The 54,302-nt window shown below is 72.7% G+C and carries 56 protein-coding genes and 3 pseudogenes (1 of these 59 cut by a window edge); 39 read left to right on the plus strand and 20 right to left on the minus strand.

Annotation, left to right across the window (positions count from 1 at the left end; all coding sequences use genetic code 11):
• The 11 genes from ACIQ1J_RS31460 to ACIQ1J_RS31510 form a co-directional block, all read left to right on the plus strand.
• Positions 1–3,585 (plus strand): HAMP domain-containing protein (locus ACIQ1J_RS31460; protein ID WP_403562189.1); only part of this gene is annotated, 3,585 nt, incomplete at its 5' end.
• Between the two features lie 97 nt (positions 3,586–3,682).
• The gene (locus tag ACIQ1J_RS31465) at positions 3,683–6,223 is read left to right on the plus strand and encodes a SpoIIE family protein phosphatase (protein WP_403562191.1); all 2,541 of its coding nucleotides are present in this window, start codon (positions 3,683–3,685) and stop codon (positions 6,221–6,223) included.
• Positions 6,224–6,343: 120 nt separating this feature from the next.
• Positions 6,344–6,736: an STAS domain-containing protein gene (locus ACIQ1J_RS31470; RefSeq protein ID WP_403562193.1), complete on the plus strand. Its 393-nt coding sequence runs from the start codon at positions 6,344–6,346 to the stop codon at positions 6,734–6,736.
• A gap of 156 nt (positions 6,737–6,892) precedes the next feature.
• Entirely contained in the window at positions 6,893–7,789 is an 897-nt protein-coding gene (locus ACIQ1J_RS31475) for an STAS domain-containing protein (protein ID WP_403562195.1), read from the plus strand.
• Entirely contained in the window at positions 7,786–8,217 is a 432-nt protein-coding gene (locus ACIQ1J_RS31480; RefSeq protein WP_403562197.1) for an STAS domain-containing protein, read from the plus strand. The genes ACIQ1J_RS31475 and ACIQ1J_RS31480 overlap by 4 nt, the downstream gene beginning before the upstream one ends.
• Positions 8,217–8,657 (plus strand): anti-sigma regulatory factor, encoded by a 441-nt coding sequence (locus ACIQ1J_RS31485; RefSeq protein ID WP_210960819.1) that lies wholly within the window; start codon positions 8,217–8,219, stop codon positions 8,655–8,657. The genes ACIQ1J_RS31480 and ACIQ1J_RS31485 overlap by 1 nt, the downstream gene beginning before the upstream one ends.
• Positions 8,657–9,724, plus strand: a complete 1,068-nt coding sequence (locus ACIQ1J_RS31490) for a SpoIIE family protein phosphatase (RefSeq protein WP_403562199.1) — start codon at positions 8,657–8,659, stop codon at positions 9,722–9,724. Before ACIQ1J_RS31485 ends, ACIQ1J_RS31490 begins: the two co-directional genes overlap by 1 nt.
• Positions 9,721–9,969 carry a hypothetical protein gene (locus tag ACIQ1J_RS31495; RefSeq protein WP_403562201.1) on the plus strand — a complete coding sequence of 83 codons (249 nt, stop codon included), beginning with the start codon at positions 9,721–9,723 and terminating at the stop codon, positions 9,967–9,969. The genes ACIQ1J_RS31490 and ACIQ1J_RS31495 overlap by 4 nt, the downstream gene beginning before the upstream one ends.
• Positions 9,966–11,699 (plus strand): PP2C family protein-serine/threonine phosphatase, encoded by a 1,734-nt coding sequence (locus ACIQ1J_RS31500; RefSeq protein ID WP_403562203.1) that lies wholly within the window; start codon positions 9,966–9,968, stop codon positions 11,697–11,699. The genes ACIQ1J_RS31495 and ACIQ1J_RS31500 overlap by 4 nt, the downstream gene beginning before the upstream one ends.
• Positions 11,700–11,923: 224 nt before the next feature.
• Complete coding sequence (locus ACIQ1J_RS31505) at positions 11,924–13,300, plus strand: NAD(P)/FAD-dependent oxidoreductase (protein ID WP_403562205.1); 1,377 nt, start codon at positions 11,924–11,926, stop codon at positions 13,298–13,300.
• A 100-nt stretch (positions 13,301–13,400) separates the two neighbouring features.
• On the plus strand, positions 13,401–15,647 hold the full coding sequence (locus ACIQ1J_RS31510; protein WP_403562207.1) for an FUSC family protein: 2,247 nt from the start codon (positions 13,401–13,403) through the stop codon (positions 15,645–15,647).
• A gap of 3 nt (positions 15,648–15,650) precedes the next feature.
• Here the strand turns inward: ACIQ1J_RS31510 and ACIQ1J_RS31515 are convergent, their stop codons facing one another.
• The 5 genes from ACIQ1J_RS31515 to ACIQ1J_RS31535 all read right to left on the minus strand — a co-directional run bounded on the left by ACIQ1J_RS31515 (position 15,651) and on the right by ACIQ1J_RS31535 (position 18,920).
• A complete protein-coding gene (locus tag ACIQ1J_RS31515; RefSeq protein WP_210960825.1) occupies positions 15,651–16,085 on the minus strand; it encodes a hypothetical protein in 435 nt (144 codons plus the stop codon).
• A gap of 28 nt (positions 16,086–16,113) precedes the next feature.
• Complete coding sequence (locus tag ACIQ1J_RS31520; protein WP_403562210.1) at positions 16,114–16,947, minus strand: DUF1206 domain-containing protein; 834 nt, start codon at positions 16,945–16,947, stop codon at positions 16,114–16,116.
• Positions 16,948–17,118: 171 nt separating this feature from the next.
• Positions 17,119–17,364: a DUF5133 domain-containing protein gene (locus ACIQ1J_RS31525; RefSeq protein ID WP_403562212.1), complete on the minus strand. Its 246-nt coding sequence runs from the start codon at positions 17,362–17,364 to the stop codon at positions 17,119–17,121.
• Positions 17,365–17,413: 49 nt separating this feature from the next.
• Positions 17,414–18,295, minus strand: a complete 882-nt coding sequence (locus ACIQ1J_RS31530; RefSeq protein ID WP_210960828.1) for a SigB/SigF/SigG family RNA polymerase sigma factor — start codon at positions 18,293–18,295, stop codon at positions 17,414–17,416.
• Between the two features lie 178 nt (positions 18,296–18,473).
• Entirely contained in the window at positions 18,474–18,920 is a 447-nt protein-coding gene (locus tag ACIQ1J_RS31535) for an ATP-binding protein (RefSeq protein WP_403562214.1), read from the minus strand.
• A 168-nt stretch (positions 18,921–19,088) separates the two neighbouring features.
• On the opposite strand from ACIQ1J_RS31535, the gene ACIQ1J_RS31540 reads away from it, so the two are divergent.
• Entirely contained in the window at positions 19,089–19,304 is a 216-nt protein-coding gene (locus tag ACIQ1J_RS31540; RefSeq protein ID WP_403562216.1) for a hypothetical protein, read from the plus strand.
• A 430-nt stretch (positions 19,305–19,734) separates the two neighbouring features.
• Positions 19,735–20,190 carry a cyclic nucleotide-binding domain-containing protein gene (locus tag ACIQ1J_RS31545; RefSeq protein WP_403562218.1) on the plus strand — a complete coding sequence of 152 codons (456 nt, stop codon included), beginning with the start codon at positions 19,735–19,737 and terminating at the stop codon, positions 20,188–20,190.
• Here ACIQ1J_RS31545 and ACIQ1J_RS31550 read toward each other — a convergent pair.
• Both ACIQ1J_RS31550 and ACIQ1J_RS31555 read right to left on the minus strand, forming a co-directional pair.
• The gene (locus tag ACIQ1J_RS31550) at positions 20,150–20,377 is read right to left on the minus strand and encodes a hypothetical protein (RefSeq protein ID WP_403562221.1); all 228 of its coding nucleotides are present in this window, start codon (positions 20,375–20,377) and stop codon (positions 20,150–20,152) included. The genes ACIQ1J_RS31545 and ACIQ1J_RS31550 overlap by 41 nt on opposite strands.
• A gap of 140 nt (positions 20,378–20,517) precedes the next feature.
• Complete coding sequence (locus ACIQ1J_RS31555) at positions 20,518–21,132, minus strand: LysE/ArgO family amino acid transporter (protein ID WP_403562223.1); 615 nt, start codon at positions 21,130–21,132, stop codon at positions 20,518–20,520.
• 93 nt (positions 21,133–21,225) lie between these two features.
• Here ACIQ1J_RS31555 and ACIQ1J_RS31560 point away from each other — a divergent pair, with 93 nt between their 5' ends.
• The 3 genes and pseudogenes from ACIQ1J_RS31560 to ACIQ1J_RS31570 all read left to right on the plus strand — a co-directional run.
• Positions 21,226–22,149, plus strand: a complete 924-nt coding sequence (locus ACIQ1J_RS31560) for a LysR family transcriptional regulator ArgP (RefSeq protein ID WP_403562225.1) — start codon at positions 21,226–21,228, stop codon at positions 22,147–22,149.
• A 115-nt stretch (positions 22,150–22,264) separates the two neighbouring features.
• Positions 22,265–22,516: a WhiB family transcriptional regulator gene (locus ACIQ1J_RS31565; RefSeq protein ID WP_210960834.1), complete on the plus strand. Its 252-nt coding sequence runs from the start codon at positions 22,265–22,267 to the stop codon at positions 22,514–22,516.
• Positions 22,517–22,574: 58 nt separating this feature from the next.
• Positions 22,575–22,700: pseudogene (locus ACIQ1J_RS31570) on the plus strand (DUF488 domain-containing protein); the annotation flags it as partial.
• 43 nt (positions 22,701–22,743) lie between these two features.
• On the opposite strand, the gene ACIQ1J_RS31575 reads toward ACIQ1J_RS31570, so the two are convergent.
• Both ACIQ1J_RS31575 and ACIQ1J_RS31580 read right to left on the minus strand, forming a co-directional pair.
• A complete protein-coding gene (locus ACIQ1J_RS31575; protein ID WP_403562228.1) occupies positions 22,744–24,417 on the minus strand; it encodes an FAD-binding dehydrogenase in 1,674 nt (557 codons plus the stop codon).
• A 49-nt stretch (positions 24,418–24,466) separates the two neighbouring features.
• Positions 24,467–25,072 (minus strand): TetR/AcrR family transcriptional regulator, encoded by a 606-nt coding sequence (locus tag ACIQ1J_RS31580; RefSeq protein ID WP_403562230.1) that lies wholly within the window; start codon positions 25,070–25,072, stop codon positions 24,467–24,469.
• 146 nt (positions 25,073–25,218) lie between these two features.
• On the opposite strand from ACIQ1J_RS31580, the gene ACIQ1J_RS31585 reads away from it, so the two are divergent.
• The 3 genes from ACIQ1J_RS31585 to ACIQ1J_RS31595 all read left to right on the plus strand — a co-directional run bounded on the left by ACIQ1J_RS31585 (position 25,219) and on the right by ACIQ1J_RS31595 (position 28,010).
• Entirely contained in the window at positions 25,219–25,848 is a 630-nt protein-coding gene (locus ACIQ1J_RS31585; protein ID WP_403562232.1) for an alpha-ketoglutarate-dependent dioxygenase AlkB, read from the plus strand.
• A gap of 173 nt (positions 25,849–26,021) precedes the next feature.
• Positions 26,022–26,768 (plus strand): MBL fold metallo-hydrolase, encoded by a 747-nt coding sequence (locus ACIQ1J_RS31590; protein WP_403562234.1) that lies wholly within the window; start codon positions 26,022–26,024, stop codon positions 26,766–26,768.
• 9 nt (positions 26,769–26,777) lie between these two features.
• Positions 26,778–28,010, plus strand: a complete 1,233-nt coding sequence (locus ACIQ1J_RS31595) for a DUF4032 domain-containing protein (protein ID WP_403562236.1) — start codon at positions 26,778–26,780, stop codon at positions 28,008–28,010.
• A 16-nt stretch (positions 28,011–28,026) separates the two neighbouring features.
• Here ACIQ1J_RS31595 and ACIQ1J_RS31600 read toward each other — a convergent pair whose 3' ends face one another.
• Positions 28,027–28,890 carry a universal stress protein gene (locus ACIQ1J_RS31600; protein WP_403562238.1) on the minus strand — a complete coding sequence of 288 codons (864 nt, stop codon included), beginning with the start codon at positions 28,888–28,890 and terminating at the stop codon, positions 28,027–28,029.
• A 378-nt stretch (positions 28,891–29,268) separates the two neighbouring features.
• On the opposite strand from ACIQ1J_RS31600, the pseudogene ACIQ1J_RS31605 reads away from it, so the two are divergent.
• The 10 genes and pseudogenes from ACIQ1J_RS31605 to ACIQ1J_RS31650 all read left to right on the plus strand — a co-directional run.
• A pseudogene (locus ACIQ1J_RS31605) lies at positions 29,269–29,391 on the plus strand (hypothetical protein); the annotation flags it as partial.
• A gap of 59 nt (positions 29,392–29,450) precedes the next feature.
• Entirely contained in the window at positions 29,451–29,663 is a 213-nt protein-coding gene (locus tag ACIQ1J_RS31610; RefSeq protein ID WP_403562240.1) for a response regulator transcription factor, read from the plus strand.
• Positions 29,664–29,805: 142 nt separating this feature from the next.
• Positions 29,806–31,128 carry a CAP domain-containing protein gene (locus ACIQ1J_RS31615; RefSeq protein ID WP_403562242.1) on the plus strand — a complete coding sequence of 441 codons (1,323 nt, stop codon included), beginning with the start codon at positions 29,806–29,808 and terminating at the stop codon, positions 31,126–31,128.
• A gap of 58 nt (positions 31,129–31,186) precedes the next feature.
• Positions 31,187–31,864, plus strand: coding sequence for an AIM24 family protein (locus tag ACIQ1J_RS31620; RefSeq protein ID WP_403562244.1), 678 nt, complete (start codon positions 31,187–31,189; stop codon positions 31,862–31,864).
• Positions 31,865–32,049: 185 nt separating this feature from the next.
• A pseudogene (locus tag ACIQ1J_RS31625) lies at positions 32,050–33,069 on the plus strand (tetratricopeptide repeat protein); the annotation flags it as partial.
• A gap of 434 nt (positions 33,070–33,503) precedes the next feature.
• Positions 33,504–34,550, plus strand: a complete 1,047-nt coding sequence (locus tag ACIQ1J_RS31630; RefSeq protein WP_403562246.1) for a polyprenyl synthetase family protein — start codon at positions 33,504–33,506, stop codon at positions 34,548–34,550.
• A 119-nt stretch (positions 34,551–34,669) separates the two neighbouring features.
• The gene (locus tag ACIQ1J_RS31635; RefSeq protein WP_403562248.1) at positions 34,670–35,629 is read left to right on the plus strand and encodes a threonine/serine dehydratase; all 960 of its coding nucleotides are present in this window, start codon (positions 34,670–34,672) and stop codon (positions 35,627–35,629) included.
• 302 nt (positions 35,630–35,931) lie between these two features.
• Positions 35,932–37,533, plus strand: coding sequence for a serine/threonine protein kinase (locus ACIQ1J_RS31640; RefSeq protein ID WP_403562250.1), 1,602 nt, complete (start codon positions 35,932–35,934; stop codon positions 37,531–37,533).
• A gap of 57 nt (positions 37,534–37,590) precedes the next feature.
• Positions 37,591–38,568, plus strand: a complete 978-nt coding sequence (locus ACIQ1J_RS31645) for an LLM class F420-dependent oxidoreductase (protein WP_403562252.1) — start codon at positions 37,591–37,593, stop codon at positions 38,566–38,568.
• 106 nt (positions 38,569–38,674) lie between these two features.
• On the plus strand, positions 38,675–39,100 hold the full coding sequence (locus tag ACIQ1J_RS31650) for an SsgA family sporulation/cell division regulator (RefSeq protein ID WP_210960848.1): 426 nt from the start codon (positions 38,675–38,677) through the stop codon (positions 39,098–39,100).
• Between the two features lie 6 nt (positions 39,101–39,106).
• Here ACIQ1J_RS31650 and ACIQ1J_RS31655 read toward each other — a convergent pair whose 3' ends face one another.
• Complete coding sequence (locus ACIQ1J_RS31655) at positions 39,107–39,532, minus strand: DUF6328 family protein (RefSeq protein ID WP_403562371.1); 426 nt, start codon at positions 39,530–39,532, stop codon at positions 39,107–39,109.
• A gap of 230 nt (positions 39,533–39,762) precedes the next feature.
• Between ACIQ1J_RS31655 and ACIQ1J_RS31660 the strand changes: the two genes are divergently transcribed.
• On the plus strand, positions 39,763–40,110 hold the full coding sequence (locus tag ACIQ1J_RS31660) for a hypothetical protein (protein WP_210960850.1): 348 nt from the start codon (positions 39,763–39,765) through the stop codon (positions 40,108–40,110).
• A gap of 7 nt (positions 40,111–40,117) precedes the next feature.
• On the opposite strand, the gene ACIQ1J_RS31665 is transcribed toward ACIQ1J_RS31660, so the two are convergent.
• From ACIQ1J_RS31665 to ACIQ1J_RS31685, 5 genes are all read right to left on the minus strand, one after another.
• A complete protein-coding gene (locus ACIQ1J_RS31665) occupies positions 40,118–41,101 on the minus strand; it encodes an aldo/keto reductase (protein WP_403562255.1) in 984 nt (327 codons plus the stop codon).
• Between the two features lie 12 nt (positions 41,102–41,113).
• On the minus strand, positions 41,114–42,379 hold the full coding sequence (locus tag ACIQ1J_RS31670; protein ID WP_403562257.1) for an FAD-dependent monooxygenase: 1,266 nt from the start codon (positions 42,377–42,379) through the stop codon (positions 41,114–41,116).
• A 92-nt stretch (positions 42,380–42,471) separates the two neighbouring features.
• Positions 42,472–43,173: a ribonuclease H gene (locus ACIQ1J_RS31675; RefSeq protein WP_210960853.1), complete on the minus strand. Its 702-nt coding sequence runs from the start codon at positions 43,171–43,173 to the stop codon at positions 42,472–42,474.
• Between the two features lie 30 nt (positions 43,174–43,203).
• Positions 43,204–44,001 carry a VOC family protein gene (locus ACIQ1J_RS31680; RefSeq protein WP_403562260.1) on the minus strand — a complete coding sequence of 266 codons (798 nt, stop codon included), beginning with the start codon at positions 43,999–44,001 and terminating at the stop codon, positions 43,204–43,206.
• Positions 44,002–44,137: 136 nt separating this feature from the next.
• On the minus strand, positions 44,138–44,620 hold the full coding sequence (locus tag ACIQ1J_RS31685; protein WP_403562262.1) for a VOC family protein: 483 nt from the start codon (positions 44,618–44,620) through the stop codon (positions 44,138–44,140).
• A gap of 248 nt (positions 44,621–44,868) precedes the next feature.
• On the opposite strand from ACIQ1J_RS31685, the gene ACIQ1J_RS31690 reads away from it, so the two are divergent.
• Together ACIQ1J_RS31690 and ACIQ1J_RS31695 are read left to right on the plus strand one after the other, a co-directional pair.
• On the plus strand, positions 44,869–45,522 hold the full coding sequence (locus tag ACIQ1J_RS31690) for an ATP-dependent Clp protease proteolytic subunit (RefSeq protein WP_403562264.1): 654 nt from the start codon (positions 44,869–44,871) through the stop codon (positions 45,520–45,522).
• Position 45,523: 1 nt separating this feature from the next.
• A complete protein-coding gene (locus ACIQ1J_RS31695) occupies positions 45,524–46,126 on the plus strand; it encodes a ClpP family protease (RefSeq protein WP_210960857.1) in 603 nt (200 codons plus the stop codon).
• A gap of 50 nt (positions 46,127–46,176) precedes the next feature.
• Here the strand turns inward: ACIQ1J_RS31695 and ACIQ1J_RS31700 are convergent, their stop codons facing one another.
• Positions 46,177–46,629 carry a helix-turn-helix domain-containing protein gene (locus ACIQ1J_RS31700; RefSeq protein ID WP_403562266.1) on the minus strand — a complete coding sequence of 151 codons (453 nt, stop codon included), beginning with the start codon at positions 46,627–46,629 and terminating at the stop codon, positions 46,177–46,179.
• 256 nt (positions 46,630–46,885) lie between these two features.
• Between ACIQ1J_RS31700 and ACIQ1J_RS31705 the strand changes: the two genes are divergently transcribed.
• A complete protein-coding gene (locus ACIQ1J_RS31705; protein ID WP_210960963.1) occupies positions 46,886–47,773 on the plus strand; it encodes an RNA polymerase sigma factor SigF in 888 nt (295 codons plus the stop codon).
• A 55-nt stretch (positions 47,774–47,828) separates the two neighbouring features.
• Here ACIQ1J_RS31705 and ACIQ1J_RS31710 read toward each other — a convergent pair whose 3' ends face one another.
• On the minus strand, positions 47,829–48,284 hold the full coding sequence (locus ACIQ1J_RS31710; protein ID WP_403562268.1) for an ATP-binding protein: 456 nt from the start codon (positions 48,282–48,284) through the stop codon (positions 47,829–47,831).
• 145 nt (positions 48,285–48,429) lie between these two features.
• Between ACIQ1J_RS31710 and ACIQ1J_RS31715 the strand changes: the two genes are divergently transcribed.
• The 3 genes from ACIQ1J_RS31715 (at position 48,430) to ACIQ1J_RS31725 (ending at position 50,979) form a co-directional block, all read left to right on the plus strand.
• Positions 48,430–49,014: a PRC-barrel domain-containing protein gene (locus tag ACIQ1J_RS31715; protein ID WP_403562270.1), complete on the plus strand. Its 585-nt coding sequence runs from the start codon at positions 48,430–48,432 to the stop codon at positions 49,012–49,014.
• Positions 49,011–49,427, plus strand: coding sequence for a PRC-barrel domain-containing protein (locus ACIQ1J_RS31720; protein WP_403562272.1), 417 nt, complete (start codon positions 49,011–49,013; stop codon positions 49,425–49,427). The genes ACIQ1J_RS31715 and ACIQ1J_RS31720 overlap by 4 nt, the downstream gene beginning before the upstream one ends.
• A gap of 265 nt (positions 49,428–49,692) precedes the next feature.
• Positions 49,693–50,979: a streptophobe family protein gene (locus tag ACIQ1J_RS31725; RefSeq protein WP_403562274.1), complete on the plus strand. Its 1,287-nt coding sequence runs from the start codon at positions 49,693–49,695 to the stop codon at positions 50,977–50,979.
• A gap of 25 nt (positions 50,980–51,004) precedes the next feature.
• Here ACIQ1J_RS31725 and ACIQ1J_RS31730 read toward each other — a convergent pair whose 3' ends face one another.
• Positions 51,005–51,415 carry a hypothetical protein gene (locus tag ACIQ1J_RS31730; protein WP_403562276.1) on the minus strand — a complete coding sequence of 137 codons (411 nt, stop codon included), beginning with the start codon at positions 51,413–51,415 and terminating at the stop codon, positions 51,005–51,007.
• 301 nt (positions 51,416–51,716) lie between these two features.
• Between ACIQ1J_RS31730 and ACIQ1J_RS31735 the strand changes: the two genes are divergently transcribed.
• Together ACIQ1J_RS31735 and ACIQ1J_RS31740 are read left to right on the plus strand one after the other, a co-directional pair.
• Positions 51,717–52,175: a nuclear transport factor 2 family protein gene (locus tag ACIQ1J_RS31735; protein WP_403562278.1), complete on the plus strand. Its 459-nt coding sequence runs from the start codon at positions 51,717–51,719 to the stop codon at positions 52,173–52,175.
• Positions 52,176–52,259: 84 nt separating this feature from the next.
• On the plus strand, positions 52,260–52,553 hold the full coding sequence (locus tag ACIQ1J_RS31740) for a DUF1905 domain-containing protein (RefSeq protein WP_403562280.1): 294 nt from the start codon (positions 52,260–52,262) through the stop codon (positions 52,551–52,553).
• Here the strand turns inward: ACIQ1J_RS31740 and mgrA are convergent.
• A complete protein-coding gene (mgrA, locus tag ACIQ1J_RS31745) occupies positions 52,550–53,542 on the minus strand; it encodes an L-glyceraldehyde 3-phosphate reductase (RefSeq protein WP_403562282.1) in 993 nt (330 codons plus the stop codon). The two genes, ACIQ1J_RS31740 and mgrA, sit on opposite strands and share 4 nt — an antisense overlap.
• 127 nt (positions 53,543–53,669) lie before the next feature.
• Here mgrA and ACIQ1J_RS31750 point away from each other — a divergent pair, with 127 nt between their 5' ends.
• A protein-coding gene (locus tag ACIQ1J_RS31750) for a LysR family transcriptional regulator (RefSeq protein ID WP_403562284.1) crosses the window boundary here: on the plus strand, positions 53,670–54,302 show its 5' portion. It continues 252 nt past the right edge of the window; only the first 633 of its 885 coding nucleotides appear in the window; its start codon is at positions 53,670–53,672; the stop codon falls past the right edge of the window.

A 54,302-nucleotide genomic window follows, 5' to 3' on the forward strand; every position in this document is an offset into this window, starting at 1 on the left:
ATCCTCGAACTGAAGAACACCATCAACACGATGGTCGACCAGCTCTCCGCCTTCGCCGACGAGGTCACCCGCGTCGCCCGCGAGGTCGGCACCGACGGGCGGCTCGGCGGCCAGGCCGACGTCCAGGGCGTCAAGGGCACGTGGCGCGACCTCACCGACTCGGTGAACTTCATGGCGGGCAACCTGACCAACCAGGTCCGCAACGTGGCCCAGGTGGCCACGGCCGTGGCCAAGGGCGATCTCTCCCAGAAGATCACGGTGGACGCCCGCGGCGAGATCCTCGAACTGAAGAACACCATCAACACGATGGTCGACCAGCTCTCCGCCTTCGCCGACGAGGTCACCCGCGTCGCCCGCGAGGTCGGCACCGAGGGCAATCTGGGCGGCCGCGCCCAGGTGCGCGGTGTGTCGGGTACCTGGAAGGACCTCACCGACAACGTCAACTCCATGGCCAACAACCTCACCGGCCAGGTCCGCTCCATCGCCCAGGTCGCCACCGCCGTGGCGCGCGGCGACCTGTCGCAGCGGATCACCGTGGAGGCCAAGGGCGAGGTCGCGGCGCTGGCCGACGTCATCAACACGATGGTCGACACGCTGTCGGCGTTCGCCGACGAGGTCACCCGCGTCGCCCGCGAGGTCGGCACCGAGGGCCGGCTCGGCGGCCAGGCGCACGTGCCGAACGTCGCCGGCACCTGGAAGGACCTCACCGACAACGTCAACTCCATGGCCAACAACCTCACCGGCCAGGTGCGCAACATCGCGCTGGTGACGACCGCGGTGGCCCGGGGCGACCTGTCGAAGAAGATCGACGTCGACGCGCGCGGCGAGATCCTGGAACTCAAGACGACGATCAACACGATGGTCGACCAGCTCTCCGCCTTCGCCGACGAGGTCACCCGCGTCGCCCGCGAGGTCGGCACCGAGGGCCGGCTCGGCGGCCAGGCCGAGGTGGAGGGCGTCTCCGGCACCTGGAAGCGCCTCACGGAGAACGTCAACGAGCTGGCGGGCAACCTCACCCGCCAGGTCCGCGCGATCGCCGAGGTCACCTCCGCCGTCGCCGAGGGCGACCTGACCCGCTCCATCAACGTGGAGGCGTCGGGCGAGGTCGCCGAACTCAAGGACAACATCAACTCCATGGTGGAGTCCCTGCGGGAGACCACCCGGGCCAACCAGGAGCAGGACTGGCTGAAGACCAATCTCGCCCGGATCTCCGGCCTGATGCAGGGGCACCGGGACCTGCCCGTGGTCGCCGAGCTGATCATGGACGAGCTGGTGCCGCTGGTGTCGGCCCAGTACGGCGCGTTCTATCTGGCCGAGGACGGCGACGAGGGGCCCGAGCTGCGGCTCGTCGGTTCCTACGGCTATCCCGAGGACGCGGGCAGGCCCACCCGCATCGCCTTCGGCCGCACCCTGGTCGGCCAGGCCGCGCGCAGCCGGCGCACCATCGTGGTGGACGAGCTGCCGGCCGGCTACGTGACGATCTCCTCCGGGCTCGGCGAGGTGGTGCCGACCGCCCTGGTGCTGGTGCCCATCGTGGTCGAGGGACAGGTCCTCGGCGTCATCGAGCTGGCGTCGGTCGCCGCGTTCACGCAGATCAACCGGGACTTTTTGGAACTGCTGATGGAGACCATCGGCGTCAACGTCAACACGATCGTGGCCAACGCCCGCACCGACGAGCTCCTCTCCGAGTCGCAGCGCCTGACCGCCGAGTTGCAGGCCCGTTCCGCCGAGCTCCAGGTCCAGCAGGAGGAGCTGCAGCGCTCCAACGCCGAGCTGGAGGACAAGGCGTCCCTGCTGGCGACGCAGAACCGGGACATCGAGGCGAAGAACCTGCAGATCGAGCAGGCCCGGCAGGAGCTGGAGGCCCGTGCCCAGCAGCTCTCGCTGGCCTCGAAGTACAAGTCGGAGTTCCTGGCCAACATGAGCCACGAGCTGCGCACCCCGCTCAACAGCCTGCTCATCCTCGCCCAGCTGCTCGCCCAGAACCCGTCGCGCAACCTCACCCCCAAGCAGGTCGAGTACGCGGGCATCATCCACTCCGCGGGCTCGGACCTGCTCCAGCTGATCAACGACATCCTGGACCTGTCGAAGGTCGAGGCGGGGAAGATGGACGTCGCGCCCGAGCGGGTGTCGCTGCGGCAGCTGATCGAGTACGTCGAGGCCACCTTCCGGCCGATGACGACGCAGAAGGGCCTGGAGTTCACGGTGTCGACGGCCGCCGGAGCACCGGCGGACCTGCTGACCGACGAGTCCCGGCTGCGTCAGGTGTTGCGCAACCTGCTGTCCAACGCGGTGAAGTTCACCGAGCGCGGCGGGGTGGAGCTGGCCGTCGAGCCGGCGTCGGACGACGAGGTGCCCGCCGGCGTGCTCCGGGGCGGTGCGGTGGTGGCCTTCCGGGTGAAGGACACCGGCATCGGCATCCCCGAGCAGAACCTGGAGTCGATCTTCGGCGCGTTCCAGCAGGCGGACGGCACGACCAGCCGCAAGTACGGCGGCACCGGACTCGGCCTGTCCATCACCCGGGAGATCGCCCAGCTGCTCGGCGGCGCCGTCACGGTGGACAGCACGCCCGACCGGGGCAGCACGTTCACGTTGTTCCTGCCCGTGGCCCGGCCCGACTTCGAGGAGCTGCTCGGCCGGGGCGCGGAGCACGCCCCGGCCGAGTCGCCCGCCGACATGCTCACCCGTCCGGCGACGGTGCCCGAGCTCACGGGCGGCCACCGGCAGCGCCCGCGGCGGCTGCTCGTCGTGGAGGAGCGGCCGCGCGGCCTGCTGACCCTCGTCGCGGAGAGCGTGATCGCCGACCTGACGCACGGACGGGACGCGGGCGACCGGCCCCCGCTCGACGTCATCACGGCCGTGGGGGCGCAGGAGGCCGCGGGCGCGCTCGCGGCCGAGCCGTGCCACTGCGTCGTCCTGGAGCTGGGCATGCCGGACTCGGAGGCGTCCCGCTTCCTGGAGGCGCTGCGCGGCGACTCCGCCCTGGCGAGCGTGCCGGTGCTCGTGCACAGCGGTCACCGCGCGGACGCGGCGCTGGAGGAGAGACTGCGCTCCGGGGCTGAGGGCGGGGCGCTGGAGTTCCTGTCCAGCCTCGACGAGCTGCGGGAGCGCATCGCGCTGCACCTGGCCGCCGAGGAGCCCGGCGACGTCCTCTCCCTGGTCCGGCCCGAGGAGCCGCAGCAGCTGGCTCCGGACGCCGTGGACGACTCGTCGGCCGGGCGCACCGTCCTCGTCGTCGACGACGACGCGCGCAACCTCTTCGCGCTCAGCGGGATCCTGGAGCTGCACGGTTTCCGGGTCCTGCACGCGGAGAACGGACGCCGCGGTATCGAGACGCTCGTGGACCACCCGGACGTCGCGCTGGTCCTGATGGACGTGATGATGCCGGAGATGGACGGCTACACGGCGACGGCCGAGATCCGCCGGATCCCCCGGTACGCCGAGCTGCCGATCATCGCGGTCACCGCGAAGGCGATGCCCGGCGACCGGGAGAAGAGCCTCGCCTCGGGCGCCAGCGACTACGTCACCAAGCCCGTCGACACCCGGGACCTCATCGCCTGCGTCCGACGGTGGCTGCCCGCATGAGCGTGCCGGCCCCCGTCCCGTACACCGGTGGGCCGGGCGGTGCGCGGCACGTCCCGTCGCGCTCCGTGGCGGTCTCGAGCCGAGGAGCGTCCTCATCGTGAACACGTCCGAGCAGCCACCCGGGCCGGCCGGCGACGCGCCGCGGGACGCGTCGGCCACGCCGCCCCTCGTGTCCGGGCCGCGGCAGTCCTGTGCGGTCGACGGGCCGGCCGCAGGCTTGCGCGCGATGGCCCCGCTGTCTCCCGTGGGCAGGCTGGCGGCCACGGTGGACCGGCTCAGCCGCGAGGTGCGGGCCGCCCAGGCGGAGGCCGACGGCCGGGCCCTGATCGAGCTCGCCAAGGGCATCCTGGTCGCGCGGCTCGGGTGTGGTCCGGCGCAGGCCGCGCGGCAGCTCGCCGAGCTGGCCGAGCAGTCCCAGGTGACTCCCCTGGAGTTCGCGGTCGACGTCATCAACCAGGCAGCCCGGGACCGGATGTCGGAGGTGACGGACGCGTTCCTGACGGCCACCGCCGCCGCGCGCGCCACGGACGCCGACGACGCCGACGACGGCGGGGACGGTGACGGCGGCGGGGGCGGGGACGGTGACGCCGGCGGGGAGGCGGTGACCGAGTCGGCCGCCGTGCGCCTGCGGGCGGCCGAGAGCGGCGCGCTGGCCGCGGACGACACCCAGGCCGTGGCCGACGCCCTGCTGGAGCAGGCGCTGCGCCCGCTCGGCGCGGCCGCCGTGGCCATCTGGGCGGCCGGGTACGACGGGTCGCTCACGTTGGCCGGCAGTGCGGGGTTCTCCCCGGCCGAGGCCACCCGCTGGCGTTACGTGCCGCCGGACGTGGCGACGGTGGCCCGGTGCGGGCTGACCGAGCGCGAGGGCCAGTGGATCACCTCGCTGGCCGGTACCGGGCTGCCCAGCGTGGGCCGGCACCAGTACCCGGACGGCGGCAGGGTCGCCGTGCCCGCCGGTACCGGAGGTCGTATCCACGGCGTGCTGGAGATCGCCTGGCCGGTGCCGCTGGCTCCGCAGCCGCCCCAGGTGGTCCGTCAGGTGGAGGCCCTGGCGGAGCTGTGCGCGCACACCCTGGAGTCGTACACGCCGCCGGACGGTGCCGGGCAGGAGCCGCCCGTCCTGCCGGACGCGGTGGAGCTGATGGACCTGGCCGACGGTCTGTACGACCCCGCCCTGGTCCTGGTGCCGCACCTGGACGCCGCCGGCAACCTGGCGGACTTCCGCATCCAGCACGTGAACAAGGGCTTCCTGGATCCCGCGGGACGGCCGCGTGCCGTCGTGCGCGGCGCGCTGCTGCTGGAGGCCTACCCGATGGCCGCCGGGGACAGCGAGCTGTTCCAGAACGTGGAGCGGGTGTACGCCACGGGCGAGCCGTTCCGGGCCCGGCACATCAACCTGACCGCGCTGGTGGACCAGGTGCCGCTGTCGGCGGTCGCGGACATCAGTGTCAGCAGGCACGGCAACGCCGTTCTGCTCATCTGGCGCATCGAGGACGAGACGGCCCGGCTGGCCAGCCTCCTCCAGCACGCCCAGCGCCTCGGCCGCATCGGCGGCTTCGAGGAGAACCTGCTGACCGGCGAGATCACCTGGAACGGACAGCTGTTCGACCTTTACGGGCGTCCGCAGACGAGTACCCCGGTGCCGCTGGAGGAGCTGACCGCCCACGCCCACCCGGACGACGCGGTCACCATCGGCCGGTTCCTGCGCACGCTCCTGCACCACCGGCGGCCGGCGTCGGCGGCGTTCCGGCTGCAGCGGCCCGACGGGGTGACCCGGCACGTCCGGGCGGTGGCCGAACCGGTCCTGGACACCGACGACCGCCTTCTCGTCGTACGGGGTGCGTACCAGGACATCTCGGCGCAGCACTGGACCGAGGTGGCACTCGCCGCTACGCGCGACCAGCTGGCGCACAGTGAGCAGCAGGCCATCGAACGCAACCGGCTGACCCTGCAGTTGCAGCACGCCATCATGCCGCCGGAGCAGACCCCGCTCAAGGTGCCGGAGCTCCAGGTGGCCGTCCGGTACCGGCCGGCGGAGACGGAGCAACTGGTGGGCGGCGACTGGTACGACGCCGTGACGCTGCCGAGCGGGCGGGTGCTGCTGTGCGTGGGGGACGTCGCCGGGCACGGCATAGAGGCCGCGACCAGCATGGTGGTGCTGCGCAACGCCCTGCGGGGCCTCGCGGTGACCGGTGCCGGGCCCGGCCAGCTGCTGTCGTGGCTCAACATCGTGGCGCACCACCTCACGGGCGGGGTCACCGCGACCGCGGTGTGCGGGCTGTACGACCCGGCCCGGCGCACGCTGCGCTGGGCCAGGGCGGGCCATCTGCCGCCGGTGCTGGTCCGCGGCACGGACGCCAAGCCGCTGCCACTGCTCAAAGGCATGCTGCTGGGAGCCGTGGCCGAGGCGGTGTACGAGGAGGACGAGGTGCAGCTGGCCGGTGAGGACACCCTGCTGATGTACACCGACGGCCTGATCGAACGCCGCGACCGCTCGGTGGAGGAGGCGCTGACCCAGCTGCTGAGCACCGTCCGTCCGACGCCGAACACCCTCGACCAGCACCTGGACCGGCTGCTCACCTACAGCAGGTCGGACACGGACGACGACACGTGCCTGGTGGGCATCCGGGTCGGGTGACGGTGGGCACGGAATCCCGGTCCCGGCCGGGCAGGTGTGACGAACGGATTCGGGGGTAATCGCTGGGCGCGGTGGGACATGATGACGCCCCACCGCCCGGCCGTATTGTTGGAGGTACACGTGCCCATAGCCCAGAATCCGCTGTCCGTCGAGGTGACGCTGCCCCGGGAGGAGGTGGCGCTGCTCACGGTGGAGGGCTACCTGGACGTCGACACCGCGACCGAACTCCAGCACCACCTGGCCAACCAACTGCACCACGGCCGACGGCACTTCCTGCTGGACCTCTCCGAGGTGCCGTTCATGGACTCGTCCGGCATGAACATCATCCTGCGGGTCTATCAGGAGGCACGCGAGCTGCCGGGCAGTGTGCACATCATCTCGCCCGCCCCGGCGGTCCGGCGCGTCCTGGATCTGACGGGGGTGAGCCTCACGGTGCCGGTCTCCGAGAGCATCGACGAGGCGCTTTCCCGCGTCGACGCCCAGCCGGCGGGTCCGCAGATACCGGAGGTGTGAGTTCCCCCTCCTACCCGGCGCTCATCCGGACCGTTCACGCGGGAGCAGGTGTCGTACGAGGTCGGCGAGTGGCTACAGTTGTCGCCCGGCAGAGTCACGTCGCCGTCACGTCGCCTCCTGGGCTGTGCGGCGCAACGCGGATGAGGAGTGGAACAGGTGCCGGAACAGGCGGAGGGAACAGCGGGATCGCCGGCGAACGAGGTCAGGGACTTTCTGCGGCGGCGCCGTGAGCAGATCGCCCAGCGGTGGGCGGACGAGCCGTTGTTCCGGGCCGTGTTCACCGTCTCGCGCGACGAGGCGGTCGAGGCGGGCAAGGCCGTGGTCGACGCGCTGGCCCAAGTGGCCGACGCGGCGCGGGTGGAGGACCCGGACGCGGCCGGATTCACGGCGGTGCGCGAGCAGTTGGCGCGGATGGGTGCGGCCCGCTCGCGGGCGGGCCTGAGCACCGCCCAGGTGTCGAGCGAACTGGCCGCCCTGCGCCAGCCGGTCGAGAACCTGCTCGTAACCGACCTCCCGGACGCCTCAGCCGAGCACGCCCGGGACTGCGTCACCACGCTGAGCGTGCTGATGGGCACCTTGCGGGTCGTGGTCATGCAGACGGCGCTCAGCGAGGGGCAGGCGCTCATCGACCGCCAGCGGCTGCAGTTGCTGGAGGTGGCCACTCCCGTCATCAAGCTGTGGGACGGCATCGTGGCCGTTCCGCTGATCGGGACGCTCGACAGCGCCCGCAGCCAGGTCGTCATGGAGACCCTGCTGGAGTCCATCGTGGAGCAGCAGGCGCGCCACGCGATCCTGGACATCACCGGGGTGCCGACCGTGGACTCGCTGGTGGCCCAGCACCTGATGAAGACGGTCGCGGCGGCCCGGCTGATGGGCGCCGAGTGCATCGTCTCCGGCATCCGGCCCGCGATCGCGCAGACCATGGTCCACCTCGGCCTGGACCTGGGCACCGTGGTCACCCGGGCGAGCCTCGCCGACGCGCTGGGCTATGTGCTGCACCAGCTCGGAGTCGGCATCGTGAACCCCGTCGCGAACGGTCCGGTCACGCGGTGAGCGAGGCGTTCCCCGGGCCCCACGCGGGTCCCGTGACGGGTCATGTCCCGGTGCTCCGGCTCGGCGAGGTGCTGTTGGTCACCCTTCAGGGAGACCTGCACGACAGCACGGCGCAGCAACTCCAGCAGGACCTCGCCGAGACCATCTCCCACAGTGGCGCCACCGGTGTGATCATCAACATCTCCGGTGTGGAGATCGTCGACTCCTTCCTCGGCCGGGTCCTGGCGGAGATCGCCGGGCAGACCGAGTTGCTGGCCGCGCGTACCGTGGTGGTCGGCATGCGGCCGGCGGTCGCGATCACCCTGGTGGAGCTGGGCCTGACGCTGCCGGGGGTGCACACCGCGCTCAGTACCGAGGTGGCCATGGAGCTGCTGACGCGGCACGCCCCGTCGTCCCGCTTCGGCGGCCTGCGCCAGGAGAGTCCGTGATGCACACTGCCGCGGGCGCACAGGCCCGCCTGCCGATCCATTCGGACATGGATCTGGTGTGGGTACGTCAGCACGTGCGGCAGGCGGCCGCCCAGATCGGCTTCGGTCTGGTGGACCAGACGAAACTGGTCACGGCGGCCAGCGAACTGGCCCGCAACACGCTCGTGTACGGCGGCGGTGGGACGATGGAGACGGAACCCCTCGCCGAGGGGGGCGCAAGGGGACTGCGGCTGACCTTCAGCGACGAAGGGCCGGGCATCGCGGACCTGGAGCAGGCGCTCAGCGACGGTTTCACCTCTGGGGGCGGGCTGGGCATGGGCCTGGGCGGCGCGCGGCGGCTGGTGCACGAGTTCGCGATCGAGAGCAATCCTGGGGCGGGCACCACCGTGCGGGTCACCTCCTGGGTGGGCCGGGCGCCTCGCCCGCGTGAGGAGATCTGATGCCGCGCGTGTGGGACGTCCCGGTGCACGACTCGACCCGGGTGCGCGACGCCCGGGTGGCCGCGGAGCACGCGGCGGCCCTGGCCGGGCTGGACGAGCAGCGCACCGCCGCCGCGGCACTGATGGCGACGGAGCTGGCCACGAACCTGCTCAAGCACGCCGGGGGTGGTCAGGTTCTCATCGACGTCGTCGCTCCCACCGTGCTCTCCGCCGACCGTGACGGCGAGTACCGGCTCGTGCAGGTCGCCACGGTCGACCACGGCCCGGGGATCGCCGACCTGTCCGCCGCCCTGCGCGACGGTTTCAGCACGACGAACTCCCTGGGCGCCGGTCTCGGCACCTGCGCGCGCCTCGCCGACGACTTCGACCTGCACAGCGACCCCGGGCGGGGCACGGTGGTGGTCGCCCGGGTCGGCGCCGTACCCGACGGCCGGGCCGCGGAGCCCGGTCCGGGGGCCGGGGTACGGGCCGGCGCGGTGAACGTCCCCTTCGGCGGGGACGACTACTCGGGCGACGCCTGGGCATGGGTCCGGGCCGGGGACCGGGTCACGCTGATGCTGGCCGACGGGCTCGGCCACGGCCCGGAGGCGGCCCGCGCCTCGACCGCCGCCGTCGAGGCGCTGCGCGGTTCGGCCCACCTCACGCCCGCCGAGGCGCTGCGGCGGCTCGACACGGCGCTGGGCGGGACTCGCGGCGCGGCCGTCGCGGTGGCCCAGGTCGACACGCGTGCCGCGGTGCTCAGGTTCGCCGGCGTCGGCAACATCGGGGCGCGGCTGTGCGCGGGCGGCACCTGGCGGCACCTGGTGTCCCGGCCCGGCATCGTAGGCACCCACCGGCCCACGACCCTGCGCGAGGAGGAAGCGGCCTGGGCGGACGACCGGGTGCTGGTCCTGCACAGTGACGGTCTGCCGAGCCGCTGGGCCCCGACGCCCGACACCTGCCGCACGACGGCCGACCCGGCGGTGACGGCCGCCGTGACGGTCCGTGACGCCAGCAGTTCCGCCCGCCCGGTGCGGGACGACACCGCCGTGGCCGTACTGGCCTCGACCCCGCCGGATGCCCGATGACCCGTACCCCACACACCACCGACGCGGCCCGGTCACGCCCCACCACCGCGCCCGGCCCGGCCCCGCTGGACCACACCGACGCGGCCCGGACCCGCACCACCACCGCGCACCCGGCCGCGGCCCCCGGCGCGTCACCCCTGGAGCACCGGCACCCCGCGGCCCCGCCCAACGGAGACCCCACCCACCCCACGCAGGACGACACCGCCCCGACCGGCCCGGCCCGGACCCCGCTGGACCGCCCATGACCCGCACCTGGCAGATCACCGACATCACCGACGCGGCCCAGGCACGCATCACCACCGCGCGCCTGGCCGCGGCCTACGGTGTGCCGCCCCTGGAGCGCGCACGGCTGCTGGCATCGCTCGGCGCGCAGTTGCGGCTGTGTCTGACCAAGGGCGGTACCTGGCGGCTCACCCTGGAGGCGGGCACGGCTTCCCGCGCCGCGCCGGCGGTCGGGGAGGGCGTGCTGCACGCCGTGCTGACGCCGTCGCACGACGCCGCAGCCGCCGGGGAGCCCCCGTGGCGGGTCACGGTGCCCTGTCCCGAGGCCGCGCCGACCGCCGATGTCGACGCGTCCGCGGACGACCCGACCACGCTGGCCGAGGCCCTGTTGGGGGCCGACGAGGACACGGCGCTGGTGCTGGACAGGCTCACCGAGCAGGAGGACCTGGTCGACTTCCACCGGGAGGAGCTGCACCAGACGAACCAGGGCGTCGTGGCCCTGCACGCCGAGCTGGACGCCGCCGGGCGGGCCCAGCGGGAGGCGTTCGCCGCCGAGCGCAAGGCGCGTACGGAGGCGGAGAACGCCCGTCGCAGGCTCACGTTCCTGGCGGACGCGAGCGCGGTGCTGACGGCGTCGCTCGACCACCACGAGATCGTGCGCCGCCTGCCGGAGCTGCTGGTGCCGGAGTACGCCACGAGCGTCGACGTCTGGCTGTTCGAGCAGGAGGGCGACCGGCCGGGGCCCGCCCATCCGGCCGCCGCCGTGGTCGCCGCCCGCACCGGGCGGCCCCAGTACGCCGCCGCTCACCCCGGCGGCCTGCCCGGCGTCGACGACCAGCCGCCCTCGGCGCTGGACCCTCGGCGGCCCCTGCTGTGCATCCCGCTGCCGACCCGGCAGGCGCCCCTGGGCGTGGTGACCCTGTCCCCGCCCGGGGAACGCTGGGACCCGGACGACGCCGTGATGGTGATCGAGCTGACCCGGCGGGCCAGCATCGCGATCGACCACGCCCAGCGCTACCAGCACAACCGCGACATCGCGGAGACGCTCCAGCGGGCCCTGCTGACGGAACTGCCCGCCCCGCCGGGACTCGGCCTGGCCGCGCGCTACCTGCCGGCCACTCACGGGCTGAACATCGGCGGCGACTGGTACGACGCGTTCCGCCAGCCCGACGGCGGCGTCATCGCCGTGGTCGGCGACGTGACCGGGCACGGGCTGCGCGCGGCCGTGATGATGAGTCAGCTGCGCACCGCGCTGCGCGCCTACGCCGTCGACGGCGGCAGCCCCGGCCGGCTCCTGACCCGGCTGCACATCTTCCTCCACCACCTCCAGCCCGACCTCTTCGCCACCGCCGTCATCGCGCGCTTCCACCCCGACGACCCCACCATGACGTGGGCCGCCGCCGGCCACCCGCCGCCGGTGCTGCGTACCCCGGACGGGCGGGTCCAGACCCTGGACGCGAGACCGGGTGCGATGCTCGGCATCCCGCTGAAGCAGGAGATCGCCGACCACACGGTGCGGCTGGCCCCGGGCTCGACGCTCGCGCTGTACACGGACGGCCTGGTGGAGCGCCGCGCCCGGGGCATAGACCCGGGCATCGCGCGGCTGGCCGAGGCGCTCGGGTCGTTCGGCCCGGCGGAGCTGGAATCGGACCTGGAGGGTTCGGCGGACGGCATCCTGCGTCCCCTGCTCAGCGACTCCGAGCGGGACGACGACGTGTGCCTGCTGCTGTGCCACCTGCGCGGGTCCGGCTGACCTGCGCCGGCACCGTCCGCCCACCGGAGGGTCCCGGCCGGTCCGCTCCCGCCCGGTGCGCTGCGGGCCCGGGCGGGGCACGGTGGTGATCGGACGTGTCGCCTGCCTGCCGCGTCCGGCTGGCCGAACCGGCGTGGGCGCGGTGGGATCGACGAGGTGCGAAGCAGCGATCCAGGGGCAGGCGAATGGCGTTCGCGGCAGACCGCCTGGAGCCGCAGAAAGGGATGAACACCGTGACACGACCCAGGATCCTGGTGGTCGGCGCAGGTTTCGCCGGCGTGGAGTGCGTCCGCCGTCTGGAGCGGAAGCTCTCCCCCAACGAGGCCGACGTCACCCTGGTGACGCCGTTCTCCTACCAGCTCTATCTGCCGCTGCTGCCCCAGGTCGCCTCCGGGGTGCTGACGCCCCAGTCGATCGCGCTCTCCCTGCGCCGCAGCAGCAGGTACCGGACCCGGATCATCCCGGGCGGCGCCATCGGCGTGGACCTCGAGGCGAAGGTCTGCGTGGTGCGCACCATCACCGACCAGATCGTCAACGAGCCGTACGACTACATCGTGCTGGCCCCCGGAAGCATCACCCGCACCTTCGACATCCCGGGGCTCACCGACAACGCGTTCGGCATGAAGACGCTGGCGGAGGCCGCGTACATCCGCGACCACGTCATCTCCCAGCTCGATCTCGCCGACGCCAGCCAGGACCCCGCGGAGCGCGCCTCCCGGCTGCAGTTCGTGGTGGTCGGCGGCGGTTACGCGGGCACCGAGACCGCGGCCTGTCTGCAGCGGCTGACGCACGCGGCCGTCAAGCGCTACAACCGGCTCGACCCGAGTCTGATCAAGTGGCATCTGATCGACATCGCCCCGAAGCTGATGCCCGAACTGGGCGAGAAGCTCGGACGCGACGCGCAGGAGGTCCTGACGCGGCGCGGGATCGAGATCTCCCTGGGCGTTTCCATCGAGAAGGCCGGCCCCGAGGAGGTCACCTTCACGGACGGCCGGGTGGTGCCCACCCGCACGCTGATCTGGACCGCCGGAGTGGTGGCGAGCCCGCTCATGGCCACGCTCGGCGCGGAGACGGTCAAGGGACGGCTCGCGGTCACCGCCGAGATGTGCCTGCCCGACCACGACGGGGTGTTCGCGCTCGGCGACTCCGCCGCCGTCCCCGACCTCGCCAAGGGCCAGGACGGCGCCGTCTGTCCACCCACCGCCCAGCACGCCATGCGGCAGGGGCGGCACGTCGCCGAGAACCTCATCGCCACCCTGCGCAACCAGCCGATGCGGCCGTACGTGCACAAGGACCTGGGTCTCGTCGTCGACCTCGGCGGCACCGACGCGGTCTCCAAGCCGCTCGGCGTCGAACTGAAGGGCCTGCCCGCCCAGGCCGTGGCCCGCGGCTACCACTGGTCGGCGCTGCGCACCGGCGTGGCCAAGGCCCGGGTGGCGGCCAACTGGACGCTCAACGCCATCGCCGGCGACGATTTCGTCCGCACCGGCTTCCAGGCCCGCAAGGCGGCCAAGCTGAAGGACTTCGAGTACACCGACGCCTATCTGACGCCGGAGCAGGTCCGCAAGCAGGTCGAGGGAGCGGGCCGGGCGCAGCTGTGACCCGGCGGCAGCGGTCCGTGCGCGACATGACATGCTGAGAAGTGGATCTCGGCGTGAACCGGCCGGGAATCGGGCGTGAATCGGGAGAGTGTACGGCGGCGTGAAGGCAGCGGGGCGCTCGGTGCGGACACGGCTGCGGGACCGCGTCGCCGCGTCCGACCCCGGGCTGCTGCGGTTGACGGCGGGCCTGCGGACGGTGGGCGCCATCGCGCTGGCGCTGGCGGTGCTCGCGGCGTTCGGTGCGGACGTCACCCATCTGGTGGCGGGCGCCATGGCGGCGATGGTCGCCACCTTCGCCATCCGGGAGAAGGAGCCCAAGGGGCAGGCCGTCACCCTCGCGCTGGGCCTGCCCGTCGCCCTGGCATCGGTGTCGATCAGCGCCCTGCTCACCTCGCGGGTCGTCATCGGTGACGCCTTCTTCGTCGTACTGATCTTCTGTGCCGTCTTCGTCCGCCGGTTCGGCGACCGCGGCACCGCGCTCGGGCTGATCGGCTTCCAGGTCTACTTCGTGTCCCTGTTCGTCGGCGCGAAGATGTCGGTGCTGCCGGGGCTGTTGGGTGCCATCGCGGTGGCGTTCGTGTGCAGCGCGGTGGTGCGCTTCGCGGTGGTGCCGGAGACACCGGCGGGCGTGCTCCAGCGGCTGCGGCAGGCGTTCCGCGCCCGGCTGGCGCAGCTGATCGCCACCCAGAGCGAACTGCTGGACGCCGGTCCGGACGGGATCGAGAAGACGCTGGAGCACCTGCGCGACGGCACCGCGCGCCTGCACGAGACGGCCCTGATGATCCAGTCCCGGCTGGAGGAGGGCACTCCCGACGCGTCCACGGCGCGTCTGGTGCAGCGGCGCATCGCGGACGCCGAGATCGCCGCCGAGCGACTCGGCCTGCTGCTGCTGACCGCGCGCAGCGCGGAGCGGGCGGACACCCTGACCCTGCATCTGCCGGGCGCGCCCGCGCCCTCGGTGGGCCGCTCACCGGCGCCCGGCGAGGCCACCGAGATCCTGCGCCGCGATCTCGGGGCGCTGCGCACGCTGGTGCTGCGGCCACCCGCCGAGGCGCGCGGTACCGCGCTGTCCCACCTGCGCAACCGCCTCCTCGGCTACCGCGACGAGGAGAACCTGCCCGAGGCGATCCCGGCGGTCCAGGACGTGTTCCGCGGCATCGGTGAGACGGCGCGTGCGGTCATGGGCCTGCGGATCGCCCTGGACGGACCGCAGGACGAGTCGGACGACACTCCCGCGACGACCCGTTCCCGGGAGGAACTGGACGCCGAGGACGCCGCCATCGACGGCGGTGAGGAGCCCGCCCCGAAGGAGGAACCGACCGGGCTGCGGCGGCCCACCACGCGCGCCGCGGTGCAGGTGTCGGTGGGGTCGTCGCTGGCCATCCTGGGCGGCGAGCTGCTGTCCGCCGAACGCTGGTACTGGGCGGTGCTCGCGTGCTGGATCGTCTTCCTGAACACGGCCTCCACCGGCGAGATCCTCGTCAAGGGCTACCGCCGCGTGCTGGGCACGATGCTCGGAGTGGTGGCCGGCATCGTGCTGGCGGGCCTGGTGGGCGGCCACACGTGGATCGCGTTCGGGCTGGTGCTGCTGTTCATCTTCGCGATGTTCTACACGGCGCCGCTGTCGTACACGCTGATGTCGTTCTTCGTGACGGCGATGCTGGGGCTGCTGTACACGCTGCTGCACACCTACAGCCTGTCGGTGCTGCTGCTGCGGGTGGAGGAGACGGCGCTCGGCGCGGCCTGCGGGATCGTGGCGGCGGCGCTGGTGCTGCCGATACGCACCGACCGGCGTACGAACGAACTGCTCGGCACGGTGCTGGAGCGGCTCACCGACGTCACCGAGGGAGCGGTCGACCAGCTCAGTGGCGGGCCGGCGGCCGATCTGCTGGACACGGCGCGGGAGCTGGACCAGGCGCTGGGCGATCTGCGGGCCGCCACGCAGCCGCTCACCCATCCGATCACTCCACTGCGGGCCCGGCGCAACACCGCCCAGTACGTGGTCGCGCTGCTGGAGACCTGCGCCTATCACGCGCGGTCCCTGGCCGCTACGGCCGAGCTGCTGCCGGCCCACCCCTCGATCGCGGCCGACCCGCGGCTGCGCGGGGCGGTGCGGCGCACGGTGCGCAACATCGAGGCGATCGCCGCCCGCGTCGCCGACGAGGACGCGGAGACCGAGGTGGAGACCGGGCCGAGCATCGCCTCGCTGCTGGCACCGGACGCCGCCGGGGTGCCGCGGTACGGCCGCATCACCGGCCGGGTACTGCGGCACCTGGAGCGCCTTGACGAAGCGGTCGTGGGTCTGGCCCGGCCGCTGGGCGTGCCCGTCGCGCCACCGAAGCGGTGACGCTCAGAAGTCGCTGGGCAGACCGCTCGCCTCGGCGATGCCGCGCAGTTCCTCGTTCTGCACGTGGCGTTCCTTGAGGTAGTCGGCTATCTCCCCGAGGCGTTCGGGGTCGGAGGCGGTGGCCGCGTCGGTGACGACCCGGACCGGGCCGGTCTCGTCGGTGCTGATCTCGACGACCTCGTTGTCCAGCCGGCCCGTGACCGCGGTGGCGATGACCAGGGCGGCCTCGTCCCTGATGGTCTGGGGCAGCGCCTCGGCGTTGTCCCCGTCGAGGGAGAAGTCGATGGTGGGCATCTGGTGCTCGTCGATCGCCTGGAGGACGGGTTCCACCACGCTGAGCAGGAGCTGGTAGTCGTCGGTCTCCATGCGTATGCGCAGGAGGTCGAGGTAGACGTCCACGGGACGTCCGTCCGGCGGAGGAATCTCGTGTTCGTTCATTCGCCCCGGGTTCCCCGTGCGGCGCGGCTCAGACGCGGCGCCATCGCGCGAGGGCGAAGGAGAACCCGCCGAAGAGCATCAGACCTGCGGCGACGCAGATCAGCAGCCAGGGCCCGAGCGGGGTTTCGGCGAAGGAGCGGAGGGTGTCGTCCAGTCCCTTCGCCTTGTCGGCTTCGTAGTCGACGGCGGCCCGCACGGCGAAGGCGCCCGCCGCGGCGAAGACCAGCCCGCGTGCCGCGCCGCCTCCGACGCCGGTGACGTCGACCAACCGCCGGGCCCGGGGGCTCAGCGCGCCGATCTTCAGCTTCTTGTGATAGCTGCGGCGCACCGCCTGTACGCCGATCACCACTCCGGCGACGACGATCGCGACGCCGGCCACGCCCACGAGCCACCGGCCGGCGGGCATCTCCATCACCTTGGCCGTGACGTCCCGGGACTGCTGGTCGCTGGAGCCGCTGCCGCCGGTCCCGGCCGCGAAGGCCAGTACGGAGTAGGCGACGAACGCGTAGAACACGCAGCGCGCGGCGGCCGGCAGCCGCTTCTTCGCCGTGTGGCCGTCCTTGCCCGTGGCGCCGAACAACGCCTCGGACAGGCGCCACAGCGCCATGCCGACGAGCCCGACACCGAGCGCCCACAGCAGTGCGGCGCCGAAGGGCTTGTCCGACAGCTCGGCCAGGGCGCCTCCGCGGTCCGCCTGCCGGGTTCCGGTGCCGAAGCCGATCTGCAGGGCCAGGATGCCGACCAGCAGGTAGATCACGCCGCGAGCGGTGAGACCCGCCCGGGCGGCCCCCTCGGCGGCCGAACCGTTCGCCGCCCGCCTGGCCCGACTGCGGCCGGTGCGTGCCATGACACGTGCGTTCATGTGGACCTCCCCTCCCGGACTCCGCATGCCCCGGCACGCTCCGCGCACACCGGGCGGCGGTGCCCTGACCCGGCGAACGCGCGCCGCCCCCGTGTCACCGTGACGCACGGCTGCCCGTACGCCGCCTCGCGGCATACGGGCAGTCACGCCACCGCACGTCCCCGCCGTGGGTCAGTCCGCCACTCCCGCGGGCTCGGCGACGGGTACGGGCACGGGGGCCGGGCCGGCCGCGAGCCAGCGGCGGGCGGCCTCCAGGGCCAGTGCCACGTCACGTGTGCCGGTCGACACGCACAGCGTGTACGCCAGGTCCCGGGTCCGGGGGCCCGGTCCGCCGGTGTCGTCGGCGGGCTCGCACAGTGCGGCCGCCTCGTACTCGTCGACGAGTCTGCGCAGCACCGCGGGGTGAGGCATCAGCATCCGTCTCGTTCCTCCTTCGGTCCTCTGTACGTCAGGTACACACCGGCCGTCAGGTGCGCACCGGCCGGCCGGCCCCCCTGCGGCCCACCCGCTGGCCCATCGCCTCGTCGCGGACGCGGGCGCAGCTGCGGCTGATGAGCCGCGAAACGTGCATCTGCGAGATGCCCAGGCGGTCGGCTATACAGCTTTGCGTCATGTCCTCGAAGAAGCGCATGTAGAGGATGGCGCGCTCGCGTTCGGGCAGCCTGCGCAGCCCTTCCTTGGCGGACTCGCGGTCGATCACGGTGTCGTACGAGGCGTCCGCCGCGCCGAGGGTGTCCGCGAGGCTGTAGCCGTCGTCGCCGGCCGACAGTTCGGCGTCCAGCGAGAGGGTGCTGAAGCTCTCCAGGGCCTCCATCCCGGCGCTGACCTCGTCCTCGGTCAGTCCGGTGTGGGCGGCGAGTGCGGCCACCGAGGGTTCGGGGCTGCCTGGGTTCTGGGTGAGCTCGCGCCGGGCCACCCGCACCTTGTTGCGCAGTTCCTGGACCCGGCGGGGCACCCGCAGGGCCCACATCCGGTCCCGGAAGTGGCGCTTGACCTCGCCGGTGATGGTGGGCACGGCGTAGCTCTCGAAGGCTCCCCGTTCCGGGTCGAAGCGGTCGATGGCCTTCACCAGGCCGAGCGCCGCGACCTGGCGCAGGTCTTCGATGGACTCGCCGCGGTCCCGGAACCGCCCGGCGATCCGGTGGGCCATGGGCAGCCAGGCCGTGACGAGTTCGTCGCGCACGGCGTCGCGTTCGGGTCCGTCGTCCAGCCCCGCCAGCCGGCCGAAGAGGGCCATGGTGTCGGGGGCGTCGTCGTGCCGGCGACGGGCGGGAGCGGCGGTGGCAGTAGCCGCGGCGTGGGCGGGCTCGGGGGTCGCGGGACGGGTGGCGGACGTTTCGATGAGCATGCCGATTCGCTCCTGAACGGTGGTCTCAGGGGACTTTCCGCGGGAACGGCACTGTCCGGGTCACTCACCCGGAGGGCCGAAGCAGCCATACCGCTCCCGCTGCTGCGCCTCCGGTCCGAAGCACGAACTTGCGACTGCCCCCACCCCGGTGGAACAAACTCCGCTTTTCGAAAAGTACTCAGGACAGCGGAACGACCACGGTGATGCACTTGCCTCCCGTGGGAAGGTCTGCCACCCGCACGTCGCGTGCGAGCCTGCAGACGATCGGCCAGCCCCGGCCGCCCACGCGGCGGCGCCCCTGGGTGTCGGTCGGCGGCACGGCCACCGGCAGGTCGTGGCTGCGGTCGCACACCGAGAGCCGGACGCCGGGTCCGACGACGTCGACCTGGAAGTCGGTGATGCCGCCGCCGTGCAGGATCGCGTTGGTGGTCAGTTCGGAGGCGACGAGCACCGCGTCCGACAGGGCGCCCGCGTCGCACGACGTGTGGCCGTCGGTGCCGCAGCATTCGGTGACGACGCGTTCGACGGTCCGGCGTGCCTCGGCCGGTTTGCAGGGCCGGTACCGCCGCTTCCGGTCCGCGCCGTACTGTTCGACGACGGGTTCGGTCGTGCGCCTGTCACACATCCGTCAGCTCCCTGGTCGGTGGGATGGGCCGGATCCGGTCAGCCCCACGCCGTGTGTACGCCGTGCGGCCTCGCTACTTCCGGCTGACCTCTGCCCGTACCCCCAAACCTCCGGCCCTCCTTACGGCCCAGCGGCCATCCAGGCGCCCTGCGGGGGTACGCGGAGTGCATGACGGATGTTGTGGACTCGGACGAACTGCTGCGCCGCATGCACCGCGCGAGGGCCTGCGCGGTGGAACAGGAGCGGATCTGGCGGACGCGGAGCGAAGAGCTGCGGCCGACCGATCCGGAGGGGTCCCGGGAGGCCGCCGTACGGACGATCGCGTACGAGGCCGTCCTGCGGGTGCTGGACGAGGTGCTGACCCCGGGGCGGAACGCGCAGTGAGGAGCCGCGGGGCGGATTGACGGGGTTTTCCGTCCTGCGGTATCTGCGCAGTGGCCTGGAGGCCGGGATGTACCTACCGGACCCGAGCGACCCGGAACTGGAGACGGTCAGGGTCGTCGCGGAGGACGGCGAGTGAAACGGGTCACGTGCCCTGGTACCGGTTTCACGGAACGGACGGAGATGGTTTAGCGTTCATCCATACGTGGCGACGAAGTCGACCGGAGTGTCCTTCGTGCGTCACCGCTTACGGCCCTGGCTGGCTTCCCCCGTCCAGCCAGGGCTTTTTCCTGCCCTGGCGGTACCCTCCCCGGCTCCGGCACGGAATCCGTACGGGATCCGCCGTCCGCCGAGGTGCTCAGGGCGCGGAGAGCGACTGAAATGGGCATAGGGAAAGCCCCGGAACCGAATCGCCGGCGAGGAGCCCCGTGTTATGACCAAAGCGATCAAACTCCTGACCGCGCTCCCCCGGCCCCAGCGCGAGCGGCTGATGGCGCTCGCCCGGGAAGTGTCCTTCCCGGAGGACTGCCGGATCTTCGAGGCGGGAGACAGGGCCGACCGCTTCTGGGTCGTCCGCTCCGGTGCGGTCTCCCTGACCCAGCAGGTGACGTCCCTGCAGCGGGTCACGGTCGCCAGTCTCGGCGCGGGCGACCTGCTCGGCTGGTCCTGGCTGTTCCCGCCCTACGAGTGGGATTTCGGCGCCGAGGCCTTCAGCCCGGTGCGGGCCTACGAGTTCGACGCGGCCCCGGTGCTCGCCCTGTGCGACGAGGAACCGCACCTCGGCATCGTGCTGGTGCGGTCGGTCGCCGAGATCCTCGCGCACCGGCTGGAGACCACCAGGGGCCGGCTCATGGAGCACTACGCGTTGCACGGGCGCGGCTCCCTGTGAGGTCCCGTCGGACGCGGTAGCGGCGCAGCGCCGGCACCGCGGCCGCCAGGGCCGGCATCACCAGGCCGACGAGCAGCCCGCCTCCGGCCACCGCCTCCCGCGCGCCGAAGGCGGAGCCCGCGCCACCGTGCAGGACGTCGGCCAGGCGCGGGCCGCCCGCCACGACGACGGTGAAGACGCCCGGCATGCGCCCGCGCATCTCGTCGGTCGCGGCGGGCAGCCGGGATCGCGCCGCGGAACACCATGGAGACCATGTCGGCGACGCCCGCCACGCAGCTCCGTTCGAGCGCAGGGGACGCGTATGACCGGGTCCGGCCCGCTCCCCGGTCAGGCTCCGGCGACGAGCGTGACGCCGAGGACGATCATCGTGGCGGCGACCACTGCGTCCAGGACCCGCCAGGCCGCGGGGCGGGCCAGGAAGCGGCCGAGGCAGCGGGCGCCGAAACCGAGCGCGGCGAACCAGCACAGGCTGGCGGCCGCGGCACCCAGGCCGAACGTCCAGCGCAGCGGGCCCCGGTCGGCTGCCACCGAGCCCAGCAGGAACACCGTGTCGAGGTAGACGTGCGGGTTGAGCCAGGTCAGTGCCAGGCAGGTGAGGATCGCCCGCCGACGGGAGCCCGCGGCGTCACCGTCCGCCCGCAGCGCGCCGGCCGGCCGGAACACGCGCCGAGCGGCCAGGGCGCCGTAGCAGAGCAGGAAGGCGCCGCCGATCCAGGCGACCGCGGTCAGTGCGCCCGGCCAGGCCACGACCACCGCGCCCACCCCGCCGACGCCCAGGGTGATGAGCAGGGCGTCGGACAGGGCGCAGATACCGACCACGGCGAGGACCGCGTCGCGGCGGATCCCCTGGCGCAGGACGAAGGCGTTCTGGGCACCGATGGCGACGATGAGCGAGAGGCCGGTGCCGAAGCCCGCGGCCGCGGCGGTGAGTGCGTTGGTCATGCCTTTGACGCTAAGTGGACGATCACAGCAGGTACAGCTAAAGATTCTTACGTATCCTTAGTGTTCGTGATGACCTGATGACATGATGACGGGATGACCGGCACGACGGGAATGGCCACGGCCGCCTTCGCGGATCTTCCGCTCGACCAGGTACGGACGCTGCTGGCCGTGGTGGACGAGGGCACCTTCGACGCGGCCGCCGCGGCGCTGCACGTGACACCGTCCGCGGTCAGCCAGCGGGTGAAGGCGCTGGAGCAGCGCACCGGCCGGGTGCTGCTGCTGCGCACCAAGCCGGTACGGCCGACGGATTCCGGCGCCGTGCTGGTGCGGCTGGCCCGCCAGGTGGCCCGGCTGGAGCGGGACGCGTACGCCGAGCTGGGACTGAGCGGGGCCGGGGAACCGACGCGGGTCTCGGTCGCCGTCAACGCCGACTCGCTCGCGACCTGGTTCCTGGGCGCCCTCACGCGGGTGCCCCGGGAGCCGCGGCTCTGTTTCGAACTGCGCCGCGAGGACGAGGACCACACGGCGACCCTGCTGCGGGAGGGCGTGGTGATGGCGGCGGTGACCTCGTCGCCCGACCCCGTTCCCGGCTGCACCGTCCGATACCTGGGCCGGATGCGGTACCTCCCCTGCGCCAACCCCGGTTTCGCCGAGCGGCATCTGGACGGACCCCTGCGGGAGTTGCTCGTCGAGGCGCCGGTGGTGATCTTCGACCGGCGGGACGACTTCCAGGACGGTTTCGCGCGGCGCCTCGGTCACGACGGCGCGGGTTCCGCGCGGCACTACGTGCCGACCTCGGAGGGCTTCGCCGAGTCGGTCGCCGCCGGCCTGGGCTGGGGCATGGTGCCCGAACCGCAGGCGGAACCGCTGCTGCGCGGCGGGCGGCTCGTCGAGTTCGCCCCGGATCTGGCGGTGGACGTCCCGCTGTACTGGCAGCAGTGGAAGCTCGACTCCCCGGCGCTGGCGACGGTGGCCGAGGCGGTGGCGGCGGCGGCGCGGGAAGAGCTGCGGAGGTAGGCACGACGGCACGACCGAAGGCGCGGCGCCGGTTTCACTCCGCTGCCGACAGGTCACCCGCAACGGAGTAAGGCATTCACGAGGGCGCGAACGATACCGATCGCAGGTGACTTTGATGGACAACTGGCGAGAGCACGCCGCGTGCCGCACGGAGGACCCCGACCTGTTCTTCCCGATCGGCACCACCGGCCCGGCCGCTTTGCAGACCGAGCAGGCGAAGACGGTCTGCCGGCGCTGCCCGGTCCAGGAGCAGTGTCTGCGCTGGGCACTCGACACGGGGCAGACCATCGGCGTCTGGGGCGGCACCAGTGAGTTGGAACGCCGTGCGCTCAAGCGGCGCGAGGCCGTGCGCAGGAAGTCCGGCTGATTGCGGTGCGACCCCGTCACCTCCGGCACCCGGACGTGGAGCCGGCCGCCCCGGAGGCGCGTCCGAACTCCTCGGCCACGTACGGGAACTGGCGCGCGAGGGGGACGTGACCCTGCTCACGGCGTCCAAGTCGCCCGAGGAGAGCCATGCCGCCGTGCCCCTCCGTCTCCTCGACGAGGCGTGAGGAGACGGAGGAGCCGGGGAAGCAGGCGAGTCGCGTCCTTCGATCAGCCGGTCTGCCGCGCCGCGGCCCGGCCCGCCGCCCGCCCGGAGAACAGGCACCCGCCGAGGAAGGTGCCCTCCAGCGCGTTGTAGCCGTGTACCCCGCCGCCGCCGAAGCCGGCCACCTCACCGGCCGCGTACAGGCCCTCGACGGGTGTGCCGTCGGCACCCAGGGCGCGGGAGTCGAGGTCCGTCTGTATGCCGCCGAGGGTCTTGCGGGTGAGGACGTGCAGCTTGACCCCGATCAGCGGGCCCGCCGCCGGGTCGAGGATGCGGTGCGGCGTGGCGACCCTGCCGAGTCGGTCGCCGATGTAGCGGCGGGCGTTGCGGATGCCCTGGACCTGGGCGTCCTTGGCATAGGGGTTGGCCATCTGGAGGTCGCGGGCCTCGATCTGGCGCCGGATCAAGGCGGCGTCCAGGAGAGGCTTGTCGGTCAGCCCGTTCATCTTGTCGACCAGTTGCTCCAGGTTCGGCGCGGACACGAAGTCGGCGCCCTTGCGCAGGAAGGCGTCCACCGGGCCCGGCGCGCCCTTGCCGAGGAGGCGTTCGCGCAGGAACCCGGCGCGGTCCTTGGCGGTGATGTCGGGGTTCTGCTCGGATCCGGAGAGCGCGAACTCCTTCTCGATGATCTTCTGGGTGAGGATGAACCAGGAGTGGTCGTGGCCCGCGAGGTCATCGGCCGTGCGCAGGTGCCGGAGGGTGCCGAGGGTGTCGTAGCCGGGCAGGCAGGGCTCCGGCAGACGGCGGCCCAGGGCGTCGAACCACATCGAGGACGGTCCGGGCAGGATGCGGATGCCGTGGCCGGGCCAGATCGGGTCCCAGTTGCGCACGCCCTCGGTGTAGTGCCACATGCGGTCGCGGTTGACCAGGCGTGCGCCCGCCTCGGCGCTGATGTCGAGCATCCGCCCGTCGACGTAGGCGGGGACGCCGGTGACCATCTCGGCGGGCGCGGTGCCGAGGCGCTCCGGCCAGTGGCGGCGGACGATGTCGTGGTCGGCGCCGATGCCCCCCGAGGTGACGATCACGGCCTGGGCGGTGAGTTCGAACTCGCCGACGGCGTCGCGGTTGGAGGCGACTCCGCGGGGCGAGTGGTCCTCGGCCAGTACCGTGCCGCGCACGCCGCGCGCGGTGCCGTCCTCGACGACCAGGTGGTCGACGCGATGGCGGTGGTGGAGGGTGAGCAGCCCGTCGCGCACGGCCTGCTTGGCGTGGGCCACGAACGGTTCGACGACGCCTGTGCCGGTGCCCCAGGCGATGTGGAAGCGGGGCACGGAGTTGCCGTGCCCGCCGGCCCGGAGGTCGCCGCGCTCCGCCCAGCCGACGGTGGGCAGGAAGGTGATGCCGTGTCCCGCGAGCCAGGACCGCTTCTCCCCCGCCGCCCACTCGACGTACGCCCGGGCCCAGCGCACGGCCCAGGAGTCCTCGTCCTCGGTCCGGTCGAAGCCCGCGCTGCCCTGCCAGTCGTTCCAGGCCAGGTCGAAGGAGTCCTTGACACCGAGGCGGCGCTGCTCGGGGGAATCGACGAGGAAGAGGCCGCCGAAGGACCAGAAGGCCTGCCCGCCGAGGTTGGCCGCGTTCTCCTGGTCGACGAGGGCGACCCTCCTGCCCCTGCTGGTCAGTTCGTGGGCCGCGACCAGTCCGGCCAGGCCCGCTCCGACCACGATGACGTCGGCATCCATGGCGACCGTCCCTTCCTGTTCCGTGTCGTTGGGTTCGAGTGGTGTCGCGTCATTGGGTTCGAGTGGTCCCGCCGCCCCCGGCGAGCAGTGCGGTGAGCAGCTGCCCCAGCCAGGCTCTGGCGTGCTCGACGTCCCGGTCCAGGAGCAGTTGGGTGGTGACTCCGTCGTACGCGGCGACCACGGCGTGCGCGGCGCCGTCGGCGCCGCCCAGCACGGCGGGCAGGGTCGCGTCCCCCCGCGCACCGGCGAGCCGGTCGGCGATCGCACGTCTGAGCCGCGCCCGGTGCTCCAGCAGAGTCCGCGCCACGGCCGGGTCGCGCGCGGCGTGCACCAGGAAGTCCGTCTTCACCAGGAGCCAGTCCCGGTCCAGGAGCAGCACCTCGGTGACTCGGTCCACGGCGGCGGGGACGTCCAGGTCCGGACCGTCCAGCGCGAGGGCGCCGGACACCTGCTCCGCGATCAGGTCGGCCCGTTCGCGGTAGAGGGCGAAGAACAACTCGTCCAGACTGTCGAAGTTCGAGTAGAAGGCGCCCCGGCTGTATCCGGCGGCCTCGCAGACCTCCTCGATCGACACCCGGCCGAATCCCTTGGCGCCGAACACCGCGAAGGCCGCGTCCAGGAGGTTCGCGCGGGTGCGCGCGCGGCGCCTGGTCACGCGCCCGGCCGTCGCCCTCACCACCGCCTCCGGACCTCCTCCGTTCGATTCGCGAATGTATCGGATACACCGGCGTATCCGAAGGGGTGTGACGCAGCGCGTGACACGCATAGAACACATTTTCGAATGAGGAGTACGCTGATGCCATGACCACGCACCTCCAGGGCTCGCTCTTCGACCAGACGGACGAGGCCCGGCTCGGCCCGCTCGCCGGGCTGCACCGCACCCACCTGGGCTCCGGGGCCTGGATCGACCTGCTCCCCGGGTGGCTGGGCGGCGCCGACGCGCTGTTCGAGCGGCTGGCCGCCGACGTCCCGTGGCGCGCCGAGCGACGGGCCATGTACGACCAGGTGGTCGACGTGCCCCGCCTGCTCGCGTTCTACGGCGAGGGCGACACGCTGCCGCACCCGCTGCTGACCGAGGCGCGCGACGCGCTGTCCGCGCACTACGCCCAGGAGCTGGGCGAGCCGTTCACCACCGCCGGCCTGTGCCACTACCGCGACGGCCGGGACAGCGTCGCCTGGCACGGCGACCGGATCGGAAGAGGCGCGCGCCAGGACACGATGGTCGCCATCCTCTCCGTCGGCGCTCCGCGGGACCTGCTGCTGCGCCCGGCGGGCGGGGGCGGCGACACGGTACGCCGGCCGCTGGGCCACGGCGACCTGATCGTGATGGGCGGATCCTGCCAGCGCACCTGGGAGCACTGCGTCCCCAAGAGCACCCGCGCCGCGGGCCCACGCGTCAGCGTCCAGTTCCGCCCGCACGGCGTGCGCTGAGGCCCGTGCGGCGGCGTGCGCTGAGGCCCGTGCGGCGGCGTGCGCCGAGGGCCGTGCGGCGGCGTGCGCCGAGGGCCGTGCGGCGGCGTGCGCCGAGGGCCGTGCGGCCCTTTCGGCTGCCGTGTCTGGTTGGCTGTCCTGTCGGGCAACCACCTGGAAGGCGGGAGACCACCATGCGCGCGGACGTACGGCAAGTCGCCGACGACACCTACCTGGTGCACGGCGGCCACACCAACTGGGTCCTCCTCACCGACGGCGACGCGGTGACCCTGGTCGACACCGGCTACCCCGGCGACCGGCAGCTCCTGCTCGACTCCCTGGCCGTCGTCGGGAGCTCACCCGAGGCGGTCGAGGCGGTGCTGATCACCCACGCGCACAACGACCACCTGGGCTCGGCCGAGTATCTGCGCGCCGCCCACGGCACCCCGGTGCTCCTCCACGAGGCCGAGGTGCCCCACGTCCGGCGGGACTTCCTCCAGCAGGTGTCGGTCGGCACGGTCCTCGGCAACGCCTGGCGGCCGGGCGTACTGCGCTGGGCGGTGCACGTGCTCCGCTCCGGCGGCACCGAGCAGCACCCGGTGTCCGCGCCGGAGCCCTTCCCGGCCGACGGCGCCCTGGACCTTCCCGGCCGGCCCGTGCCGGTGCACACCCCCGGACACACCGACGGGCACTGCGCCTACCACCTCCCCGACGCCGGGGTGGTGATCTCCGGCGACGCGCTGGTGAGCGGGCACGCCACCTCCCGGATCGCGGGCCCGCAACTGCTGCCCGGCATGTTCCACCACGACCTGGCACGCACCGTGACGTCCCTCGACGTCCTGGCGGGGCTGGACGGCGACGTCCTGCTGCCCGGGCACGGGCCCGTCCACCGCGGCCCCGTGAAGGAAGCCGCCCGACAGGCGCAGGAACGGGCGTTCTAGAGTCGGGGCATGGCCTTGCAGATCAGCGCCACCAATCCGGAGCACCCCGCGCTCCTGCTCGAACTGCCGTGGCAGACGCCCCTGGAGGAGTGGCCCGAGGAATACCTCGTGCCGCTGCCCCGCGGCATCTCCCGCCACGTCGTCCGCTACGCCCGGGCCGGGGACGAGGTGATCGCCGTCAAGGAACTGGCCGAACGGCCCGCGCTGCGCGAGTACCAGCTGCTGCGCGACCTGGACCGGCTCGCCATCCCCGCGGTGGACGCGCTGGCCGTGGTCACCGGCCGCACCGGCGCCGCCGGCGAGGCGCTGGAGCCGGTGCTGGTCACCCGGCACCTCGGCGGCTCGCTGCCGTACCGGTCGATGTTCGAGACGACGCTGCGCCCGGCGACCATGCACCGTCTGATGGACGCCCTGGCCGTGCTGCTGGTCCGGCTGCACCTGGCCGGCTTCGCCTGGGGCGACTGCTCGCTGTCCAACACGCTCTTCCGGCGCGACGCGGGCGCCTACGCCGCGTACCTGGTGGACGCCGAGACCGGTGAACTGCATCCTCGGCTCAGCCCCGGGCAGCGCGACTACGACCTCGACCTCGCCCGGGTGAACATCAGCGGTGAGCTGCTGGACCTGGAGGCGTCGGGGGCGCTTCACCCCTCCGTCGACCCGATCGACTTCGGCATGGAGATCTGCGCCCGCTACCGGAGCCTGTGGGAGGAGCTGACCCGCACCTCCGTCTATCCGGCGGGCAAGTACCACTACATCGAGCGCCGGATCCGGCGGCTCAACGACCTCGGCTTCGACGTGGCCGAGATGCAGATCGAGCACGCCTCCAACGGCGACACGGTCACCTTCGTCCCCAAGGTCGTCGACGCGGGCCACCACCAGCGCCAGTTGTTGCGCCTGACGGGCCTGGACGCCGAGGAGAACCAGGCCAGGCGGCTGCTCAACGACCTGGAGAGCTGGATGGCCACCCAGGACGACTACGCCCCGGGCGACCCCCTCGGTGCCCGCCCGGAGGTCCTCGCCCACCGCTGGGTGCGCGAGGTCTTCCGGCCCACCGTGCGGGCGGTGCCGGTGGAGCTGCGCGGCGCGATGGACCCGGCCGAGATCTACCACGAACTGCTGGAGCACCGCTGGTACCTGTCCGAGCGGGCCCAGCACGACATCGGCCTCGACACGGCCGTCGTCGACTACATCGAGAACATCCTGCCCAAGGCCCGGGAGACCCTGCAGCCCACGGCGGACTGAGCGGCGTACCGGTCCGTCACGTGTGCGGGACCACCGCCACCGGGCAGTCCGCGTGGTGCAGCACACCGTGCGCCACCGAGCCGATCCGGGCGCCGACGGCCGTACGGCGGGCGCGGCGGCCGACGACCACCAGCTGGGCGCCCGCGGCCACCGACAGCAGCACCTGCCCCGCGCTGCCCATCTCCACGTGCTCGATCACCGGGACGTCGGGGAAGCGCTCGCGCCACGGTCCGAGCGCCTCGCCGAGCGCCTTCCTCTCGTACTGCTCCAGGCCCCCGGCCTCGTCGGCGAGCCGCATCGAGCCCGGGCTGTAGGTGAACACCGTCGGCAGGGCCCAGGCCCGGACGGCACGCACGGCGGCACCGCGGGCGGCGGCCGCCTCGAAGGCGAAGCCGATCACGTCGGCGCTGTCCTCCGGATCCCCCTGCTGTCCCACGACGACCTCGCGGCCGGCGGCCTCGCCCCCGGCCCGTACGAGGACGACGGGGCGGTTCGTCTCGGCGATCACCTGCTGGCCCACGGAGCCGAGCAGGAAGCCGACGACCGCCCCGTGGCCGCGCGAGCCGAGCACCAGCGTCTCGGCGTCGGCCGCGGCGGCGAGCAGTACGGCGACGGCGTCGTCGGCCTCGCGGATCTCGGTGGACACCGTGAGGTCCGGATGCCGCTCGGTGACGGCGCGCACCGACTCGGCGACCGAGTCCCGCGCCCACCGCTCCTGCGCGTCCCGGTCCCCCGCGCCCGCCGCGTCCAGCGTCTGGAACCGCCAGGCGTGCACGACGTGCAGCGGTGTTCCGCGGCGGTCCGCCTCCCTCGCGGCCCAGGCCAGTGCGGCCAGGCTCTCCTCCGAGCCGTCGACCCCTGCCGTGATCGGGCGCGTCATGCGGGTCCCTCCCTGTGTCGCGGTCACGTCCATGGGGCCAGTCTTCCCTACGCCGCCCTGATGACCTCGAGGCGGGCGTCCGCACGCTGGGCCCTCGGGGCGGTCTCCGGCCCCGGGTGGCGGTTTCCGGCTCTCTGAGCGGGGCCCGGCGATCGGACCTGCGGTGGACGGCAGACCGGTGCGGTGACGGGGCCCCGGTCCGGCGGCCCGGTCGGGCGGAGCCGTCCGGTGTGCGGCCCGGTCGGGCGGAGCCGTCCGGTGTGCGGCCCGGTCGGGCGGAGCCGTCCGGTGTGCGGCCCGGCTGCGCGACGACGGCGTGACCGAGCGGCGCCGCCCGGCGCCCTTGCCCGCGCGGGGCTGTCGGAGGCGCCTGCCAGGATGGGCGTCGTGCAGCAGACCTCCTTCAGCAGCCCGCTCGTCGGTCGCGAGGCCGAACTCGCGCGCCGCACCGGCGCACTGGAGCGCGCCCGTTCCGGCGAGGCGCGCGCCGTGCTGATCGCCGGGGGCGCCGGGGTCGGCAAGACCCGGACCCTGGACGAGGTGCCGGCGACCGTGCGCCGGTGCTCACCGCCCGTGAGCGGGATGTGCTGCGGTTGCTCGCCCTCGGCCGCAGCAACCGCCAGATCGGCGAGGAGCTGTTCATCAGCGCCAAGACGGCGAGCGTCCACGTCTCCAACATCCTGGCCAAGCTGGCGGCGGCGAGCCGCACGGAGGCGGTGGCGATCGCCTACCGACAGGGCCTGATCACGCCCGAACCGACGACTTCGACCTGACTTCCGGCTCGGTACGGACACCGGCCGGCGTCCTCCCCGGCTCGGGGCGGACGTCCCGGCCGCGGGAACCCCCGGTGTACGGCGGTCGTTGACCCGGCACCGACACCTCTACCGGAGCGAGACCACGACACAGGGCGGCACGATGAGCGATTTGGTCCCCGGGGGCAACGTCCCCCTGCCGGCCGGCCCCGTGAGCGTGCGGGTGCCCGGTGCCTTCGACGTGTCGGCGCTCGTGACGGACGGCGGCGGAAAGGTGGGCGGCGACGGCGACTTCGTCTTCTACAACCAGCCGGAGGCACCCGGCGCCCGGTTGCGGGACGACACGCTCACCGTCGATCCCGCACGGCTGCGCCCCGGCGCCACCCGGGTGACGGTGGCGGTGAGCCCCTCGGATCCCGGGGCCGCCCTGGGCGACCTCCCGTCCCCCACGCTTCACGTCACCGACGCACGCGGCCGAGCGCTGACCCGGTTCACGCCGCCACGCCCCCGGCAGGAGACCGTGCTGCTGCTCGCGGAGTTCTACCGGCGTGGCGAGAACTGGAAGTTGCGTGCTCTGGGGCAGGGGTACGCCGACGGACTCGCCGGTCTCGCCCGGGACTTCGGGGTGGAGGTCGTCGCCGACGCCCCGGCGCCCGACGACCGGGCACCGACCGCGCCCCGCGTCGCCTCCGCACCACCACCTCCCGCAGACACCGACGGCCTTCTCGGCCTGGTCAACTCCGCCCGGGCCACGGCCGGTTCGGGCCCCGTCACCGCCGACGCACGCCTGGTCTCCGCGGCCCGGGCCCACGCCGCCGCCATGGCCGCCGCGGGCACGCTGAGCGTCGAGACCCGGGACGGCGTCTCCGTCCACCAGCGCGTCGTCGCCGCCGGGTACGCGTATCTCACCGTCGGCGAGCACCTGGTCTCCGGCCCGCGCACGCCCACCGAGTTCGTCGCGTACTGCCTGCGCACCGAGCGGACCCGGCGCACGCTGCGCGGCGCCGCCTTCACGCACGCCGGTTGGGCGTACGTCACCGACGGGCCCTCGGGCGACACGTACTGGACCGCTCTGTGGGCCGTACCGTTCACCCCGGACGGCCTGGTCCGTACGACGGCCGAGGTCGTCGAGCTCACCAACCGGGAGCGGATCAGGGCGGGCCTGCCCGCCCTGGCCGTCGACGCCCGGCTGACCCACGCGGCCCAGGCGCACAGCGCGGACATGGTCGCCCGCGACTTCTATTCGCACACCGATCCGAACGGCGGCAAGCCCCAGGACCGGGCCGCCGCCGCGGGCGCCACTCGGCGCACGGTCGGCGAGAACATAGCCTGCGGCCAGCGTTCCCCCGCCGACGTGGTGGAGGGCTGGATGAACAGCCCGGGGCACCGCGCCAACATCCTCAAGGGCGACTTCACCCACACCGGCATCGGTCTCGCCGGCGGCGGCCGGGCGGGGACGTACTGGACCCAGCTCTTCGGCGGCTGAACACGGCTCCTCGCGCACGATCTTGGCGGAACGGCGCACTCCGGGCCAGGATGCCCGTATGAAGGGTGACCTCTTTTCCAGCGAGCACATGGTGCAGCCCGCCACGGCGCCGGGCATGACCGTCGAGAACTCCAAGTGCATCCGTTACACGGTGAACGGCGACATGCTGGCCCGGCAGGGGGCGATGGTCGCCTATCGCGGCAACCTCCAGTTCGAGCGCAAGGGCCAGGGCGTGGGCGGCATGCTCAAGCGCGCGGTCACCGGGGAAGGGCTGCCCCTGATGGCGGTGCGCGGACAGGGCGAGGCCTGGTTCGCGCACGAGGCGCAGAGTTGCTTCATCGTCGAGGTGGAGCCCGGCGACGAGTTCACGGTCAACGGCCGCAACGTCCTCTGCTTCGACTCCTCGTTGTCGTACCGCATCGCCACGGTCAAGGGCGCGGGCATCACCGGCGGCGGGCTGTTCAACAGCGTCTTCACGGGACACGGCAGGCTGGGGCTGGTGTGCGACGGCAGCCCGCTGGTCATCCCGGTCTCGCCCGACTACCCGGTCTACGTCGACACGGACGCGATCGTCGGCTGGTCCGCCGGGCTGTCGACCTCCCTGCACCGTTCGCAGTCCATCGGATCAATGCTGCGCGGCGGTTCCGGCGAGGCCGTGCAGCTGCATCTCCAGGGCCAGGGCTTCGTCGTGGTGCGGCCGAGCGAGGTGACGCCGCAGAAGACGCAGCAGCACTGAGGCAACCCGGTCCGCTCCGTCGACGTCTTGATCGGCAACAGGTGACGTCGCCCTGGTCGCTCCATGTGACCAGGGCCGGCTTTCGACGCACTATAAACAGCGCGTATACATGGAGTGCATACGAGTGCGGCCGAGCGCTCGCTCCCGGTGTACACGCGCCCGTGCGTATGGACCGAAAGGAATCCATGTACGGCAAGGCATTCGCCCCGGAGTACCAGGGGGCCCTCACCGCCCTCTCCGTCAACTCGTCGCTGACCGATGTCCTGGCCGCCGGGGCGGAGCAGTTGGCGGCGGCCCAGCGCGCCGGGCGGCACGGCGAGGCGGCGCGCTCCGGGCTCGCGGTGGCCGAGGCCCAGCGCCGGCTGGGCCGGGTCGGGGAGGCGGACCGGGCGTGGAAGGCGAGTTACCGGGCGGCGCGCACGGCCGGGGACACCTCGGCGATGGCCTGGGCGCTGTGGAGCGGCGGGACGCTGGCCCGGCAGCGCGGTGCCCTCCGGCTGGCCCGGCGGCTGCTCGGGCTCGCGGCCGATCTCGGCGAACGCGGCGGCGACATCGTCGTCCGCGGCTACTCGCTGGCGGGACTGGCCGAGACCGGCCGGATCCAGGGTGACTACGAGGCCGTCGGGCTGCTGCACGAGCAGCTGCTGGCCGAGGCCCGGCGGCGCGGCGAGGCACGGCACACCGTGTGGGCGCTGGAGGGCATCGCCCAGATGCACCGCAACACCGGCTCGTACGACAGCGCGTACGCCCTTTTCGAGGAGGCGGCCGGGATCGCCGCCCGGGCCGAGGACCGGCGCGGCCACGCCTGGGCTCTGCGGGGGCTCGCCGACGTCGTCTCGGTGCGCGACGGCGACACCGGGCGGGCGCTGGACCTGCTCACCGAGGCGGAGACGGGCTGCCGGGCGATGAAGCTGTCCGGCGCGCTTGCCTACAACCACAAGATGCGCGGCAACGTGCTGTACCGAGCCGGGCGTTACGCCGAGGCGCGCGACCTCTACGAGCAGGCGCTCGCGGAGTTCCGTGCCATGGGCGAGCCGCGCGGGGAGGCCCTCTCCCGGCTGGGCCTGGCCAAGTCACTGGCCCGCCTGGGCCGCGACCGCACCGAGACGGCCGCGGAACTGTCCGAGCTGGCCGGAGTCCTGGAGGGAATCGGCCTGATGCACGCCCGGAAGATGGTGGCCCGGGCACAGGAGGAGTTCGGCCTGGTGGGCACGCAGGCCGACGCGGTCGCCCAGCCCGACACGGGCACGCGGACCCAAGCGGTGACGCAGCCCCAGTCAGTGGCACAGGCCGGCACGGGCGCGCAGACCCACACGGTGACGCAGCCCCAGTCAGCGGCACAGGCCGGCACGGGCGCGCAGACCCACACGGCGGCGCAGCCCCAGTCAGCGGCACAGGCCGGCACGGGCGCGCAGACCCACGCGGGCTCACAGACCCACGCGGCGGCGGAACCCAACACGGTGGCGCAGGCGGGCAATGGCGCGCAGACCCACACGGGCTCACAGGCCCACGCGGCGGCCAAGCCCAACACAGTGGCGCAGGCGGACACGGGCGCGCAAGCCCAGGCGGTGGCGTGGGCCCGCACTGGCGCGCAGACCCACGCGGCGGCGGAGCCCAACACGGTGGCGGAGGTCGTGCGATGACGGCGACGACCATGGCGACAGCGGCGCCGGTGGACGCTCCGCAGGTCCTCGGCCGCAGCCGCGCACTGGTGCGGCCCGCGTTGGAGGAGGCCGTGGGGCGGCTGCACCCGTGGGTGGCCGAGATGGCCGCGTACTCCTTCGGGTGGTGCGAGGTGGGCGGGGCGCCCGCCGGCGTCGGCGCCTCCGGCGGCAAGGGCGTACGGCAGGCACTCGCCGTGCTGGGCGCCGAGGCGGCCGGTGCGTCCGGGCGGGCGGGGGTGCCCGCCGCGGTCGCGGTGGAGCTGGTGCACGCCTTCTCACTGCTGCACGACGACATCATGGACGGCGATCCGGCGCGGCGCCGCCGCCCCGCTGTCTGGAAGGCGTACGGCACCGGGCCCGCCGTCCTCGCGGGCGACGCGCTGTTCGCCCTGGCAGTCGAGACGCTCGCCGCCGCCCCGGCGGGCCCCCGGACGGTCCGTCTGCTGTCCGCCGCGCTGAACGACCTGGTATGCGGACAGGCGGACGACCTGCTGTTCACCGAGCGTCCGTGGACGGGCCCGGAGCGGGTGCGGCCGGGCGAGTACCGGACGATGGCCGAGCACAAGACGGGGTCGCTGCTGGGCTGCGCGGTGGCCATGGGTGCCGTGCTCGGCGGGGCGCACCGGTCGGCGGCCAACGCCCTCGACCGGGCCGGGCGGCACCTCGGCATCGCCTTCCAGGTCGTCGACGACATGCTGGGCGTCTGGGGCGACCCGGCCGTCACCGGCAAGCCCGTGCACGGCGACCTGCGGGAGCGGAAGAAGACCTTCCCGGTGCTGGCGGCGCTCGACGCTCCCCTTCCGGCCGCGCGGCGGCTGGCCGCGCTGCTGGCGTCCGGCGCCGCCGATCCCGAGGAGGCCGCCGCCCTGATCGACCAGGCGGGCGGACGGGCGGCGGCACTGGCCGAGGCGCACCGGTGCCTCGGCGCGGCGGAGGCGGCGCTCGCCGAGGCGGCACCGGGAGCGGAGACGGCCCGGGAGCTGCGGACGCTGCTGGACTTCCTGGTGCGGCGCGACCTCTGAGCGCCCTTGACCTGCGACGCCGCTCAGCCGCGCCCTCGGTGACGTGTTGACCTTGGGCGCGGCGCGCGAAAGGGTGCGAAGGGGCGCGGATCACCGCCCGCACCGGAAGGATGACTGCCTTGATCGGGATCACCGAGATCGAAGCCGCGGCCGAGCGGATCGCCGGACATGTCGTACGCACGCCGACCGTGCCCAGCCCGGGGCTGTCCGCGCTGCTCGGGGTCCCGGTCACCGCGAAGCTGGAGCTGCTCCAGCGCACCGGCTCGTTCAAGGCACGCGGCGCGACGGCGAAGCTGCTGTCGCTGACCGAGGCCGAGCGGGCCGCCGGTGTGGTGGCGGTCAGCGGCGGCAACCACGGCATCGCCGTCGCGGTCATGGCCGCCGCCCTCGACGTGAAGGCCACGGTGGTCATGCCGCGCACGGCACCGGCCCGCTCCGTGGAGACCGCCGAGGGGGCGGGCGCGCTGGTGCGGCTCACCGACGGCATGGACAGCGCCTTCGCTCTGGTGAACCGGCTGCGGGAAGAGGGCCTGACCCTGGTGCACCCCTTCGACGACCCCGTGGTGATCGCCGGGCAGGGCACCGTCGGGCTGGAGTTCGCCGAGGACGCCGGGGAGCTCACCGACGTGATCGTGAGCATCGGGGGCGGCGGACTGATCGCGGGGGTCGCGGCTGCGCTGCGGGCCCGACGGCCGGACGTGCGGATCTGGGGTGTGGAGACCGAGGGCGCCGAGGCCATGTCGCGGGCGCTGGCGGCGGGCGGGCCGCTCCCCGTGCCCCTGTCCTCGGTCGTCACCACGCTCAGCGCCCCGTCCGTCTCACAGCTCACGTACGACCATGTGTCGGCCCTGGTCGGCGAGGTGCTCGTGGTGTCGGACCGGGAGGCCGTCGAGGGTTCGCTGGCTCTCGCCGAGCACGGCAAGGTGTGGACCGAGCCGGCCGCCGGCTGTCTGGTGCCCGCCGCCCGCCGCGTGGTGGAGCGGGCGGGCGACGACGCCCGCATCGGGCTGGTGGTGTGCGGAGGCAACGCCACGACCACCGACATGACGGCGTGGGCGGACCGCTTCGGGCTGCGCTGACCCGGATCTCCCGGGCGAGATCCCGCATTTACCGCGGGTTACCCGCAGGTCGGCCCCGTATTTCCGGTGCCACGCGCACCGAGGGTGGAAATGCGGGGACGAACGGTTGCACGGTGCCGCCCAGTTCAGAGGCGGTGTGCGCCCGCACGGCCGCTTTTCCGGAATTCACCGTCGCGCACGTGTTCGCTGATTTTGAAGAAGGGTCAGTAATGGCCCGGCTCGCCCATTCGTTGAACGCACCACCGCCCGCCGACCGTATCTCTGGGCAAGCTGAGAGCCAGTGGTGCGAACGAGGGATGGCCATGGGCAGGGCGCACGTCTCCACACACGAGTTGGTCGCCGGTCGGTACCGCCTGCTCGAGGTCGTCCACCGTGAGGCGAACCGGGTCTGCTGGTCCGGGGAGGACACCGGGACGGGCCGCCCGTGCCTGGTCACGCAGGTCGGCCTCCCGGAGGAGCAGGCCGGTGAGACCGCCCGCAGGGCACCCGGCCGGGTGGTCCGCACCTGCGAGACCATGCAGTCGCTGTGCCCGGGGCGGGTCCCCGCCGTGGTCGACGCGGTCGTGGCGGAAGGCGCCCTGTGGACGGTGACCGAATGGGTCGGCGGCGTACCCCTCGCCGAGCTCCTGGACCGGCAGGGCACGTTCAACTACGTGCGGGCGGCGCGCATCGGCCTGGAACTGCTGGACGTGCTGGACGCGGCGCACGACCTCGGTGTCACGCACGGCGAGCTGAGCCCGGGGCAGGTGCTCGTGGGCGAGGAGGGCTCCGTCGTCGTCACTGGCTTCGGGCTGGCAGGCGCCACCCTCGTGCCGCGGCTCACCGCACCCTCGTACGCCTCGCCCGAGCAGGCCCGCGACGAGCGGATCGGGCCCGCGGCCGACCTGTGGACGCTGGGCGCGATCCTCTACACGATGGTCGAGGGCCGTCCGCCGTTCCGTGACCGGGGCCGGCCCGGGACGACCCTGAAGGGCGTGGACCGGCTGCCGCTGCGCACACCGGTGCGCGCCGGTCCGCTCACCCAGGCCGTGCAGGGGATGCTGCGCAAGAACTCGCGGGAGCGGCTGACCCGGCCGGTGGTCCGCGAGGCACTCGTCCGGGTGCTGACGGAGGATGCCGAGGCCGCGGTGCGCCAGGTCCCCCGCCCCCGGCTGCGGGGCGCGTGCGCCGCGGCCCGGCAGGTGAGCCGCCAATGGAGCCGGCGGACAATGCTCGCGGGCACCGCTCTGGCCGTCGTCACGGTCACGATCGCCGTCCTCGCAGTCACCCACGGGCTGCCCGGCACGGACGGCGGCACCGCCACCGGCACCGGCACCGGCACCGGCACCGGGCAGAACCCCTCGCCCCCCGCCTCACCGCCCACCGGTGGCGCCGCCCCCGCCTCCCCCGCTCCCCCGCCGAGCGCGACTCCCGCACCGTCGAAGCCGGGCGACGCCGTACCGGCCGGGTTCCGCCGCTACGACGCGCCGGAGGGCTTCTCCGTCGCCCTTCCCGAGGGATGGCGGCGGCTGGGCACCTCGCGGGTGCCCGACGTGGCGTACCGGGTCGTCTTCGGCTCGTCCGGCGACCCGCGCACCCTCGCGGTCACCTACAGCGAGCGCGCGGGCGAGGACGCCGTGGCGGTCTGGCGCGACGACGTCGAGCCCGGCCTGGAGCGGTCGGGCGGCTACCGCAGGATCGGCGAGATCCGCGCGACGACGTACCGGGGACGCGAGGCGGCCGACATGGAGTGGGTCGCCCGGGACGACGACACCCGGGTGCGCACCTTCGGCCGCGGCTTCCTCCTCGGCGGCGGACGCAGCTTCTCGCTGCGCTGGACGACTCCGGCCGACGACTGGGACGACTCGGCGAACGAGCGGGCACTCGCCGCCTTCCTCAGGACCTTCCGGGAGGACGCGGACTGACGTCCGGCTTCCGGATTCCCTCCGTTTTCGCTCCGCCTGGCCGGGGACTCGCCCGTTATGGTGCGAATCGGATACACGATGATGACCGAGCAGGCCGGCCCCCGAGAACTCGTCGGCCATCTGGTGCGGGCCGAGGAGGTGGGGTTCGACTTCTCGGTGACCTCGGACCACTACTTCCCGTGGCTGCGTTCGCAGGGGCACTCGCCCTACGCGTGGGCCGTGCTGGGCGCCGCCGCCCAGGCGACCTCCCGCATCCCGCTGATGACCTACGTGACGTGTCCGACGTTCCGCTACCACCCGGCGGTGGTGGCGCAGAAGGCGGCGACGCTGCAGTTGCTGTCCGAGGGCCGGTTCCGGCTGGGACTGGGCTCGGGCGAGAACCTCAATGAGCACGTGGTGGGCGGCGGCTGGCCGTCCGTGGACGTGCGGCACGAGATGCTCACGGAGGCCGTGGAGATCATCCGGGCGCTGTTCGAGGGCCGCCATGTGAACCATCGCGGCACACACTTCGACGTGGAGTCGGCCCGGCTGTGGGACCTGCCGGACAGCGCGCCGCCGATCGGCATCGCCGTCTCCGGTGAGCGTTCCTGCGCGCTCGCGGGCGAGCACGCCGACCTGGTGATCGCCACCGAGCCGAAGCCGGAACTGCTGGACGCCTTCGACCGGCACGGCGGCGAGGGCAAGCCGCGCGTGGGCCAGCTGCCGGTGTCCTACGACCCGGACCGGGACACTGCGATCAAGCGCGCCCACGCGCAGTTCCGCTGGTTCGGCAGCGGCTGGAAGGTCAATTCGGAACTCCCGCATCCGGATTCGTTCGATGCCGCCACCCAGTTCGTGACCCCGGACGACGTCGCCGAGTCGATCCCCTGCGGCGACGACCCGGACGCCTTCGTGGAGGCCGTACGCCCCTACGCCGAGGCCGGGTTCACCGAGATCGCCCTGGTGCAGATCGGCGGCGAGACGCAACCGGCTTTCCTGGACTGGTCGGAGAAGACCCTGCTGCCCGCGCTGCGTGAGGCACTGGGCCGGTCCTGAACCCGTTCGTGAAACCCGGCCGGGCCGATTCACCCGTCCGCCCGAGCATCTTGCGGGCGGGCGGGGTACTAGAGGGCTCTACATCCGTCCCCTGGAGGCCCCTGTCGTGAACTCCCTCGTGCACAAGACTCTGGTGGTGCAGCTCCAGGCGGGCGGCGCCGACCGCTTCCCCGTGCTCGCCCACTTCGGCTACGAGGCCGCGGACCCCTTCGCGCTCACCGTGGTGTTCAGCCATGACGGCCGCGTCCTCGCCCGCTGGACGCTGGACCGGGAGATGGTGGGAGAGGGCCTCACCCGCCCGGTCGGCGTGGGCGACGTGCGCCTGTGCCCCGAGTCGCGAGGTATGTGGGACGAGCTGCGCATCGAACTGCTGGGCGACGCCCGGCCCGACGGGGAACGCCACCACGCCGTGGTGTTCGTGTGGGCCGCGGCCGTGGAGGCCTTCCTGCGCGAGACACACACCGTGGTCCGGCCGGGCGAGGAGGAGGTCCGCGTCGACGACTTCCTCGCGGAGCTCATGGCCGAGGGCTGACCGGCCTCAGCGCGACGTGTGGCGGTGCCGGGTCCACAGGGGTATCCCGAACCAGCAGACCAGGTACCAGATCACCACCCCGGTGACGAGGTACGGCACGAAGCCGTCGTCGGTCGCGACGCGCAGGATCAGCAGGAGCGAGGACGTCATCGTGGCGAGCAGCAGCACCAGGCCGAACAGGGTCAGCCGGGAGGCCAGCCGTACGGCCTGGGGTTTCACGCGCCGTCCGGAGACTATGCGGTGCAGTGCCACCGGGCCGATGAGGGCGCCGGTCGTCACGGCCCCCAGGACCACCGTCACCAGGTAGATCGTCTGGTTCGTGTCCGAGAGGTCGTCGTACTTCGGGGTGAACACGACGGTCAGCAGGAAGGCGAACAGGATCTGCACACCCATCTGCGCGACGCGGACTTCCTGGATCAGGTCCGTCCACATCCGGTCCGCCCGCTCCTCCTCGGTCTCGTCGCGCCCCTTGCGTCGCTCCGAGTTCGCTGTCGCGTCCGCATCCGTCACTGTTCCTCCCGGTTACCGCGGCCTGCGTTCCCTTCCCTCTTCCCGGGTTCCCCGCGGTCAGGCGCCGTGTCGGGGCGGCGGCGTCCGGTTTGAGGGATCGGCGGACGGTTACACGGTGCGGGGACCGACGCAGGCCAGGAGGAAGGCGAAGGATGTCCGACACTCAGCTCACCGTGACACTCAGCGGTGGCGGCATCGACGACGCGCGGGCGATCGTCCGGGCGCTGGAAGGCGTCTTCGGCGCACCCGACAGTCTCCCGGCCGACGAACAGGCGACCGTGCGCACGGCGACCTTCGACTCCCCGGCCACTCCGGAGGCGTCCTCGGCACCGCGGGAGGCGGGTACCCCGCTGTCCGCGCCGGTGGCGGTCACCGTTCAGGGCACGCCGCAGGCCGTCGAGGCCGCCAGCGAGACACTGTCCCGCGCCTTCAGCACGCGGAACGAGGGAGCGGCCTCCGGCGACCAGGAGCGGGAGCGGGAGCTGCTCCTGGTGCCGTGAGTTCCGCCTACCAGCGGCCCTCGACCTGGTCCTTGACGCGGCGGTCGTAGAGGTCGCGGACCGCCGCGAGCGTTTCCCCGGACAGCTCCGGCAGCCGGGCGGCGTCCGTGTTGGCCCGGGCCTGCTCGGGCGAGCGGGCGCCGGGGATCACGGTGGTGACTCCGGGCTGCTGGATGATCCAGCGCAGCGCCAGCTGGGCCGGTGTGCAGCCCTCGGGGGCGAGCGCGGCGAACTCCGCCGCGGCCTCCACGCCGGTGGCGAAGTCGACGCCGGAGAAGGTCTCGCCCTGGTCGAAGGCCCCGCCGTGCCGGTTGAAGTTCCGGTGGTCGTTGGCGGCGAAGACCGTGTCCCGGGTGTATTTGCCGGACAGCAGGCCGGACGCCAGCGGCACCCGGGCGATGATGCCGACGCCCGCCTCCCGGGCCGCCGGAAGGACCTCGCGCAGGGGCTTCATACGAAACGGGTTGAGAATGATCTGCACGCTCGCCACGTTGGGCCGGGCGATCGCGGTCAGCGCCTCCTCGCAGGTCTCCACGCTGACGCCGTAGGCGGCGATGCGCTCCTCCGCGACCAGGGTGTCCAGGGCGTCGAACACCTCGTCGCTGGAGTAGACGGGGGTCGGCGGGCAGTGCAGCTGCACCAGGTCGACGACGTCGACGCCGAGGTTGCGGCGGGAGCGGTCGTTCCACTCCCGGAAGTTGTCGAGTACGTAGTTCTGCGGGATCTGCTCGACCCGGCGGCCCATCTTGGTGGCGACCAGCACGTGCAGGTCGGGCCTGCCGCGCAGGAAGGTGGCGATGGTCTCCTCGCTGCGCCCGTCACCGTAGACGTCCGCCGTGTCGAAGAAGGTGACCCCCGACTCGGCTGCCGCCTCCAGCACCCTGAGGGCTTCCTTGTCGTCGACGTCTCCCCAGTCGGCGCCGAGTTGCCAGGTGCCGAGGCCGACCACCGAGGCGTGCTGGTTCGACCTGTCGAATGTCCGCTCGTCCATGCCGTCAGTCTGTCATCCGGAGTGATCCCGCACCGCGCCGGGACGGCCCGGCGCGCTCCGTTGGCCGTGAGTGGCCGGCCGGCGTGCCTGGAGCGTCCGCGCGATCCTCGGTCCCAGCCAGCGCTTGATTCGGCGCAGCCCCGCCAGTTGTCCGGCCGCCCGGTCGAGCCGGTAGTACAGCCGGGGCGGGACGTACGGCAGCAGGGGCGAGTGGCGCTGGCCGAGCAGGGCGAACATCCGCTCCGGTGGCAGGTGGATGTAGCGGGGCAGGTTCTCGTACCACTGGGCGCTGAAGCGGGCCGCGCTCTGCGACGGCAGCAGGGCCGCCCTGCGTTCCCGCTCGTAGTGGGCGAGGGCGTCCTGGAGGGTCCCCCGCTCGCGCAGTGCGGCGGACAGGGCCATGGCGTCCTCCAGGGCGAGCGTGGTACCGGCGCCGATGGAGTAGTGCGTGGTGTGGGCCGCGTCGCCGAGCAGGACCAGGTTGCCCCGGGACCAGGTGCGGTTGGTGAGGGTGCGGAAGGTCGCCCACGGGGCACCGGCGCCGGCCGTCGGCCGGCCGGTGAGCGGGTGGCCGTCCAGGACGTCGGCGAAGAGCTTCTCCAGCAGGACCAGCCCCTCGCCCTCGTCGGCCCGGTCCAGGCCCAGACCGGTCCAGGTCTCGGGCGCGCATTCGACGACGCAGGTACTGCCCTCGGAACCGAAGCCGTAGCCGTACGCCCAGATCCAGCCGTGCTCGGTCTCGGTGAAGGCGAAGGTGAAGGCGTCGAAGATCTTGGTGGTGCCGAGCCAGAGGTAGTGGTTGCGCCCGGCCCGGATCTCGGTGCCGAAGTGACCGGCGTGCCGGGTGCGCAGGGCACTGCCCACCCCGTCCGCCGCCACGACGAGATCGGCGGCGGGCAGGTCCGCGGAGGTGATCTCGCACTCGAACTCCAGGCGCACGCCGAGGGAGCGGGCGCGGGCGGCGAGGATCTCCAGGAGTCGGTGACGGCCGATGCCGAAGCCCTCGTCGCCCCGGTGGCGGGCGGTCAGTTCGCCCACGTGGGCGACGCCGTCCCGCCAGCGCACGGAGTGCTCGTCGACGGCGCGCGCGGACTCGGGGTCGTGGTCGTGGAGCCGGTCGAGCAGTCCGCGCCAGTAGGTCACGCCCCAGCCGTAGGTGGAACCCTCCGGGTCGCGTTCGTACACGGTGACGTGGTGGGAGGGGTCCTGCCGTTTCAGCAGGATCGACAGATACAGGCCGGCGGGCCCGCCACCGACACAGGCGACCTTCACATTCACCCCTGGAACGCACTTGCAGCAGTCAGATGACTACATAAAGTAGCAGCGGAAGGGGTTGATGATCGTAAGACCCGCCCGGCCCCGGTACGGCCCTATCCGGCCGCCGCCGTGCGGCACTCCGGGTGGCCCCAGCCCTGGTCGTTCTTGGCGATGGACTCCCCTGCCGCGTAGGAACGGCCGCACAGGCAGCGTCCGGGGAACTTGGCCTTGATGGTGCGCGCCGAGGCGCCGCCGCCCTTGCGGGCCGTGCCGGGCCCTCGACGCGGGGCCTTCTTCCCCGCCGGGACGTCCGGTGCGGGCGGCGGCTCCGGTGAGCCGAGGCCGCTGCCCGCGGGCTCCTGGACGACGGCGGCCTGACTGGCGGCGCGGTCGGCGAAGTCGTTGAGCCGGTCGCCGTCGACCTGGTGGGCGGGCACGTAGCGGAACTCGACCGAGCGGCCGTCGAGCAGCTCGTCGATGCGTACGACCAGCTCCTGATTGGCGACCGGCTTGCCGGCTGCCGTCTTCCAGCCGTTGCGCTTCCAGCCGGGCAGCCAGGTGGTGACGGCCTTCATGGCGTACTGCGAGTCCATGCGGACCTCGAGCGGTACGTCGGGGTCGGTCGACGCCAGCAGGCGCTCCAGCGCCGTGAGTTCGGCGATGTTGTTGGTGGCCTTGCCGAGCGGCCCCGCTTCCCAGCGGACGGGGCTCTCCGACGCGTCGGCGACCACCCAGGCCCAGCCGGCCGGACCCGGGTTTCCCTTCGAAGCCCCGTCGCACGCGGCCACAACACGTTCACGCATGCGCCCGATCATGCCATGGCTCGACGGGCTGCCGGGACGGGGTCAGGAGACGTCCGTGATCTTCGGCATCTCTCCCTCGGTCCTCGTGATGTCGAGCACCGAGAAGGTCGCCCCCTGCGGGTCGCTCAGGGTCGCGAACCGGCCGAAGGGGCTGCTCATAGGCCCGAGCCACAGGGTCCCGCCCAGCTCGGTGGCGCGGGCCACGGCCTCGTCGCAGTCGGCGACGGTGAAGTACACGTTGATGTACGGCGGCACCTCGGGCGGAATGTCGTCCGTCATGGCCATGCGGCCGAGCACGGTGTCGTCGCCCACGTCGAAGAGGCGGAAGTCCACATCGTCGTCCTCCATCTGCTTCGCCGTGTAGGAGAAGACCGCGGGGAAGAAGGCGTCCGACTTCCCGGGTTCGCGGGTGAAGACCTCGGCCCAGCAGTACGCGCCGGGCTCGGCCACCGCCTCGAACCCCTCGTGGGTGCCGCCCTGCCAGATGCCGAACACGACGCCGCCCGGATCCCGGGCCAGGCACATCGTGCCGAAGTCGCCGACCCGCATCGGCTCCATCAGCACCTCACCGCCGGCCTGGCGGATCCGGGACGCGGTCGCCGCGGCGTCGGGGGACGCGAAGTAGAGGCACCACTGCGAGTGGCCCTCCTGACCGGACATGGGCGGGACCACGGCGGCGACCGCCTTGCCGTTCGCGTAGCACTGGGTGTAGTTGCCGTGCTCCGACGACGACTCGCCGAAGGTCCAGCCGAGGACGTCACCGTAGAAGCTCTTGGCTCCCTCGACGTCACCGAACATGGCATCGGCCCAGCAGGGGGTTCCTTCAGGTTGCACGGCCATGACTGCCGCCTCCCGTAGGGATGAATGGTCCGGCGGGTGGTCCGGATGATGGGGATGGACGGGGGGAGAGGGTGGTGAGGACGGTCCGGTTCCTCACGCTAGTCATCCCCACCCCTGTCCGCGCGCCGGCGGCTGTTCACTCGCCGGCGTACGCCTTCTCCAGCGCGGCGATGTCGAGTTTGCGCATCGACATCATGGCCCTGTTGGCACGCCCCGCCTTCACGGGGTCCGGGTCGCTGAACATCTCCTCGAGCCTGCTCGGTACTACCTGCCAGGACACACCGAACCTGTCCTTGGCCCAGCCGCAGGGGCCCTCTTCGCCGCCGCCCTCGGTGAGCCTGGTCCAGTAGTGGTCGACCTCTTCCTGGTTCTCACAGGTGATCTGGAAGGAGATCGCCTCGTTGAACTTGAACTCCGGGCCTCCGTTGAGGGCGACGAACTTCTGGCCGTTGGCCGTGAAGTCGACGGTGAGCACGGTGCCGGTGGGCTGGTGCCCTCCCTCGGGGTAGCGGGTGACGGCGCCGATGCCGGAGTCCTTGAAGAGGGAGGCGTAGAAGTGGGCGGCCTCCTCCGCCTGGCCGTCGAACCAGAGACACGTGGTGAATCCGTCGGTGCTCATGAGTACCTCCTGCGCGTCGAACACGGTCACCACTGTCGACCGTTGGGAGCCGGAGAACTCATCGGTCGTCCGCGCTCCGATTCGGACGGTTCTGCCACGGGGGCCGAGCCGCTCTGCTCGTGGCGAATCTGCCGCGGGCAGAGAAGGCCCCGCCGCAGCCCGCAGCGGGCCGAGAGTGGAGGAACCGCGGCGCCACCGGCCCGCGTACCACTCCACCGGAACTCCCGACGACTCGACAAGGAGCGCCGATGTCTCCACTCATCGCCGGCCCGGCCCCGGCCGTGCTGCCCCGGGCCCAGGAGGGCGACACGCCTGCGACCCGGTTCGACGACCATCTGGCCGAGCAGTTGCTCGCGCAGCGGATCGTGCTGCTGGGCACGCAGGTCGACGAGGTCTCCGCGAACCGGATCTGCGCCCAGCTGCTGATCCTGTCCGCGGAGGACCCCCGCACCGACATCAGCCTGTACATCAACAGTCCCGGCGGCTCCGTGCACGCGGGGCTCGCCATCTACGACACGATGCGGCTGATTCCCAACGACGTCTCGACGCTCGCCATGGGGTTCGCCGCCAGCATGGGGCAGTTCCTGCTGAGCGTCGGCGCGGCGGGCAAGCGCTACGCCCTGCCGAACGCCCGGGTCATGATGCACCAGCCGTCGGCGGGCATCGGCGGCACCACCGCCGACATCGAGATCCAGGCCGACAACCTGGAGTTCACCAAGCGGACCATCGAGCGGATCACCGCCGAGCACACCGGTCAGAGCCCGGAGACCATCTCCCGGGACGGCGACCGCGACCGCTGGTTCACGGCCGAGGAGGCCAGGGATTACGGAATGGTGGACCAGGTCGTCCAGTCCCTCGCGGACGTGCACCCGGCCGCCACCAGGCGACGGATGGGGCTGTGACATGGGGAGCTACACGATTCCGAACGTCGTCGAGCGGACCCCGCAGGGCGAGCGGTCCTACGACGTGTTCAGCCGGCTGCTGTCGGAGCGGATCATCTTCCTGGGCACCGAGATCGACGACGGCGTGGCGAACGTCGTCATCGCGCAACTCCTCCATCTGGAGTCGTCGGCTCCGGAGAGCGAGATCGCGGTCTACATCAACTCCCCCGGCGGCTCGTTCACGTCGCTGATGGCCATCTACGACACGATGACGTTCGTGCAGGCGCCGATCTCGACGTTCTGCGTCGGGCAGGCGGCCTCCACGGCGGCCGTGCTGCTGGCCGGCGGGGACCCCGGGCGGCGGTTCGTGCTGGAACACGCGCGGGTACTGCTCGGCCAGCCGGCCAGCGGCGGACGGCAGGGCACGGTCTCCGACCTGGCACTGCAGGCCAAGGAGATGGTGCGGATCCGCTCCCAGGTCGAGGAGGTGCTGGCCCGCCACACGCACCACGACGTCGCGACACTGCGCGCGGACATGGACCGCGACAAGGTGTTCACCGCCGAGGAGGCCGTGGCGTACGGACTGGCCGACGAGGTCCTCAGCCGGCGCCTGACGCGCGTGTGAGACGCGGGCCGGCGCCTCGCCGTCCGCGAGGCGCCGGCCCGTGCGGGCGGTCAGGCGGCCAGGCACATCCCGTCGTACCGGGCGCCTGACGGACCGTGGCCCCGGCCGGCGCCCGTCTGCCGGGAGGTGAGGCGCACCAGTTCTCCCTGGGTCCGCGCCAGCAGGTCGCCCAGCCCCAGTCCGAGGGCGCCCGCGGCGGCGGCCAGCACCTCCGACGACGCCTCCTTGCGGCCCCGCTCCACCTCCGACAGGTACGGCATGGAGATCCGGGCGGCCTCCGCCACCTCCTTCAGCGTGCGCTCCTGGGCGAGGCGTTCGCGCCGCAGTACGTCGCCGACCAGATCGCGCCAGAGGGGCTCCCTGACCCTGGGCGACCTCCGCTCCGGGGAAACCGGCGGGGCGGCGGGGTGGTCTCCCGGACGCGCGGGCTGCGGGCGCCGCTGGGAGCGCGACTGCGGGCGCAGGGGAATGACGCGGGCTTCGTTCGGCACGTGGCTGGTCACGACCTCAGCCTAGGAGTCCCGCCGCGCGACGGAAGGGGCCGGCGTTCCGCCCAGAGGGAAACCGGGGGGAACCACCGGGTGCCGGTCGCCGCGCACGGGACTACCCTGATGAGGGACACAGCACCCCGCGATGACGCAACGGCACCGATTGTTCGCCAACCGTGAACACGGGAGGCATGTGTCGCCGCGACCCGGGTACCCGCAAACGGGAAGAACCCGGGGGGGATGTCGAACCGTGACTTTCGTGGGAGAGGTAATGGAGACCGCCGTGATCCGGCCGGAAGCGCAGGTCGTCGAGAAGACCACCGGAAGCAGGACGGACGAGGGATCACTGCCGGGTGTCGTGGACCCCCGCACCGTGGCGCCGCGTGACGCGCGACAGCTGTCCCGCCAGTTCTTCCAGCGCCTGACGGAACTCGAAGAGGGCACGCACGAGTACCAGTACGCGCGCAACACCCTGATCGAAATGAACATGTCACTCGTGCGGTTCGCCGCCGGCCGCTTCCGCGGTCGCGGGAACGACATGGAGGACATCGTCCAGACCGGCATGATCGGCCTGATCAAGGCCATCGACCGGTTCGAGCTGGCACGCGAGGTCGAGTTCACCTCCTTCGCGCTGCCGTACATCGTTGGCGAGATCAAGCGCTTCTTCCGTGACACCACCTGGGCGGTACACGTACCGCGGCGCCTCCAGGAGCTGCGCGTGGAGCTGGCCAAGGCCCGGGAGGAACTCTCCTCCCGTCTGGACCGCGAGCCCACCGTCGCCGAACTCGCCACTCTGATGAACATCAGCGAGAACGAGGTCGTCGAGGGCCAGATCGCGTCCAACGGCTACAACTCGTCTTCGCTGGACGCCGCACTGACCGGGGACGGGCCGGAGAACGGCGAATCGGTGCTGGCCGACTTCATCGGTGTGGAGGAGGACGGGCTGCGGCTCGTCGAGGACTTCCATTCCCTCGCCCCGCTGATGGCCGAGCTCAGCGAGCGCGACCGGCAGATCATCCACATGCGGTTCGTGGAGGAGGCCACCCAGGCGGAGATCGGCGAACAGCTCGGCTGCTCGCAGATGCACGTGTCCCGGCTGATCAAGCGGATCATCACCCGGCTGCGCGAAGGCATGCTGGGCGAGCTCGGCTGCGCCTGACGAGGACGCGAAGACGTGAACGTGCCGCCCCGCACTCAGATGCGGGGCGGCACGTTCACGACTCGGTGAGGGGCATCACGGCGCGCACCCGCTTGCCGACCGGCACGCGTTCGACGACGACCGCTTCCGCCAGGGCGTGGACGATCTCCAGACCGTGCCGACCGACGCGCTCGGGGTCGCGGGGGAAGCGCTGGGGCACCGCGCCGCTGCTGTCGTAGACGCTCACCGCCATCGAGGTGCCCGTGCCCTCCAGCTCCAGGATGTACGGGCCCTTGCTGTGGCGGTCGGCGTTGGTGATCAGCTCGCTCACCACCAGCAGCACCGCGCCGTCGGCGCGCGGGCCGATCTTCGCGCACCACTCGGTCCTCAGCTGATCGAGGAAGAGCGAGGCGAAGGAACGCGCCTGCGCTATGCATCCCGGCTCACCGGAGTAGTGTGCCGCCCGCCTCAGCGGTTCAACGGGTACGTCGAAACCAGTCGGTATCACTACCCCGTCCAGGTACTCGGTCATGCGTTTCTCTCTCGGAAGCCGGACTGGCCGGACACTGCTGCACCTGTCCTCGTACCCCGGGTCGGGCCGCGCAGTCCCCGTGTCTTCGTACTGCGGGCATCGTCACAGTGGCGCGGGGAACCCGAGGGTGCGGGAAGGGTGTGCGATGAACGAACTGATGACCGCGCGAAGCCTCACCACCCGGCCGGTGGTCACCCTCGGCGGCGATGCCGTCGCCCACGTCAAGGACACCGTATGCGACGCCACCGCGAGCCGGATCACCGGTTTCACCCTGACCGGGCGGGGTCTGCTGTCCGGCCCGATGAAGGAGGGTCTGCCCTGGTCGGCCGTGCACGCGCTGGGCCATGACGCGGTGATGATCCGCGACCGGCGGGGGCTGGTGGCCGCCGCGGCCATGATGGTGCACCAGCAGACCCTGCGGGCCCGGATGCTGGGGGCGAGGGTGGTGACGGAGACGGGGGCCGAGATCGGTACGGTGCTCGACGTCGTGGTGGAGGGCGGCACCGGCGGACGGGTCGTCGGCTTCCGGGTGGCGGCGAGCAGGAGGTTCCTGCCGGGGCCGGCCCGGCGTCGGCGCCGGGTGTACGTGCCGCGCGGCGAGACGCTCACGGTCGCCGGCCGGGCCCTCGTCCTGCCGGAGGACGCGATACGGCATGTCGCGGACGACCTGCCGGGCTTCACCTCCCTGGTCGGCGGCGTGCCCGGGTACTGGAAGGGCTTGCTGCCGTGATGCTGTTCACGGAGGTGCGGGGGCTCCCGGTGGTGCCGCCGGCCGAGGCCGGGCCGCTCGGCACCGTGACGTCCCTGACCGTCGACGTCGCGTCCCGCGCGGTGAGCCATGTGAGGCTCCGCGGCAGCCGTCTGCGCGGGGAGAGCGTGCTGCCGTGGGACGCGGTGCACGCGGTCGGCCCGGGCGCCGTCCGGGTCCGTTCCACCGCCGCGCCGGACCCGGCCCCGCCCCGCCACGACCTGCTGGGCCGCCGGGTCCTGACCGAGGCGGGCGCCGAGCACGGCACGGTCCTGGACGTGGCGTTCGATCCGGAGACCGGCCGTCTCCTCGCGGTCTTCACCACCCGGGGCGAGGTGTCGGCCGACCGTCTGCTGGGGCTGGGCGACCACGCCCTCGTCGTCCGGGCCGGCTGAGCCACGGCCACCGGTTCAGGCGTCGCAGGCCGGACGGCGGAGACCGGCTGAAGCATTCGGGGCCCATCGCCGTCACCGGCCGAACGACCCGACGCCGCCAAACGACCCGACCCCGCCGAGCGACCCGACGCCGACCCGTACGCTCCCCGGCCCCGCTCCACCGGGCGTCGGCCCCACACCCTGCGCCCCCACTCCCCCGAACGCCGGCCGACGCGGACGGCCCTGCCGGCGGGCGCGCCCGGTGGGTGCTGCATAGCGTGGCAGCGTGAGTTCGCGAACCCCCTCCGGCCCTCCCCGCCGGGCAGGCGCCCGTCACGGCTGGATCCAGGCACTGGTCACGGTGCTGGCCGGGCTGGTCGCCATGGGTGCCGTGGCCGCGCTCGGGCTGTGGGCGGCCGGGGCCACGGGCCTGCCCGACAACGCCTTCCCCCGCGTCGTCACGGCGACCGTCGTCACCGCCGTGGGCGGCACGCTGGAGGTGGCCGGTGATGCCGGGGGGTTCGCCGACACCGACGCGGGGCTGACCGTGCTCCCGCTGTCGGTCACGCTGGCCGGCGCGCTGGTGATCGCCCGGGGCTTCCTGCGGCCGCTGCGCCACCGGGCCGTCGCCGGCGCCCCGGAGCTGGCCGGGTGGGCCGGACGGATCGCCGTACTGTGGCTGCTCGCCCTCCTCGGGCTGGCCTTCGCCGCCCGCCAGACCTTCGAGGTCTCCCTCGGCGAAGGCGTCCTGAACGACCTCGGCGACCTGTTCGGCGTCACTCCGACGGTCGGCTTCACCACGGACGTGCCGCTGACCGTCCTCTTCGGGCTGCTGTGGCTGGCGGGGGTGCTCGTGCTGGCGCTGCTGGTCTCGCGCGGGGCCCCGTTGCCCGGGCGGCTGCTGCGCCTGCAGACGTCGGTGCGGCCGGCGGCGTACGCGATGGTCGCGTTGCTGCTCGCGTACGTCGTCGTCGGCGTCGTCGTCGGGCTGGTCGTCGCGGGGACGCGGGGGCACCCCGCGGACACCTTCGCCGTACTGCTGCTCGGCCTGCCGAACCTGGCGTGGCTCGCGCTCACGATCGGCCTCGGTGCCACCTGGGACGGGCGCGTGGAGGGACCGTTCGGGCTGCCGATGCCGCACGTGCTCGACGAGGTGCTGCGCGGGCCGGACGTCTCGACGCTGAACGTGGGCACGCTCGCCGGGCACGACGGGCGGATGTGGTGGCTCGTGGCCGTCGCGGCGGTCCTGCTCCTGGCGGCCGGGGTCCTCCTCGCATCCCGCTCCCCGGACCGGATGCCGGCCTGGCTGCACGCCGTGCACATGGCCGTGGCGCTGGCGCTGACGGTGCTCATGATCGGGCTCGTCGGCCGGCTCTCCGCGCACTACGGCCTGTCGGTGCTCGGCATCGGCGACCTGGGCGGCGGACTGGCCGGGCAGTTGTTCCTGCGGCCGCGTCTGTGGAGTGCGGTCGGTCTCGCACTGGCGTGGGGGTTCGTCGCCGGGTTCCTCGGCGCGTCGCTCGCGCGGTGGGCGGGCCGGCGGGGCGGCAGGACGCCTGCTCGGTCCCGGTGACACCGTCGGAAGGCGCTCGGGTGGCTCAGGCCACGGGGACGACGAGGGGCGGGGAGGCCCGCTGCATGCGCAGCGCGTCCACGGACTCGGCCATGAGTTCGTACTCGGTGGTGTCGTCGCTGGTGGCGATGCGCACCAGGCGCCCTGCGGCCAACTCTTCGGCGATCGACTCCTGTTGGACGTCGTCGGCGCACCAGGCGCGCATCACGCGCGGCACGTCGGGTGCGTCGTCGGCGACCGGAGTCAGGGCGCCGCGCGGTAAGTGGGGGGTGTCGGGTTGCGGATCGAGCCGTTCGGCGATCCAGGACGCGCGGTCGCGCAGCCACCACAGGGCGAGGGCGAGGGTGGGAGCCCGGTAGGTTCCCAGGGGTACACCGATGCGCCGGCCGTCACAGACACCGTAGGCGGTGACATGACACAGGAACTCGTCGTGCACTGCTCCCCTCCCCCCGTCGCCCAGCCGGCCTGCAGGCCGGGCATGGCGTCCGTGCGGCTCGCGTGCTGTGCGTGAGGGCGCTGTCGCATGCTGTGAGACGCCCTAGAGGTGAGTATGTTCACTACTGAACCACTGTCACCATGAATTTCCGGCCAGTCTCCTGGCATATTCACGACACTTGATGGCTGAAATGCCGCGGCGCGCGATCCCGTCTTCATCACCCCCGGCGCGCCCTCTTCCGGGGCCCGGAAGCGCGCCCGCATGACCCCCGGGGCAATCGACGGCGCGGACGGGCGCGGGCATGGTTGCGGTACCGGGTCGCCGCGACCGGCATCCGGTTCCTGACCTGCGCGTACCACCACGATGGAGGCTGATCGACCGGTCCGCACCCACCCGCCGTTACGAGGATGCCGTCGCCCGCTACTTCGAGGCCTGGAACGCCGGGCCGGACGCCCTGGCCAAGGCGGTCGCCGCGGCCTGGACCAATGACGGCGGCTACACCGATCCCCTGGCCGACGTCCGTGGCCACGAGCAGATCGCGGCCCTGATCGCGGCGGCGCACGAGCAGTTCCCGGGCTTCGTCTTCCGGCTGTCCGGTTCCGTGGACGGGCACCACGACACGGCGCGCTTCTCCTGGGAACTGGTGAGCGAGGCCGACGGCTCGGCGCCCGCGGCCGGGTCCGACGTGGTCACGCTGGACGGCGAGGACCGGATCCGGTCCGTGTTCGGTTTCCTCGACCGGGTGCCTGCCGGGGCTTGACCGGCCGCGGCCGGCGATGAGTTCCGTCGCTCCCAGGGGCCTACCGGGAAACGGGCCACCGACACCACTGGGAGCGAGGACATCATGACCATGCAGAGGGTTCTCGACGAGGAGTTCACCGCCGAGCTGCGCGAGAGCCCGAACGAGGGTGGCTGGACGCATCCGGTCTGGCCGAAGTCCGCCGAGTTCTTCGGCACCCGCGGACTGGTCAAGGTCCGCGGCACCGTCGACGGGCAGGCCTTCCGCAGCTCCTTCATGGCGCTCGGCGACGGCACGCACGAACTGCCGGTGAAGGCCGCCCTCCGCAAGGCCGTCGGCAAGGAGCAGGGCGACACGGTCACGGTCCGGCTGGAGGAGCGGCTCGGCCGAACGTCCTAACGCGTGACGATCTCGTCGATGCGAGCCAGTTCGTCGGCACCGAAGTCCAGGTTGCCGATGGCCGACACACTGTCCTCGAGCTGCCCCGGGCTGCTCGCGCCGACCAGGGCGGAGGTGACGCGGCCCCCGCGCAGCACCCACGCCAGGGCCATCTGGGCCAGCGACTGGCCGCGGGACTTCGCGATCTCGTCCAGGGCACGCAGCTTGCCCACCAGTTCCCCGGTGACCGCGTCGGAGTTCAGGAAGGGGCTGTCGCTCGCGGCGCGCGAGTCCTCCGGGATGCCGTCGAGGTAGCGGCCGGTCAGCAGGCCCTGCTCCAGCGGGGAGTAGGCGATGGAGCCGACCTTCAGCTCGTCGAGGGCGTCCAGGAGGCCGCTGGTCTCGGGGCGGCGGTCGAGCATGGAGTAGCGCGGCTGGTGGATCAGCAGCGGGGTGCCCAGCTCGGCGAGGATGCGGGCGGCCTCGCGGGTCTGCTCCGGGGAGTAGTTGGAGACACCGACGTACAGCGCCTTGCCCTGCTGCACCGCCGTGTGCAGGGCGCCCATCGTCTCCTCCAGGGGAGTCTCCGGGTCGGGGCGGTGCGAGTAGAAGACGTCGACGTAGTCCAGGCCCATGCGGCTCAGGCTCTGGTCGAGGGAGGACAGCAGGTACTTGCGCGAGCCCCACTCGCCGTACGGGCCGGGCCACATCAGGTAGCCGGCCTTGGTGGAGACGACCAGCTCGTCGCGGTACGGCGCGAAGTCGGCCTTGAGCGCCTCGCCGAGCGCGGACTCGGCGGAGCCGGGCGGCGGGCCGTAGTTGTTGGCGAGGTCGAAGTGGGTGACGCCGAGGTCGAAGGCGCGGCGCAGGATGGCGCGCTGGGTCTCGACGGGGCGGTCCGGGCCGAAGTTGTGCCACAGGCCGAGCGAGAGCGCGGGGAGCTTCAGGCCGCTGCGTCCGGTGCGCCGGTAGGGCATGTCCGCGTAGCGGTCGGTGTGTGCGGTGTACAACGCGACTCCAGAGGGGTTGGCACCCGGGTACGGGGCTTGGGCGGAACCGTGCCCCACTCTGTCGTGACCTGCGGGCAGTGGTCCAACAGAAGAATCCGATGGAATTGTGCGGCTACGCTTCTCAGTCATGGAACTGCGTCATCTCCAGCACTTCGTGGCGGTCGCCGAGGACCAGCACTTCACCCGCGCGGCGGAACGGCTCATGGTGTCCCAGTCCGGCCTGTCGGCGTCCATCCGGTCCCTGGAGCGGGAGCTGCGGGCGCCGCTGTTCGTGCGCACGACGCGCCGGGTGACGCTGACGGAGGCGGGGCGGGCGCTGCTGGGCGAGGCCGAGCGGATCCTGGCCCAGGTGCGGTCGGCGCACGAGGCGGTCGCCGCGGTGCAGGGCGTGCTGCGCGGGACGCTGTCACTGGGCAGCGAGCAGTGCATCGCCGGGGTGCCGGTGGCGGGGCTGCTGGCCGCGTTCCGCGGGCGGCATCCGGACGTGGAGATCCGGTTGCGGCAGGCGGGCTCGGGCGAGCTGGCGGAGGAGGTCGCGGCCGGGCGGCTCGACCTGGCCTTCGCCTACCGTACGCAGGCGGACACCGACCAGCTGCGCTCGGTCTCGCTGGCCGGCGAACCGATGACCGTGCTCTGCCATCCCGGCCACCGCCTCGCGGCGAACGGCGCGGCGCTGACGCCGCACGATCTCGCCGACGAGGTCTTCGTCGACTTCCACCCGGACTGGGGCCCGCGCCGCGTCACCGACACCACCTTCGCC

The organism is Streptomyces sp. NPDC097107 (assembly GCF_044762405.1).
GTDB classification, from domain to species: Bacteria; Actinomycetota; Actinomycetes; order Streptomycetales; family Streptomycetaceae; genus Streptomyces; species Streptomyces thinghirensis.

Coding starts and splice junctions, on each gene's coding strand:
- ACIQ1J_RS31520 (WP_403562210.1), bottom strand. CDS start 16,947: ATGAACGCACGTGTCATGGCACGCACCGGCCGCAGTCGGGCCAGGCGG.
- ACIQ1J_RS31660 (WP_210960850.1), top strand. CDS start 39,763: ATGTCCGACACTCAGCTCACCGTGACACTCAGCGGTGGCGGCATCGAC.
- ACIQ1J_RS31685 (WP_403562262.1), bottom strand. CDS start 44,620: ATGAGCACCGACGGATTCACCACGTGTCTCTGGTTCGACGGCCAGGCG.
- ACIQ1J_RS31645 (WP_403562252.1), top strand. CDS start 37,591: ATGGTGCGAATCGGATACACGATGATGACCGAGCAGGCCGGCCCCCGA.
- ACIQ1J_RS31715 (WP_403562270.1), top strand. CDS start 48,430: ATGAACGAACTGATGACCGCGCGAAGCCTCACCACCCGGCCGGTGGTC.
- ACIQ1J_RS31615 (WP_403562242.1), top strand. CDS start 29,806: ATGAGCGATTTGGTCCCCGGGGGCAACGTCCCCCTGCCGGCCGGCCCC.
- ACIQ1J_RS31600 (WP_403562238.1), bottom strand. CDS start 28,890: ATGACGCGCCCGATCACGGCAGGGGTCGACGGCTCGGAGGAGAGCCTG.
- ACIQ1J_RS31515 (WP_210960825.1), bottom strand. CDS start 16,085: ATGAACGAACACGAGATTCCTCCGCCGGACGGACGTCCCGTGGACGTC.
- ACIQ1J_RS31495 (WP_403562201.1), top strand. CDS start 9,721: ATGACCCGTACCCCACACACCACCGACGCGGCCCGGTCACGCCCCACC.
- ACIQ1J_RS31740 (WP_403562280.1), top strand. CDS start 52,260: ATGACCATGCAGAGGGTTCTCGACGAGGAGTTCACCGCCGAGCTGCGC.
- ACIQ1J_RS31505 (WP_403562205.1), top strand. CDS start 11,924: ATGAACACCGTGACACGACCCAGGATCCTGGTGGTCGGCGCAGGTTTC.
- ACIQ1J_RS31630 (WP_403562246.1), top strand. CDS start 33,504: ATGACGGCGACGACCATGGCGACAGCGGCGCCGGTGGACGCTCCGCAG.
- ACIQ1J_RS31675 (WP_210960853.1), bottom strand. CDS start 43,173: ATGATCGGGCGCATGCGTGAACGTGTTGTGGCCGCGTGCGACGGGGCT.
- ACIQ1J_RS31705 (WP_210960963.1), top strand. CDS start 46,886: ATGGAGACCGCCGTGATCCGGCCGGAAGCGCAGGTCGTCGAGAAGACC.
- ACIQ1J_RS31540 (WP_403562216.1), top strand. CDS start 19,089: ATGACGGATGTTGTGGACTCGGACGAACTGCTGCGCCGCATGCACCGC.
- ACIQ1J_RS31620 (WP_403562244.1), top strand. CDS start 31,187: ATGAAGGGTGACCTCTTTTCCAGCGAGCACATGGTGCAGCCCGCCACG.
- ACIQ1J_RS31590 (WP_403562234.1), top strand. CDS start 26,022: ATGCGCGCGGACGTACGGCAAGTCGCCGACGACACCTACCTGGTGCAC.
- ACIQ1J_RS31690 (WP_403562264.1), top strand. CDS start 44,869: ATGTCTCCACTCATCGCCGGCCCGGCCCCGGCCGTGCTGCCCCGGGCC.
- ACIQ1J_RS31710 (WP_403562268.1), bottom strand. CDS start 48,284: ATGACCGAGTACCTGGACGGGGTAGTGATACCGACTGGTTTCGACGTA.
- ACIQ1J_RS31530 (WP_210960828.1), bottom strand. CDS start 18,295: ATGCTCATCGAAACGTCCGCCACCCGTCCCGCGACCCCCGAGCCCGCC.
- ACIQ1J_RS31485 (WP_210960819.1), top strand. CDS start 8,217: ATGCACACTGCCGCGGGCGCACAGGCCCGCCTGCCGATCCATTCGGAC.
- ACIQ1J_RS31565 (WP_210960834.1), top strand. CDS start 22,265: ATGGACAACTGGCGAGAGCACGCCGCGTGCCGCACGGAGGACCCCGAC.
- ACIQ1J_RS31555 (WP_403562223.1), bottom strand. CDS start 21,132: ATGACCAACGCACTCACCGCCGCGGCCGCGGGCTTCGGCACCGGCCTC.
- ACIQ1J_RS31665 (WP_403562255.1), bottom strand. CDS start 41,101: ATGGACGAGCGGACATTCGACAGGTCGAACCAGCACGCCTCGGTGGTC.
- ACIQ1J_RS31585 (WP_403562232.1), top strand. CDS start 25,219: ATGACCACGCACCTCCAGGGCTCGCTCTTCGACCAGACGGACGAGGCC.
- ACIQ1J_RS31655 (WP_403562371.1), bottom strand. CDS start 39,532: ATGTGGACGGACCTGATCCAGGAAGTCCGCGTCGCGCAGATGGGTGTG.
- ACIQ1J_RS31680 (WP_403562260.1), bottom strand. CDS start 44,001: ATGGCCGTGCAACCTGAAGGAACCCCCTGCTGGGCCGATGCCATGTTC.
- ACIQ1J_RS31640 (WP_403562250.1), top strand. CDS start 35,932: ATGGGCAGGGCGCACGTCTCCACACACGAGTTGGTCGCCGGTCGGTAC.
- ACIQ1J_RS31545 (WP_403562218.1), top strand. CDS start 19,735: ATGACCAAAGCGATCAAACTCCTGACCGCGCTCCCCCGGCCCCAGCGC.
- ACIQ1J_RS31490 (WP_403562199.1), top strand. CDS start 8,657: ATGCCGCGCGTGTGGGACGTCCCGGTGCACGACTCGACCCGGGTGCGC.
- ACIQ1J_RS31550 (WP_403562221.1), bottom strand. CDS start 20,377: ATGCCGGGCGTCTTCACCGTCGTCGTGGCGGGCGGCCCGCGCCTGGCC.
- ACIQ1J_RS31595 (WP_403562236.1), top strand. CDS start 26,778: ATGGCCTTGCAGATCAGCGCCACCAATCCGGAGCACCCCGCGCTCCTG.
- ACIQ1J_RS31500 (WP_403562203.1), top strand. CDS start 9,966: ATGACCCGCACCTGGCAGATCACCGACATCACCGACGCGGCCCAGGCA.
- ACIQ1J_RS31695 (WP_210960857.1), top strand. CDS start 45,524: ATGGGGAGCTACACGATTCCGAACGTCGTCGAGCGGACCCCGCAGGGC.
- ACIQ1J_RS31575 (WP_403562228.1), bottom strand. CDS start 24,417: ATGGATGCCGACGTCATCGTGGTCGGAGCGGGCCTGGCCGGACTGGTC.
- ACIQ1J_RS31735 (WP_403562278.1), top strand. CDS start 51,717: ATGGTTGCGGTACCGGGTCGCCGCGACCGGCATCCGGTTCCTGACCTG.
- ACIQ1J_RS31560 (WP_403562225.1), top strand. CDS start 21,226: ATGACCGGCACGACGGGAATGGCCACGGCCGCCTTCGCGGATCTTCCG.
- ACIQ1J_RS31525 (WP_403562212.1), bottom strand. CDS start 17,364: ATGCTGATGCCTCACCCCGCGGTGCTGCGCAGACTCGTCGACGAGTAC.
- ACIQ1J_RS31535 (WP_403562214.1), bottom strand. CDS start 18,920: ATGTGTGACAGGCGCACGACCGAACCCGTCGTCGAACAGTACGGCGCG.